The following is a 57,671-nucleotide window of genomic DNA, read 5'->3' as shown; positions in this document are numbered from 1 at the left end:
TGAATTTTCAGTAACAGATTCAAATGGGAATGTTCATACAGGAACAACGGATGCTAATGGAGAAGTCTTCTTCTCTAACTTGCCGGTAGGTGAGGTTGTCATCGCAGAAACGAAAGCACCGGACGGCTATGAACTAGATGCTCCACAACAAACCAATACCATTGAAGTCGGTAAAATTGCAGAAAATGTTTTCTACAATAAACCGAAGCAAATTCAAGGACGTGCTTTAGTCTATGTCTCAAGTACAGATGCTAAGCAAGTTTTAAGTGGTTTAGAATATCAAATTACTTGTACGAAAGGTAATGCCTTAGAAACAACTGCTATTACCAATAGTTTTGGCCAAATCAGTATTTACTTGCCGCCTGGTGAGTATGAAATTGCGCCATTGATCAAAGCAAAAACAACATCCGTTGTTAAACCAACAAGCTTTAAAATCGAGCCAAACAAATTTACGATCATTAGATTATCTATTTAATCTGTGGGTGTAAATACTAAATTTTGTTTTAAGCTGGACGATTGGTGTTCAAAGCAAACGTCCAGTTTAAATAGATAAATAATAAATGTGCACACTTTATTATTAGGAAAAAACATAATGGGAGGAAAAAAACTATGAACAAAACTGCTGAAAAAAAAGTTGGAAAATCTTTTGAAGAATTAACACCAGAAGAAATGAATAAAGTACAAGGGAGCTTCTTCGGATGGAGCTGGTCTTCATCTTCATCATCTTCATCATCAAGTAGCTGTTACTCTACAAGATGTAGCTATAGCTGCTGCTCTTCAAGATGTTGCGGTTGGTAATCTAAAATAACTCGATGCTAGATAAGTTGCCTTTAAAAAAGGCAATTTATCTAGCACTTATTTTTAATATGGAACTAATTCAGGAGAATTTACATAAATAAATTGATTTAAAGGAGACTAGCTATGAGTCTTAATAATTTAGCTAAAGCAACCTCGATTCGTCAACGATATGATCTATTAAAAAAATACTATGTTGGGAAAACAGAATCACCGAATACCTCATCACTTGAAAACTATAAAAAATGGCGAAGCCGACCGACTACGGTAACGGATGAACGATTTGAAGAGATCCTCCAGTCTGCAAGATTGACAAAAGAAGAGTTTGATCTGGCCATCAAAGAATTGACAGAAGAAGAAAAAGACTATATTTTTTCAGAAATTCAAACAGATGCTTGGCTTCAAATGACTCAAGAGATTTTGGAACAGGATGATCATCTCGTCAATGACGTGTTTGACGAAAGCAAAGCTAATTTTACTTATGCCTTACGTCTGCATATCGATTATTTTGAACGGAAGCTCAAAGAAATCTTGAAAGAGTTTTCAGAAGTAGAAGTGCAAGCGAGTGCAATGATGGATTATGTCGGTGAAGTCATCAATCGATTCATGGATATCGGGCTTAGAACCTTTGTATATGATTTACACGTAACAAAAGAAAAGCTGGAAATAGAGCCGGAACTTGATGAAAAAAAGGCGTTTCAAAAGTACCTCATCTCTCGTTTTGATTCAAAAGAAAAAGTAGCAGACTTTTTTGCTCACTATCCAGTATTAGCAAGGCTATATGCAGAAACTATCAGCTTTCAGCTTGTTAATTTTAAAGAGCTGATGGAAGCACTTGATGAAAGTCAGGATGAGTTGAATGACATTTTCAAACTAAGACTTCCTCTTAGTTTGACTGGGTTAAAAATGGGTGCTGGAGATTCACATGATCGTGGGAAATCAGTGGCAATTTTAACGTTTCATGGAGAATCAGAACTTGTTTATAAACCAAAAAATTTAGCCATTAGTGAGCGTTTTGATCGATTTGTGGCAGAGGTACAAAAATTAGATGCGTCATTTGATTTTTATTTAACAACTAAAATAGTGAAAGAAAACTATTCGTTTGAAGAACGTTTGCTTTATCTGGAATGTGCAACAGAGGCAGACGTGCATCACTATTATCGTCAATTTGGTCAAACGATTGCTTTAGTATATTTGCTTAACGGTAATGATTTTCATTTAGAAAACGTCCTGGCTTTTGAAAAGTATCCTGTGTTGATCGATTTGGAAACGATCATTCAAAATCATTTTCCAATGCCGGACAGCCAAAATGCGATCGTTAAGGTAATGCAGGAGAATGGTGAATCCGTAGTGATGAGCGGTTTAGTGCCGATTTATCTTTTTGAAGAACGTGCGGAAGAAGATGTCGAAGGTGCATCAAAAGGAATTCAACTGAGTGCTTTGAGTGGGGGAGAACAAAAATTACCGTATAAGGTTTTGAAGCTTGTCAATTTTGATTCTGTGAATATGCAGTTTTTATATCAAGAGCATATCACCGATGCTGCTGAAAATATTCCAATGTATCACGGAGAAAAAGTTGATTTTGTTCCATATATCGACACCATTGTGAAAGGCTTTAAGGAGTTTTCTGCTTTTGCGCTGAATAATCAAGAAACATTGGCGGAAATCGTAGAAAATATTTTTTCAGATTGTCTTGTTCGTAATGTGATCAAAACAACACAAAGCTATGGAGATCTACTTGATTATTCCACACATCCGACATGTATGGTCGACTACATTGAAAGAGAAAAATTATTCGAAAATCTTTGGATGCATGGATATTCCAATGCTCAGCCTGTGCCGTTTGAAGTAAGAGATATGCTTCAGCATGACGTACCGATTTTCTTCAATCCTACTAGCAGTCGTGATCTTGTCGCTAGTCAAGGAGAAGTGATCAAGGATATGTATCCTGATAGAGCAATCGATTTAGAGGTAGCAAAAGTCAAAGGTTACTCCAAACAAGAAGAAACAGAACAGCTGGATTATTTAAAAACATCCTTTGGTCTGTATCACTCAACAGATCTCCAAGAAAAACGAGTTCCGTTAAAAGACATCACTGGACAAACGATTTTTGAAAAGGGTGCCTATGCAATTGGTGAAGCGATCCTTGAAGCTGCCTTTTTGGGAGAAGATTCGATCGCTTGGAAAGATATTGAAGAATCTTCGCCTGACAATTATGTGGTCAATGTGATGAACGAGAATTTTTATGATGGTATTACAGGAATGTATTTGTATTTCAGTGAACTCTATCATGCACTAAAAGAGCCGCAATTTAAAGAAGCTTATCAATTAGCCGAAAAGCTAGTGCTGAAACTGGAAGAAGATTATGTAGACAGTGTTTCTGCATTCTACGGTTCTTTTGCAGCAGTCTATCCTTTACTTTATACCTATAGAATGACCAAAGAAGAGCAATTGCTGCAGGCTGCGGAATCGATTGCTGAAAAATATATGACCAACTATGATCCAGAAACGATTGAAAGCTATGACTGGAATGGCGGGACAGCCTCGATCATTAAAGTTTTTGTGCTTTTATATCAAGAAACGGGGCAGCGGCGCTATTATGATTTTGCGAAACGATTATTATTCGATTTGGACTTAAACAAGGTAACGCAAGGTGGATTTGCTCATGGTTATTCAGGAGTGATCCATGCGGCCAATAGTTTGCTCACAGTTACAGATGATCCAGAAGTTGAATTGATCATAAAAAAATGTTTGATCAAAGAACGTACGACCTTTGATCCTAAGCAAAAAGGTTGGCTGGATCTCAGACCTGTACCGCCTATGGTCAATGACTTGTGGTGTTATGGTTCTACGGGGATTGGTTTAGCTTATTTGGATCTTTTGAATACTGGCTTTACGGATTCAAAATTGCAGTCAGAGGTTCAACTTGCAGCAGATCGTCTGCTTGCACAGGATAAAAGAGATGACTGTCTCTGTCATGGAAATTTAGGGGACCTAGCCTTTTTGAATGCTTTCGGAGAAACAACTTTTGCAACTGCTGAACAGAAAGCAAAAATCAAGGAGAAACAAGAGAAAATAAAGACGAAAATCATGAACCAAGCCTATACCTTCGAAGGGTTGCCGACAATTCCTAAATACGGCTTATTTACTGGTTTATCTGGAATCGGCCATCAAATTTTACGAATGCATACCCCAGAAACAACAGCAGATGTATTAACACTGACTTTACCAAAAAAATAAGAAAGGGGGCGTTGTTTTGGTGAAAAAAGTTCCATTTATTGAGCAAAGTGAACATAGTGAATGTGGTCTTGCCTGTACCGCTATGGTATTGAATTATTATGATGATCATGTGACCTTGAGCCACTTGCGCGATGTCTATGGTGTACCCAAAGGTGGGAATACCTTAACCAATCTTTACCAAATTTTACTGGATAGAGGAATCGAAACGAAAGCGATCCGAGTACTGGAATTAGATGTTTTAGAAGAGCAAACAGCACCAACGATTTGTTTTTGGGAAGAGCGACATTACGTTGTTTTAGAAAAGCTAACAGCGAAAGAGGCCATCATCCTTGATCCATCTACAGGGAGAAAAAAAATCAGACGAGAAGAATTCATCGCTGGTTTTTCAAATATTGCACTGATTTTAGTCGATATCGATGTCACTGTGTCACAAAGAAAAAAAGCAAAAAATGCGACATGGGTCATATTGAAAGATATTTTAAAGAGTAAAAAAGCGCGTGTAGCAGTTTTTATTTTATTAACGCTGCTTATACAAGGTGTGACGATCATCGTTCCACGAATCACCCAAATGATCATCGATGGTGCAGATTCTGTGGTCAGCAACGGGTTTCAGATCGGCTTAACTATTTTGGCATTATTTATCGCCTATTATTTTTTACAGGTGGCCAGAGGTTTAGTATTGATTTTATTGGAAAACTTATTCGATCTAACATTGATGAAAGAATTTATGCAAAAAATCATTCATCTGCCCTTGCGCTTTTTCATTAATCGTTCGACGGGTGATTTGATTTTTAGAGCGAATTTAAGTGTGATCATCCAGCAAATCATGAGCCAGCGAATGTTAACGATTTTTGTCGATTTCCTTTTCGTGTTTATTTACTTGATTTTGATGATCAGCATGTCTGTTAAATTGACATTGATTGCAATTTTTGGTGCATTGCTTATGGGCTTGATTTCCGTAGTCAACTCGAGAAGAGTCCAAAGCATCACTAATAAAGAATTGATTGCCCAATCAAAAGTGCAGCGTATTTTAGTTGAATTGTTTGAAGGAATGGAGACTGTGAAGTCGTCAGGATCTGAAAACGAGTTTTATACAAAGTGGCGGAATGAGTTCAAAAATCAAATTGGTTTACGGGCTGAGAAGAGTCGCTTTTCAACTTGGGTCAGAACGATTCAAACCTCGATTCAGTTTATTTTACCGATCACATTGATTTATATCGGATTGATGCAGGTCGTAGCCGGTCAAGTGACTTTAGGGGAACTGATCAGTTTTAATGCATTGGCAGGAGCTTTTATCACACCGATCGTTACAGTGTTTGATTCTTATACAGAGTTACTTTTATTGCGCTCTTATTTTGGTAAGCTGAATGAGATTTTAGAAGCCAAAGAGAGTCCTCGTTTAACACAGGCAGATGAAAAGATCACTCGTATTGATGAAATTGCAGCAAATGATATTTCATTCAAATACAGTCATTTTGAAGAAGAAATTTTGACATCTGTCAGCTTCAAGATCGCAGCAGGAGAAAAAGTTGCGATCGTTGGGAAAAGCGGATCTGGGAAAAGTACGTTATTGAAGCTGTTGGCAGGCTTATATGATGTTAGTGCTGGAGACATTCGTTTTAATGATATCGATATAAGTAAAATTGATGAAACGTCTATAAAAAGCTGTGTGAGTATCGTGAATCAAAAGCCAACGATTTTTAATGCATCACTTTATGAAAATATCGTGTTGAATCAAAATGATGTCGCGCAAGAGCGGGTGGAACAGGCGATTTTTGATTCTAAAGTAGACGAAATCATAATGAACTTACCGTTAGGTTTGGAAACACAAATTTCAGAAGGCGGTATGAATTTGTCTGGCGGTCAGATGCAGCGGATTTCGATTGCTCGTGCGTTAGTCAAGGAAACAAGTTTATTATTGATGGATGAACCGACAAGCTCATTAGATAATATTTCGGAGAACTTCATTATGAATAGACTAAAAATGTATGACTTTACTTGTATCATCGTTGCCCACCGGTTAAATACGATCAAGCATTTCGATCGGATTTTGGTAATGGATCAAGGCAGAATCGTTGAAGAAGGAACACATGACGAACTATTGGCGTTAAAAGGACATTATTATTCCATTTATGTTGATCCGCAAAGTATTAGTTAAGAGATGATAGGTGATTTTAAAAATAGGAGAAAACTCTTGGTTATCAAAGGGGGAGAAAAGCTATGGCAGTTATTGGGTATATGCGTGTTAGTACACATCTTCAAAAATTTGATTCACAACAACAGGCACTGGATGATTACGGTGTAGATATGATTTTTAAAGAGTATGAAAGTGGACGGAAAAGCTTTCGAAATGAGCTAAACAAGGCATTAGATATTCTTGAACCGGGCGATACATTTGTGATTTTCAAATTAGACCGGTTAGCAAGGGGAACAAAGCAGTTGCTTGTTTTACTGGAGCGGTTCAATGAACTGAATATCAATTTTGTCAGTATTGAAAATAACATCGATACCTCAACACCAATGGGCCGATTCTTCTTTACGATCATGGGTGCTTTTGCTGAGATGGAAGCAGAATTGATTCGGGAACGTGTTTTAGCAGGACTGAATGCTGCAAAGCAAAAAGGAGTGGTTTTAGGTCGACCGCCTTTAGTGGATCAGGTCAATGAAGCACTTGAGTTATACCATAACACGAAGCTTCCCGCTGAACAAATTTCAAAACGCTGCGGGATTTCGATTTCTACCTTGTATCATCATTTAAGAAAAGAAGGCGTTTATCGAACAAAAACGACGAATGACCTAATCGATATGGGCGAATTTATGGTTAGAGGTACTAAAAATTAACGTCAGTTAAATAAAAAAGGCTGAGACAAAAGCGGTTAGTTCCGGGAAATAAGCTGCTTTTGTCTCACCGTTTATTCGAAAAAAGAGAGGAAAACTAAACATCCGTTTAGTTTCCCTCTCTTTTTCTTTTATGACCTGTTACTGTAAAATTTGCGCATATCTTGTTGCAAATTCATTGTTGTATGATACACCATTGACATTTGTGCCGACATCCCAATTTGCTGACCAAGTCATCAAACCTTTGATTGGGTTGCCATCTTTTTTCAATTGATCTAATGCTTTGTAGACAGCTGTTGGATCGATAACATAACCGCTTCCAGCAGCATCTACATTTGCTGGTAAACCTAAGACCAATTTATCGTTAGGGATTTTTAAGAATGTTCTTGTTCCGTGGATCATTGAATCAGACATGTAATAAAGGAATTCATACTTAAGTGTATCGTCACTTTGTGGGATCCACTTCATGATTTCATCTACCCAGACACCATCGCCACCTTGATTATATAATTGTGGCGCAATATAGTCATAGTAGCCATCCAAAGAGGTAATATATTTTTCATAAGCAGCACCTGGTTTTAAATAGGGGAATTCAGGTGCCATTGTGATAATGAAGTTTTTACCTTGTGCTTTATAGTGATTTTTTACAATTTTTAGTGCTGCTGGAATAACAGTCTGATTATCACCTGCCGTAATAGCAGATTGTTCCAAATCAATATCAAGTCCGTCAAACCCGTAAGTTTCTACCTGGCGGATGATTTCATTGGCAAATGCTTGCTCATCACCAGCTTGTAATTGAATGTGAGCATCAGCTCCACCTAAAGCAAGTAATACAGCACGACCTTGACTGTTCAGCGTTGCTACATCCTGACGAAATGCCGCATCTGATTTGTTGTAAGGGGCGAATGTCGGGATTCGACTGACACCGTCACTTTTCATAAAGGAAACAGGGACTACATTATAAGCTTTGTTGATGTCTGTTAAAGAGATATTTGCCGATGTTCCTTGTTTGTAGCCATCTCTTCCTTTAGACGCCCAGTTATGCCAATAGCCAACTAAAACCTTTTTATTTGCTACGCTGACCATATCACTGGCAGCATCAGCTGCTTCTACAGGTGTGCTGGTGAAAAGACCGCCGGCAAGGATACCGGAAACGATTAAAGCCGCTGGAATAAGTTGTTTGATTTTCATTCTAAATTCTCCTTTTGATCGATAATTTGAATTATTTTACGTTCACGTCGATTGCTTGGTAAAATGCGTTTGTTGTATCATAGACGTTCCAAACTGCGTAAATAACATGATAGCCTTTACGATCAGCAGGGACAGTTATAGTGTGTTTAACACTTGCTTCAGGAATCGTCCCATTATCATCTACGGTACCGATCAAATCAAAATTTTTGATGTCTAAAGGTTGATTAGGGTTCCAACCTTGTTTTGTCATATAGTAGTTCCAAGTCGAAGTTCTGTGGCGTGCAGTCAGTGTCCAGGTGAGGCTAAGTGGACCTGCTGTAATATCTGATTTTACCCAGCGATCAGCAGTCTGCTCATCCAAAGGTTCGAATCCGGTCACACCAGCACTTGCTAACTTTCCAGTAATAAAAGTATTTTTAGTAGCTTCAATACTTTGAGGCTCCCATTCAGCACGACCAACATTTTTGTTGACTTTTCCACCAGCAGCACTACCGAAGTATGCACGGCTTCCAGGTGAAGAAACATATCCGTGGGCATCAGCAACTGCGGTTGTAACGAATAAACCTCCGGCTAATAAACTAAGTGACAGAACAGCTTTTAACAATGTCTTTTTCACTCTAATTCCTCCTAAAAAATGTTTTTGTAGCGCTTACAAAAAGATTATAACATTCTTATATATATTATTCAAATAATATATATAATATAAAATAAATAATTTAAAAACGTATGATTTATACGTGAAAAAAACGAGAACAAATAACGTGGTATATCGCTATCTGTTCTCATTTTTTAAGATGTATATTGTGGAGCGTTTTAGCGTTTTAATTCTTTTTCATCGTTTTTGATCACGTTCAAAAGACTTTGATTGTCATTAAAAGCAGCAAAAGCTTTCGCACTACTGTAGTCTGGGACAATCAAATCATCCGACAACATAAACGCATTGAATGCAGCTTCATAAGCTAGAAGATCCAGCATATAAAGTGATTGATAGGTCTTATTCAGCGCCATTCCTTTTGAAGCAAGCTCAAAGGCTGCTTCGTAGTTTTTGATCAAAGAATAGAATTTAGCTGTATTAAAGTAAACTTTTGTCGCCTTGATCGGCATTTTGACCGTCATTTTATTCAGCATTTCAATTGATTTTTCATAATAAACTTGTGCTTTATCTAATTCATCTGCCATTTCATAGACGATTCCTAAGCTATTGACAGAAAGGATCGCATAAATCGAATTTGCATCTCCAAGTTCATCCGCACGATAAAAGTAAAATAGGCTGTCAGTTGTATTATTGTAGCCTAAGAGATTTGTGATCCCCATATAATAGAACCAGCGAATTTCCAATTCTCTATTTTGAAAATCAGAAACGTTGATCGTGGATTCTTTCAAAAGAGCTTGTGCTTCCTTATGCTTAAAGGTATTACATAACTCTTCTACTGTATTCAATAAATTTGTTAATTTTTTTTCGTCGTTATCATCTAGAACACTTTCTAGACTAAGGTTCAATCTTTTGCAGATCGCATCAAGGATTTCAAGACTGTCACAGATATTTTTATTTTCGATATTACTGATTGTTCCTTGGGTACAAATACCTGCAGCAAGAGTGACTTGTGATAGTTTTTTTTGTTTTCTTACGGAACGGATGATGTCTCCTTTGATTCTCATATAATTCCCCTCTATGTTTATGCATTATATTTATAGTTTTATATAATAGTATGGTATTATTCCTATAGAAGCAACTAATTTTTTGGAGGTATGGAGATGGAAACACTTTTAGAGTTACTGACTTTAGTGTCCCCTTACGGCAATACTGGACACGTATAGTTTGAAAAAATTAGTTCCTGGGAGTTTTTATGTGACAAATAGATAAGGGTGAAAGCTTTTCAAGATGGGAGATATTTTTTCTCGATTTTGGAAAGTTTTTTTATTTGATTTCAAAAATATCTTTTTTATATTTTAAGCTTTTGTTTTCTCAATACGTTGATCAAGCCACGATCAGCGTTCTCACTTTAAAAGTCTTATGTTATAATTTAACTGGTTATGTTGAAAAAAGGAGGAGATCCAGTGGGAAAAAAATTTACAACACCATATGAAGTTGCATACTATGATGGAGATATCACAAGAAAGATGACAATTCCATCTATGCTGGCAGTGGTGATCAAAACCTCAGAGGAACAAAGTGATGCCTTAGAGCGTGGAGCGGATTACGTCGCGTCATTTGGTCTTGGCTGGGTCATTACGAATTATGAAATCCACATTACTCGTTTACCTATAGTAGGGGAAAAGCTGACAATAACGACGCAGGCGATGTCGTATAATAAATACTTTTGCTATAGAAATTTTTGGATCCATGATGAAGAAGGCAATGAATGTGTCTTGATCAAGTCAACATTTGTTTTAATGGATAAAGAAAATCGAAAAATGAGTAGTGTATTACCAGAAATTATCGAGCCGTACGAAAGTGAAAAAATCACAAAAATTTACCGCGGTGAGAAAATTGAAAAAATAGAAGCAGGAGAGTTTCTTCCATATCGCGTCCGCTATTTTGATATTGATGGAAATCAACATGTAAATAATGCCATTTACTTTAATTGGTTACTAGACGTTTTAGGCTACGACTTTTTAACGACTTACGAGCCAACCTTCATCAATGTCAAGTTTGATAAGGAAGTAGAGTATGGTCAGGAGATAGAAAGTCACTTTGAAATACTCGATGAAGAAAGCGGCAAACAAACTCGTCATGAAATTCGGATCGCAGGTCAACTCTATTGTGAAGCAAATATGACATGGAAAAAGAGCCAATAGCCATCACACGAAATTTATATTAAGATTGGGACAATTTTTTGTTTTGTCTCAGTCTTTTTTAGTATAAAATAAGAGAACGATCCTTTGAACGATTTGTTGGTAATAATTTAAAAATAGGAAGGATAGATGTTCTTTTGATTCGATTAGGTTTGACTTCTTTTAATGAGCATGATACGTTGACCGGAAAAAAACGTTCAACACTTTATGAATATGCGGGCTATCTACCATTCGTTGAGATGGACACGGCTTATTACGGTATTCCTAGACAAGAGTCGGTCACAGAGTGGACAAAATCTGTTCCTGATAACTTTCGTTTTGTCATGAAAGTATACAGCGGAATCAGCTGTCAAGGAGAGTGGCAGCAATATTATCAAAATGAGCAGGAAATGGTGAAAGCATTTCTAACGAGCATGCAGCCAATGATCGAAAGCGGCAAATTGTATGCTTTTCTGGTTCAATTTTCAGGGACATTTAGCTGTACAAAAGAGAATGTTCAGTATTTGGAAAAAATCCGTCATTGGTTTGCCGATTATCCGCTAGCGATCGAATTGCGAAATGGGTCATGGTATGCAGAGAAGTATCTCAAGCAGACATTGTCTTTCATGAAGAAAAATGAATTTTCGCTAGTGATCGTTGACGAACCGCAGATCCCAACCAATCCAGTCCCTTTCTTCCCATTTGTTACAAATGAACAGTTTGTTTTATTTCGATTGCATGGACGTAACGCAGCTGGTTGGATGGCCAACGACAAGGATTGGCGTAAAAAGAGAACCTTATATCGCTATAATGCTGATGAAATTGCAGATTTGAGTGAAGCGGTGGAAAAGATTGCTAAGTCAGCTAAAGAAGTCGGGGTGATTTTTAATAATAATTCCGGCGGCGATGCAGCAGGAAATTTGCTTGAGATGAAAGCGGCACTTGGAATAGAGTATGACCAGCTGAATCCAAAGCAGATCGATTTGTTTTAGTGTGAATATGAGTAATTTAAAGAAAGGAAAGCGGATGATAAAAGCCATTTTTTTTGATATTGACGGAACATTGGTGAACAAACATGGCAAAGCACTGGAATCGACTAAACAGGGAATCGCCATAGCCCAACAGCAGGGGATCATTTGCGGGATAGCAACAGGAAGAGGACCGATCCATCTTAGTCAGAAAATCGATGCTTTGAATTTAGATGTGTTTGTTACTTATAATGGACAGCTAGTTTACAATGATGAAAAGACGATTCGTTCTGCTCATTTTCCTGATGAAACGCTTAAAAGAATTGTTCAATTTTCTGACCGTTACCATCGTCAGATCATGTTTGGCAGCCGAAGGAGTATGGAGGGCAGTTCTTTGATGCGTTTTGGTCAGAATAAATGGGCTAAAAAGCTATCGCGCTTCATCCCTAAACGATTACCAATGACCTTTACAAAAAATTTGATAAGCCGACTTTCGATTCATCGGAAAGATCAACGTTATGCTGAACTAAGTATTTTGAAAGAGCCAATCTATCAATGTGTATTGTTGAGTCCGCCAAAAGAATTGGATAGGTTAAAAGAACAATTGCCTGATTGTCATCTGACCCGTTCCAATCCCTATACAGTAGATATCATTCCCGCAGGTGGTTCTAAGTTGATCGGTATTCAGCAGTGCGCTGAAGCACTTGGCATACAAATGGATGAGATCATGGCTTTTGGTGATAGCTGGAATGATTTAGAGATGTTGTCAGGAGTAGGCATAGGTGTTGCAATGGGAAATGCGGAAGAGGCAGTGAAAGAAGCAGCTGATTTTGTTACACGATCGAATGAAGAGGACGGGATTTATCAAGCGTTACTGCATTATGGGATTATTTCTGATAATAATTTCTAGAAGCAAGACGAAGAAAATAAGTGAAGGTGTTGAGCATGAACGAGCTCATTCCGCTATTATTGTTATCTAGCTGCACAGGCTAGCCTTTCGGGAAAAAGATAAAAATAGAGTGAGGCAGAAAGCGCCTCAATCGATTTTTCCTATTTTCCAGTCAAGGCTGAGCGAGCCTGTTCCGCTTTTATCTTTATCTAGCTGCATGAGCCAGTCTCTTGGAAAAAGATAAAATATAAATGAGGCAAAAAGCACCTCAGTTATATTTTCCTATTTTTCAGTCGAGACAGAACGGCTCATTCCGCTTTTATCGTTATCCAGCTGCACAAATCAATCCTTAGGAAAATAGATAAATTGCCAGTGAGACAAAGAGCGTCTCAAAGTCAATTTCCTAATTTTCTACAGGATTAGACGATTTGTTCCGCTTTTAATTTAGGAGGTATGTTATGAAGATCGATGATCCATTTGAAAAAACTGAGGCATTTCACGAGCGGTTTGATAATAGAAGGCCGGATGTACCAACGGAGTTTTCTCCTGAGCGTGCAGTAGCACGAGCGGGTTTTAAGATAGAAGAATTAGTCGAGTTTTTATATGGATCGGCGAATAATGATCCAGAAAAATTTGAACAAATGATCGAACAGCTGAAAGAGTCTGTCGATCAGGCTGTAGAGAAAGTGTTGAGTAAAGAAAAAATCGTCACGGATTCTTTAGTTGAACAAGTAGATGCACTAGTTGATTTGCTTTATTTTACTTATGGTTCCTTTTCACTATTAGGTGTGAATCCGACAGAAATTTTTTCGATCGTTCATGAAGCGAACATGGGCAAATTATTTCCAGACGGGAAACCTCACTACCATCCCGTCACACACAAAGTGCTTAAACCAGATAATTGGGAAAAGGACTTTGCTCCTGAACCCAAGATCAAAGCTGAGCTTGAACGACAACGGGAATCAAAAAGAGGTTGAGAAAGAAGTGTTTAATCCCGAGAAATAAGAAAGAATTCACGAAAATTGTTTTCCAAATTTTTGTGAATTCTTTCTTATTTCCGAAGGGATTGCTTCTGCTCTCACCGTTTATCCAGATTCCAGGTGTCCGGGATTTGACTCGCAGAGTTTTGTCCCAGACACTTTTTTCAATAATCAATCAAATCGTTGCCAAAAGTTCTTTTGATAGTAAAGAATCAAGAGAAATGAAATGAATCCAACTGCAGCCAATACTGCTAAATTCAAAGGCCAAAATGGGAAGTAAGCCGCAGCAAAACCATAACCCACTAAAACGATCAAGCTTCCGAATATCGAAACAAGCAGAGTCAAAACTAACCCCACGTTTCCGCTGCCTCGACTGAATAATTGGTTTAGATTAGTCCAATCTAATAAAAGCAAGCGATGATCTCTAGCAAAAAATCTCAAACAAAGCAGGTAACTACCTAAAAGTGCACCGAATATCAGACTAATAAGAAATAAGATCGGAAGTCGGAAAAGTAAGCCGCCAGCCAAAGCGATCCCACCAGTCAAAATCGATTGAACCACCAGTCCAACTTTGAATTTTTGTTTTAGATAATGACGCATTGAAATCGGTAATGAACGTATAAAATGAAAATTTTCTTGATCCAATGAAATAAGATTACTGATAAAAGAGGTCTGATTCGTTGTCATAAAGGCTAGTGCAACGCCAGTTAAAAAGACAACACCAATAAAACGCGTTTCTAAATGACTCAAATTTAGCGAACCGCTAAAGGCAAAAGAAACAATGAAAATCACAGGCATCAACAAAGAGCTTGACAGTACCTGCATAATCAGATTTGGTTCCTTCAGTAATTGTTTGTTATAGTTAATGAATAGCTGATTTAGTGATTGATCAGTTTTGTGCTTACGTCGGCGCGTTTCAGTAGCAGATGAAGCATCTGCAAGTTGTTCATATAGTTTCGGTAAAATAAATAGTTTTATGGCACCTAATAATAAAATGAACACGAGCAAAAGCCCTGCAAAACTTGTCATTCCAGCAACCGAAAATGGAGTGGAAGCAATATGAAAAATAGGCATCAAAAAGCTGATCGGTTGTCTATCAAGTTGGCTTGTTTCGATCGACGAACTTTGAGCATTCATCGATAAGATCCCGATAATAGCGATCGCCATAGAAATACCTAGTAAAAGGCTAGTGACGATTTTCTTATGTTTTTTAAAAACAGCCGTTCTAGTCAAACCAAAAACGATCAAACAGCAGATGGAAAAAACCAGAGCAATTATCAAAACAAATAGAACAATGGACAGCAGTAGCGTTAGGGGGATAAATATCCCAGAACGCCAACCAGTTAATAAAAAGACGACAAACATAGGAAAGACAAATGGGACAACGGTTAAGGCCACAACAAGAATTTTAGCTGAAAAAATCGTACGTTGACGAAATGGCAAGGGCAAATAAGCAGCTAAATCCTGACTCTCAAAAAAGACATTATAAATGACGGAAATGCCTTGAGAGAACGCTAAAATTCCAAATAGGGCAACATAATACGTAAAATAACCAGGCATTTTGCTAAAATCGATTATGAACATCGTCAAGCCGTAAATAAATAGAAATAGAACACCAGAAAGTAGATATTGGCCGATCAAAGAACGAGTTAAGGCTTTTCCGCTTTTTCCTTTTTTTCTGGCCCGATCCGTTACCTGAGGGTTGGCATAGCGCAGGTTGACACGTGTTAATTCAAGTAACTGACTTTTATTCATACTGTTCACCTTCAAGTGTTTGCGCTAATTGTGCATCCGACTGACGACCAGCCATTTTTAAGTAGATCTCCTCTAAAGACTCATTAGGAGATTGATCAAGTAAATCATCCACAGAGCCATTGTAAATCAGTTCGCCTTTTTTCAAAATGGCTAGCTCGTCGCACAATTGTTGGGCAGTATCTAGGGCATGCGTTGAAAAAATGACGGTTTTTCCTTTAGCAGCATGTGCTTTCATCATTTGTTTCAAATCAAATGCAGCTTGCGGATCTAGCCCTTGTAACGGTTCGTCTAAGATCCATATATCAGGGTCTGGCAGCAAGGCGCCAATAATAATTGTTTTTTGCCGCATACCATGTGAAAAGCCGGCTAAGGTTTCATCTCGATGACTTTGCATATCAAATAAAGTGGCAAGCTCGTCCAAACGCTGTTGTTTTTTTGAAGCATCAAGTTCATAAGCTGCACCGATCAAATCCCAATATTCGCCAGCAGTCAATTGTAAAAAAATATCTGGTGTATCGGGAACATAGGCAATTTTTTTCTTGATTGTTTCACGATGTTCAGATAATGATAATCCGTCGACTGCGATAGAACCGCTTGAAGGCTGGATAATACTTACTAAACTTTTGATCGTTGTGGATTTACCGGCACCATTATGTCCTAAAAAGCCAAAAATTTCTCCCTGTTTGATGTTCAAATTCAATTCTTTTAATGCTTGTTTTGTACCATAATTCTTCGTTACATTGACCAATTCAATCATATACATTCCCACCTTTTTTCAAATTCAGTTATAAATCTATTGTACTCCAGCTAGAGTATTAAAAACATACAGCATATAAAAAAACAGACCAGAGAACGTTCAATCTGGCATGTTTTTAATATATTTGTGTAATAGACCGTTGATCAACTATTCTGGTCGGCAAAAAATGTTTGATAAAGTGCTTGTATTGCTCGTTTTTCCTGATCTTCACGAATACCAAACATGATACTGACCTCGGAAGACCCTTGGTTGATCATTTCCAAGTTGATTCTATTTTCTGCCAGCGCAGCTGTACTGTCAGCCATCACCCCGATCCGCTGACGCATTCCTTCACCTACGATCATCAGCATAGATAAACCATGTGTGATACGTAATTCATCTGGTTCAAGTTCTTCTTCTAAGCGGTTCATCAATTCTTCTTCGATTTCAACTGTCAGTTGACGTTCTCTTAAAATAATCGAAATATCATCGATTCCAGAAGGCATATGTTCATAGCTTAAGCCTAATTCTTCTAAAATCTGTAGTAAACGTCGTCCAAATCCTAACTCTCTATTCATCAAGTATTTACTAATGTAAATGCTGGCAAAACCTTGGTCGCTTGCGATCCCAACTACTGGATCATGTTTGACCATCCGAGAAGTTGTGATCAATGTACCAGGGTGAGAAGGATTATTCGTGTTCTTGATCACTACTGGAATGTTTGCACGGTAAGCAGGCATCAACGCTTCATCGTGAAGGACAGCAAAACCAGCATACGCTAGTTCACGCATTTCACGATAGGTCAATTCAGTGATTGTTTTTGGTTCACGTACGATGCCTGGATGAGCAACAAAAATACCATCGACATCGGTAAAGTTTTCATAAATATCCGCTTCCACACCAGCTGCAACGATCGATCCTGTAATGTCAGACCCGCCTCTTGAAAATGTACAAATCTCTCCAGACTCTGTGAAACCAAAGAAACCGGGAATGACCAAAATTTCTTCAGTTGCTTTAAAGGCATTGATCTTACTTAATGAGGATGGCAAAATACGGGCATTTCCCGGTTCATCTGTAACGATCAAGCCTAAATCAAGCGGGCTTTTGTAACAAGCGTTCAATCCGCGCTGCTGGAAAAATGCTGCCACCAATTTAGCATTATTGTCTTCACCGCTAGCTAAAAATGCATCGAGAAGATGCGGATTATTTTCTTTTGGTAATGTAGCCAATCGTTGGATTGCTTGCGTAATATCTGCTAAAATTTCCTTACTCATGTTGAGTTCATCAAGAATTGCTTCATAACGAGCAACGATTTTTTCAATAGCAGCTGTCGTTTTTTCATTATTTAAATATGCATTGTAATAGGCTATCAGCAAATCAGTTACTTTGATATCATCTGAAGAACGCTTACCAGGAGCTGAAACAACGACAAACTTTCGTGAAGTGTCTTCTTTTACGATTGTTAAAACTTTTTCTAATTGAGCAGCAGAAGCTAGAGAGCTGCCTCCGAATTTTATGACTTTCACTTTTTTCACTCCTAATTTTAATAAATTTTTCATTAATAGTAAAAGGATACCGAAATATCTATAGAAAATCAACTACCAAAAGGTTATTTGTTTGTTATTTTCAGTTATTTTTCAACAAATTTCTTCATTTTTTTTCAAACTTTTGTTAGACTAGTAAAGTTGGACAAGAATTGAAGCAGAAGGAGCACAAAAATGAGACAAAAATACGAAGGGATCATTTTCGATATGGATGGGGTCTTAGTTGATAGTGAATCATTTTACTACCGACGTCGAAAAGCCTTTCTTAAAGAATATGGGTTATCCATCGAAAAGTTACCGATCGCATCGTTTGTTGGGGCAGACATGCGCAGTTTATGGCAATTGATCCTTGAAGAAAATGATACAGAGTATGATGAAGTCTTTTTAACTGAGAAATACCATCAGTATAAAATTAACCATCCGATCGACTATAGTGAGTTGATCGAGCCGGATGCTAAAAGAGTTTTACAATTTTTAAAAAGAAAAGGTTACAAAATCGGGTTGGCCTCATCATCAAAAATGGATGTTATTCAGGAAGTATTGAAGATCGGGCAGCTAACAAGTTTTTTTGATGTAGTCATAACAGGATCTCAGTTTGAGAAAAGTAAGCCTGATCCTAAAATCTATGAGCATACAGCAAAAGAGTTAGGTATAGCAGTAGAAGATTGTCTGGCTATCGAAGATTCTGAAAAAGGCATCCTTTCGGCTCATAGTGCTGGATTGACTGTTTGGGCATTGAAAGACACTCAGTTCGGTATGGATCAATCATTGGCAGATGATGATCTGGAGACATTAAGCGATGTGTGTAAAAAGTTGCAAGAGTTGGACAAAATAGGTTACACTGGCTAATGGTTGCCCCAAAAAATGAGCCAATATTACAAACTCAAAACATTTCTTAAAAAAATACAATTAGTTAGTGCTTGAAAGAACGGTTTGTGATATAATTTTCTGTAGGTGTTTTTAAGGACTATTTAAAGTAGATAAGAGAATCATACGATCCGATTCATTCAGAAGAGTTGCTTCTGAGAGAAGGGCGTATAGCATAGATGGACTAATAAACGGAGGTTCCCTGAATGAAGAATAATCTGATCATTATCGTAGTTTTAGCTATAATAATCATCGCAGCTGTTTTGTATTTAGTTGGATTTTTTATGAGAAAGAAAAATCAAATGAAACTCGATAATCTGGAAAAGAGGAAAGAAGAGCTGTTTGACTTACCAGTGATCGAAGAAGTCGACGATGTCAAAAAGATGCATATGGTTGGTCAAAGCCAAAACACATTTAGAGAATGGAATCAACGTTGGACGGAAATTTCGACTCGTTCTTTTGCAGAACTAGAAAGTCAGATATTTGAAGTTGAAGAGTTGAATGAATCTTTTCGTTTTATGAAAGCAAAAAAAGCCGTTGCTGCAGCTGAAGATACGATGGACGAAATGGAATCAGAAGTCGAGATCATCCGTAACGGATTAAGAGAACTGCGTGAAAGTGAAGAACGTAATTCACTTGAAGTTCAAAAAGCGCTGGATGTTTATGAAGAACTTAGCAAGTTGCTTCATGATGAAAAAGCTGAATTCGGTTCAGCCTATCCAGAATTACAAAAACAAATCAAAAATATCGAACTTGAGTTTACTCAATTCGTTACATTGAATACATCGGGTGATCCGATCGAAGCTCGTGAAGTCTTGGAGAATGCAGAACGTCATACCTATGAATTAGATGATGTCATGAAACGTATTCCACCGCTTTATGATGAGCTGACTAGAACTTTCCCGGATCAATTGAAAGAAATCGAAGAAGGATACAAACGTCTGCTTGCAGATCACTATGTATTCCCTGAAAAGAATTTTACTGAAGAATTGAGACGCGTACAAAAACGCGTGAAAAATTCAACAGTTGATTTAGAAAAAACAGAAGTAGATGCAGTAGAAGTAGCGAACCGTGATACTGCCAATGCCATCGATGCATTGTATGAAATCATGGAACGTGAGATGAACGCGAAGAAATATGTAGTTACAAATCACAAAGTTGTTGGAGACTACATTGCACATACGCTAAAAAATAATCGTCAATTGATGATCGAATTGGATCACACATCACAAAGCTATACGTTGAATCATAATGAGCTAGGACGCTCAAGAGGCTTCCAGTCTGAGATCGAAGAATTGATTCGCCGTTATGAAGATTTCGAGCCGAAATTAAAAGAGCATACAATTCCTTATTCAGAAGTTCAAGCATTCTTCAAGGATTGCTACAAGATTCTTGATGACATCGAAAATCAACAAGTTGAAATCGATGATTCATTAAAAGAATTACGCAAAGGCGAAAAAGCAGCACAAGAAAAAGTCGATCAATATGATTTCCGTTTGCGCAATATCAAACGTTATGTTGAAAAACAACGTTTACCTGGATTACCAGCTGACTATTTGGAATTTTTCTTTGTGGCAACTGACCGCATCGAAGAATTAAGCAAAGCATTGAATAGAATTCGAATCAATATGGAAGAAATCAAAAAGCTTTCTGATTTATGTAACGAAGATTTGGAACTATTAGATAAAAAGACCAATGACTTGGTTAATTCAGCTGCATTGACAGAACAAATGATGCAGTATGCAAATCGTTATCGCCATACACATGAAGCAATTCGTGTAGCAATGGAAAATAGTTTAGAACTGTTCTCAAAAGAATATAGATACCAAGATGCATTAGATGAAATTGGCACAGCACTAGAACGAGTTGAGCCGGGAGCATTCAGAAGAATCGAAGATTTCTATTTCAATAATCTTGATGCAATTTAAAAATAAAGGGTGAGACGCTAGTCGTCTCACCCTTTTCTATTAAACTGCCTGTTGAACTGGTAATTCGAAAAGTATATAATAAGAAAGAATTTCAAAGAGAAGAAGGTAATGTAATGATTTATTTTGATAATAGCGCAACTACAGCTATTTATCCTCAGGTTTTGGATACTTATGTAAAAACAAGTCAACGAATCATCGGTAATCCCTCAAGTCTTCATGATTTAGGAACACAGGCAGGTCGCTTACTGGAAAAAGCTCGAGAACAAATTGCAGAGCTGATGCACGTCAAAACAAGTGAAATCTTTTTTACCAGTGGTGGAACAGAAGGCGACAACTGGGTATTAAAAGGAACTGCACTGGAGAAAAAACAGTTCGGACGTCATATCATTATTTCAAATGTGGAACACCCAGCAGTTTCAGAAACGGCCGAACAATTAGCAGAAAATGGCTTTGAGCTTTCGATCGCACCAGTAGATGAAAATGGTCGTGTCAAGGTAGATGAGTTGGCAAAACTGATTCGTAAGGACACGATCCTTGTATCTGTTATGGCTGTTAACAATGAAGTTGGTACGATCCAACCGATTCAGGAAATTAGCGAATGTTTAGAAGCTTATCCAACGATTCATTTTCATGTTGATGCAGTACAGGCGATTGGCAAAGTAAATCAAGAGCAATGGCTGACAGATCGAGTTGATTTTGCGACCTTTTCAGCACATAAATTTCATGGTCCCAGAGGTGTCGGTTTTATTTACTGGAAACACGGGCGAAAATTAGAGCCGTTGTTAAATGGTGGTGGTCAAGAAATGAATCACCGCAGTGGAACTGAGAATGTGGCTGGGATCGTTTCAATGGCGAAAGCATTACGTTTATATATGGATAAAAGAAATGAGAAACCAGAACATACAGCAATTATACGTCGTTATCTTCTTGAAGCCCTACAGGAGTATAGCAATGTAGCAATTTTTTCAAAAGATACGACAGAGTTTGCTCCGCATATTTTGTGTTTTGCACTAAAAGGCGTGCGCGGAGAAGTCTTAGTTCATGCATTAGAGGAAAAACAAATCTATACATCGACCACTAGCGCCTGCTCTAGTAGAAAAAAAATTGCCAGCAGTACTTTACACGCAATGAAGGTCCCTGATTCCTTAGCGACTTCCGCGATTCGTGTGAGTTTAGATGAAAGTAATACGATTGCAGAAGCAGAACAGTTTATGATTATTTTTAATCAGCTATATAAGAAGTTTTCGATATTGAATTAAATAATAAAGTGAGAAGCAACGGCTGTCCTAACGGATCGTAGTTGCTTTTTTTGATCAAAACTAGGGAAGGATCATATAATAAAAACGAGTAAATCACCAGATAAAGTGGATTTGACTGAAACCTATCTTTTGTATTTATTAAATAAGGATGGTACCCTCAATTTATCATAGCAAGGAGGGAATAAAATGAAGAACGGACATGAAATTTTGAACGATCCATTTCTAAATAAAGGAACAGCTTTTACCAAAGAAGAGCGTGAAAAATATGGGTTAAGTGGCTTGCTACCGCCTTTTGTTCAAACGATCGAAGAACAAGCGGAACAGGCTTACCAACAATATCAAAAAAAGGCGTCTGCACTTGAAAAACGCCATTTTTTAATGGAAATTTTCAATACGAATCGGACATTATTTTATTTTTTATTTAGCCAGCATGTCGTGGAGTTCATGCCGATCGTATACGATCCCACCATTGCAGATACTATCGAAAACTATAGTGAACTTTTTGTAGATCCTCAATACGCTGCCTATCTTTCGATCGATGAACCAGATCAAGTAGAACAAGTGTTGAAAAATGCCGCAGGTGACCGTGAAATCAAATTGATCGTTGTGACAGATGCAGAAGGGATTTTAGGCATTGGTGATTGGGGGACTAATGGAGTAGACATTTCCGTTGGTAAATTGATGGTATACACAGCTGCTGCAGGAATCGACCCAGCGACAGTCTTGCCAATCGTCTTAGATGTAGGGACTAATCGTGAAAGCTTATTGAAGGATCCCATGTATTTAGGAAATCGTCACGAAAGAGTTCGAGGAGAAAGGTACATGGAATTTGTGGATCGATTTGTTCAAGCCGCAGAAAAATTATTTCCGAAGCTATATTTACATTGGGAAGATTTCGGCCGTTTGAATGCTGCAACGATCTTAAATAAATATAAAGATCGGATAACAACTTTCAATGATGATATTCAAGGTACTGGAATTATCACTTTAGCTGGTATCTTAGGGGCATTAAATATTTCAAAACAAACATTTACAGATCAAATCTATCTTTCTTTTGGAGCTGGAACTGCTGGAGCTGGAATAACAAAAAGAATATATGACGAAATGATCCAGCAAGGTTTATCTGAAGATGAAGCCAGAGCGAAATTCTATTTAGTGGACAAGCAAGGTCTGCTTTTTGATGATATGGATGACTTGACACCAGAACAAAAACCTTTTGCTAGAAGTCGGTCAGAGTTTGAACATTCGGATCAATTGACGAATTTGGCTGCGGTAGTGAAAGAGATCCATCCAACGATTTTAGTAGGGACATCGACTGTTCATGGAGCTTTTACGGAAGAAATCATCAAGGAAATGGCAAGTCATACTGAACGGCCTATTATTTTCCCATTAAGTAATCCAACGAAATTAGCGGAAGCGACAGCAGAGGATTTATTGAAGTGGACAGATGGTAAAGCGTTGGTTGCTACAGGGATTCCAGTTGAACCTGTCACTTATAATGGCGTTACTTATGAAATTGGTCAAGCGAACAATGCATTGGTTTATCCAGGGCTTGGTTTAGGAACGATTGCAGCTACAGCGAAAGTATTGAACGACGAAATGATCTCTAAAGCTGCACATTCATTAGGAGGGCTAGTGGATCCTAATAAACCGGGAGCTGCCGTTTTACCGCCTGTTTCTCAATTGACCCAATTCTCAGAAACCGTTGCAGTAGCTGCTGGACAAAGCGCGCTTGATCAAAAGTTGAATAAAGAACCTGTAAGCGATATTCATGCTGCTATCGAAGCAAATAAATGGTCACCTGTCTATCGTACATTAAAGGATTAGGAGGAGAATACCATGGCATTTCTCACGTCTATAGAAAGTATTCTTTCGATCATTCTGATTATTGGTTTAGGTTTTCTTTTGAGAAAACGAGGGTATTTTGCAGACAGCTTTAGCGGGAATATTTCTAAGTTGATCATGAATGTTGCTTTGCCAGCATCCATTTTTGTTTCTGTACTGAAATATTTAACAAGAGACAAACTCTTTTCGCTGTCCGGAGGATTGTTTTACTCATTTATTGCTGTCATCATCGGCTATCTACTAGCTTGGCTCATGGTAAAACTATTTCGGGTCCCAGTTGGACGACGAGGAATCTTTATGAATACGGTGGTCAATGCCAATACTATTTTCATTGGATTACCGTTGAATATCGCCCTTTTTGGAGAAAAGAGTTTACCTTATTTCCTTGTTTACTATGTGACTAATACAGTGTCGACATGGGCTTTTGGTGCGCTGCTGATCGCCAATGATGATCCTACAAAGTCTGGGAAAGAAAAACATCAAAGCTTAAACTGGAAAAAACTATTGCCACCGCCTTTGCTCGGTTTCATCGTTGCACTGGTCTTTCTATTATTAGATTTACCTGTGCCTACGTTTATCAACTCTACATTAGTTTATGTCGGCGGGATCGTCACACCACTTTCACTGATTTATATCGGGATCGTTTTAGCAGATGCAGGTCTTAAAAGTATACGTTTTGACAAAGACACCATTGCTGCACTCTTTGGAAGATTTGTTTTATCTCCTGTAGTAATGGCTGCCCTGATCATTTTTGGCGGCAGTATGCTGGGAAGTCTGCCTATGTTGGAGATAAAAACGTTAGTTGTTCAAGCGTCTGCGCCTGCTCTTGCTGTTTTACCAATTTTAGCAAATGAGGCTCATGGAGACGTAAAATATGCGACTAATGTAGTGACAACGAGTACGATTCTTTTTGTAGTGGTTGTTCCGATCGTTGTCAGTCTTTTGCAGTTTTTATAGAATCTAATCTATCGATGCAAAATGATTCATTGTAATAAATGAAAAAAATTATAGTTTATAGTCTCTTTTTAGAGTCCGGAATAAAACTGTTTTCTAGTTTTGTTCTGGACTCTTTTTTTGGATTGGGATAAATCTATCTCCATTGTTAAGCTAAAAAAAGGCGAAGTAAGTTGTCTGAATTAGGTGTTTAAATTTGGATGCCCCTGTGTTATAGTAGTTCAAGCAAATATTTATTGTTGGCATTTCAAAAAAGTTAAAAGTATTTATAGCAGAAATGCTGATAAATCAAGCTTTATAAAGAAGGATTGAAGAAAATTGAACTATACAGAAATTATTGTCTAGAAAGGTGAAAAACGTGGATTAACAAGGAAAAACCTTCATTTCAATAATTCTTTTGCTACTATAAATTAAGAAGAAAAATAATGATTGTTAGCTCTAATGTTAGCTCTTAAATATTATAGTGATGTTTTCATATGAGTTCATAATTAGCAGTAAGTAGAGCAAAAATACTGTAATATAAGCGTTTCTATCAATCTTGTTTTGTACAAATGAATTAAAAAAAGACCTACTGTTCTCGCGAATGTTCCCGGTAGGTCTTTTTTTAGTTTGTAACATACTGAAATATGTTACAATTTGAGTTGATGAGCAGTGTAGGATTGACCACTTGCTAACAGTTATTAGTTTGACACTAATTAGAAAGGTGATATTATGACTCAAAATATTATGGGAAAGCCTAAATCTCAAAAAATTATTCCTTTACTTTATAAAGAACTTAATTCGACTGAAGATGGAGGGAAATTTCGAAAAACTGTTTTTCATATACATACTCCTGCTTCGTATGATTATGAATTAATTGATACAGAAACTCAGAATTTACTTGAAATTGCTAAAGTAAGTAATTGGAAAGATTTCACAGAAAATGATTTGATGAAAATCTGGCACTATGAAAAAATCTCTGTGTTTCCAGACCATAGTATTCTAGATATAAGCCGAATTATGCCAAAAGACTTTTCGGATATAAAAGAATTTTTGGCATATTTAATCGTTGCACATTCTATACTTAAAGAGGAGATAGAATTATGTCTAGTGACAGATCATAATACTATTACTGGGTTTGGAAAATTAGACAAAGCAATTGATATTTTGCTTCATGAGCGAAGTGACTATCAAGTTAAAACAAGGCTAGAACTTGGCATAGAAATTTCATGTTCAGATAAGAATCATATAGTTGTAATATTGGATAGAAGAAACAAAACTCAAATTCGTGACCTTACTACTTGGCTTGAAAAAAATATTATTTCAGACAAAGATGGTACTATTCGTACGTCATTTGATGTTTTTAGTGAGGTCAATAGAATAAAAGCAATTGGGTATATAGCGCATATTAACACGTCAAAAATATTCGAAAAAAATTATTTGAGTGGAACTTATAAAAAAAGATTATTTAATTCAGGATTATTTAATATTGTTGGAGTAAAAGATATTATTCAGATAAGTGGAATTGAAGAACGTTTATCTTATTATAGCAATCAAAAATTTCACTTTGTTGTTGATAATGATTCGCATAATATTGCACAATTAAAATCTGGCTTTTTTTATGTTAAGGGCGATAAATTAAATTTCACTACGCTACAAGCAGCCTTTCAAGATTTTTCGCTGTCAGTTTGTTATAAATTACCCAGTTTGCCGAAGCAGTACATTAAGGCTGTATACATTGAAGGAAAAGAATTTCTTAAAGGTAAAACTACAGAACCTTTAATAGTAAAATTCTCAAGTATGATGAATGCTTTTATTGGCGGTCGAGGAACCGGAAAAAGTACTTTGTTAAATATACTAGGTTTTGTTATTTCACAATACTGCGAAACATCGGAAGAACTAAGAAAAATTCTTTCACAAGGTACTTGTTGCGTAGTTTATCATTATTTAGATGAAGATTATTATATTTGTGTTCATTCAAGTGATGAAGAGAACAATGATATCTTTGTTGATAATTATTTTAATGAAACTCTGAGTTTGTTAAGAAATTCTGAAGATGATGAAGAAAAAACTCGTAAAATAGCAATTAATAATAGAGTCCAGGTTTTCACTTATGATGGAAGAAATATAATGATTTGTAAAAATCAAAAGCAAATTCTAAAAAAATTGTTAACTCGAAAATTTACAGTCAATGATTTAGTGAGAGTTGCAGGAAGTGAGTATGAGATCACAGATTTCTTTGATAAAATTCTTTTTGAAAATAAAAGAATAAAAAATCGGAGTAATTACTCAAAGTATGGAGATGGCTTTAAGGGATTGTTTAATAAGTACGATAAAAAAGACAGTATACTTGAAACTAGAAAATTAAAAGTTAGGAATTTATTGGATTCCTATAATGAATCTCAGGAAGGCAAATTGAAAGTTGTTTTTTCTCAAAAGAAAATTGATGATGACTATTTCGATTGGATTGCTGCATTAGGTATTTCGAAATATGATGGTTTTAATTACTTTAAAAAATATGCTATCACTTTTATTGATTTGGCTGATTATCTCAATGTAAAATCTAAACAAGTCGGGGGTAGTATTGAATTACTACGATTTTTTTATAAAAAGGATTATGGTAAATTTATTAATGTTGATAGTGTCTCTCGTTTTTTTGAAGAACCTTCTAAAGAGACTGCAGAACTTGAGTTGAAGTTTTTAAAAGACAAACAGGACTTACTGGTCTTTCACGAATTGTTAAGACAGTGGCTGATTAATACACGTTGCGAACGGTATGCTAAAGATTTTCTAAAAGATTATTTCAGATATAGTGAGCAATTTACATTAGAATTTAACATTAATAATAAAGAGTCAATTGATATGAGAAGAGCTAATTATCAAAATATAAGTAAGCTATCAATGGGACAAAAAGTTGTTGCTATTCTTTCTTTTTTGCTTTCATATAGTCAGTACGTCGGAGATTACTCGCCTTTTATTATAGATCAGCCTGAAGATAATCTTGATAACCAATATATTTACAAAAATTTAGTTGCTGATTTAAGAAATCTAAAGCAATCTAGACAGATAATATTGGCTACTCACAATTCTACTATTGTTATGAATAGCGGTTGTGAGCAAGTATTGGTTATGAATTCAGATAACAAGCATGGTTGGTGTGAAGCTTCAGGTTATTTTTCTAATCCACAAATCATAAATCACGTTATTAACATTCTAGAAGGTGGAAAAAAAGCATTTTCAGATAAAATATTTGTTTATAAAGAAAAACTTCCTAATGATATTTCTGGAAATGTAACAGATGAAATCAAAAAGAATGCACAAAAGAATCTACTAGTAGATGAAGTAATTCAAAAACTAGATTATTTAGTATTAAATGATGAGTTAGAAGTGCTAAAGAGTTTTGTTGATTTATAAAATATGAATAGCGAAAGTTTACTTTAGTAAATTATTAATCCCATTAAAAAAATCACTGCTATATACAAATGAAATAAAAAAATGTACTAACTCCCAAAAGTCAGATTTTCCGATCTAAATTTGGGAGGCGGTACAATTCTTAGTAGGTCTTTTTATAAATTAACTGAACTGATAATTAGCTTTCTTTGAGTAGTCCAACGGAATAAGGTGCTTTGGAATCGATGTCCTTGTGATGAGTTAAGTTTTTTACCTCATCTTTAACATTTTTGGCGTGTTCGAGATCGCCAATATCTTCTAAAATAGTAATGAAATTGGTGATTTGTTGCATGTATTTTGGTTCACCTGTTTCTATCCAATTTGTTAAGTTTTCAAGATATTTTAAATTCATTCTGAAACTGTAGTTTGAGTTTGTTTTATCTAAATCTTTAGCAATGTTTATGTATTTTCTGGTTAAGTTGTATTCTTTACGATGTAGAGTGATGGAGATAAGATTTATTAAAGTGTTATACGCAAATTTTTTAGTAGTGTAGTCTCTTTTTCTTTCGTTATCTATAGGGTATGCTTTTTGAATTAAATGTGTCACTTGATCTGTAGAGAAAAAAGTTATAGTGTTTGATAATAGTTTATATTCAAATCCAAAAAAATATTTTACGTTAGATAACTCATTGTAAATAATTTCAATGTCTTCTTTTGAGATACCTTCTACTTCTTTCCATACTCTATGAAAAATTGAAGATTCTGATTTTGACAATTGGTATTATGGTTGTGAAAATTATCAGTTGATGGAAAAATCTGTGAAACAAAAAGCAGATGCAGAAGGAGTTATCTATAGTGATGATTTCGAGATTTTAATTGCTGGTGATGTTACAGCGATCATTGAAGAGTTGTCATAGGATAGAAGTTTGTAGTTAAGAGAAAGGGAGAAATATTGAATTACAATGAAATCCAAAGTTTGTTAAATAAAATATACTACGATTTTTTTGTTCTAGTAAGAGCTGTTTGTATTACCACAGCTAATTGTAATGAAGTAGAATTGCTGATAAAATTCATAATTTTCCTAAATCTAGTGTAAATTTTAATTGTTTGATGGCGGAATTGGTTGAATATGCCGACTTTTTAGAATACTTCTTGAATAAAAAAAATCTTCAACAGGAAACTATCAGTATTATATATAAAGAACAGCTGAGAGATATCAAACAAATATTGAAAAAGCAAGAATATATCTGAAATATAATTAACTCATATGGTACAATATAAAGTGAATTGTACCAGAATTTTGGAGGAGATTTATTGAAGGATACTTATGATATCTTATGGGAAAAAATAATTGATATGGGATTAGAAGAATATTTATTAAGTAAAGGGGTTAGTGAAGCAAGTTTAAAATCTAGTAAAGAACAATTCTCATTAGAAGATCGAGAGTTATACAATTACTACCATTACAAAGATCGAGTCGAAAATGATAAACTTGTGCCTGTAAAGAATATTGAAGGAGTAAGTCGAGTAGTAGATTTTTCATGGTTTAATATTTTGAATTATAGCATTTTAGGAGTTGCACAGAAGGATTATGATATAAATATTGAGCAATCTAGATTTTTAAAACAATTATTATTGCTAGAAGAAAACAATATAGAGGGACTTCAAAATATGTATAACAATACTGGAAATATTTCTTTTCTTGCTTTTCAAAATGAAGATGAAATAAAATATTTTCAATGTATTGATGGAAATCATAGAAGTATTTTAGCAAAAGTATTAGGTTTAAAAACTATCCGAGCAAGTGATATTTATTACTATGAGTATAATGCAGAAAATTTTAGGCTGTATAATATTTATAAAAAAGAAGAGACTGACTTCTTGAAATTTTTGGAGCAGACAGAATTTAAAATTAATAAACTAGATGAGTTTTCAAGTGGTAAACGAATTGTTTTAGATTATTTAGATTTTAATGAATTCTTTAGCAGTATTGCTCTTTGTCCATTTGATCAATATGAATTTAAAAATAATCCTCAAGCTGTATTTGAAATGATTGATCGAGCTGAGGAAATTAAGAAATTAATAGAACGAATAAATAAAAGATCGACGATATATTTACATTTATATACGCTCTTCCCTAAAAAAATTATGAATTTAAGAAAATACTTTTTTTCTGATAGAGTTACGGTTAAATCTCTCGCTAAGGTAATTGCGTTGAAAAAATGTTTAGAAAATCATTTGAATTGATAAAACTTTACACTCATTAAATTGAGTGTTTTTTTATTGAAAGTAAAAATTTGATTTATGGAGAATTGAGAGGTATGTATACATTTGATGATGTAATTCAAGAACTCGATTTTGTTATCAGTTTAAAAACTCTGAAAAATTGGGCGAATAAAATTGAAAAATTAACAGATACTCATTTTGTAAGAAAATATGCCAAAAACACAGATGGTCGCTCATATGGGTATAAAGTATTTAGTTTTGATCAAATCGAACGGTTTAAAAAATTAATTTCTATGAGAGAACAAAGTATCTCGCTAGGAAAAGCAATTCTAAATGCTTTTCTTTTTATTGAGGAAAAAGAACAAATGGAAATAATCGAAGTTAGAAAGAAAGTGAAGGAAAAAGAAACGATTATTGAAGAACTACCAGAAGTTTAGGAAGAAAAGCAAAAAAATGATGGTCGAGTATTCAATGAACAGTTTTTAGAAGCTTATTTTACGTATAAAGATTTAGAAACTCGTGAAGCATTTAGTGTACCTATGTTAACGAAGGCTTGTAGTGAAGAATTAAAGCTAGGTGTCTATGATAAAGATTTTCCAGCAAAATCTTATCTTGTTAGTCATGAATCCTATTATGCCAATGAAAAAGAAAATGAACTGGTATCCTTAAATAGTGTAGAGGTCACAACCATTATGAATCAAGTTCAAACAACGATAACTTCAACTTATCGAATTAATTTAAAGAAAATAAGCGGTAATTGGCTGATCGATCACGTGGAGTTTTTAGGTAGCCAAATAAAATAAAAAAACAGTTGATATTAAAGTAGCTAAAGATAAAATATTAAACAATACACTGAAACAGGAATAGTAACAGGATAGCCTTTTTCTGTAGGGAAAGGCTATTTTATACATAATCATTACGTCGTATAAATATTATCTAATTCTCAAAATATTTCATGGTATTAATAGGTATTTAAATTGTTTCAGTGAGTATTTCTTTATTTTGACAACCTTGTTATACTTGTAGTGAAAAAAATATTTAAAATAGAATATTTATAGGGCAGGGGATAGGTATGGCAGATAAGCAAATAAGGAAGAACATAGATGAATTAGAACAAAAAGTAACTATTATTGAAAAAGATACATTTCATATACAAGAAAAAATGAATACTTTTCTTGAAAAGCGAGGAATGACAACAGCATCAAAAATAACAATATTAATATCTGTATTTTCACTTTGTCTAAATGCATATATATTTTATGCTAATAATAATTTATCTAAAGCTTTAGCAAATAATCAATCGTATTTTGAAAAAATGGTTTTTGACGTTAGTTTTTATGATAAAAAAGAGTCCGTTGTATTGAATGTTGGATACAACGAAGTGTTGGATGTAAATGTAAATCCAACAATTATCAATTTCAAAAAAGGATATGCCCATAAGATATCGATTATATACTATAACGGGCTTGATTTTTTTGTTTTAGATAAATCTGTAAAGCTGGATAAAGTCGATAAGAAAGCTTCTAAAGATAATTCTAAAAAGTATTCGTATTCTTTACAGAATAATGGAGAAAGCGAAGAAAGCTATTTTTCTTTGGTATATCTATTAATTGAAGACTATAACGGAGAGAAAGAGATTTTTCCTATATTTCATGGTATAGATAAAAAAAGCAAAGAAGTTTTTATGCAAACAGCTATAGATGACACACTATTAATGTTTACTAATGAAAAAACGATGCTTAGTATGAAGTCACTTAAAGAACCAACTGAAAAACAAAAGCTAGATAGTGGAATTTTTCTAAAAGAGCAAGTTCCTGTTTATAAGAAATTGAAACTTGAACTGAAAGAAGCTGGTATCTTAAAATAATTACTAAAAAACTTTTATTTCATTGGAAAGTTCACTTATACATAAATAATACGTCATGTAAATATTGTCTATCCAAATAGAAGCTCCAATGATATTATTATTGTATGAAATATCTATAAGAGGGTGAATAATTCATGACAATACAAAGTGACTTTTCTGGAGCAAGCCAAAAGGCTACTGCTTTAAAGGGTGCAACAGATAAATTGATTCAATCAGCTTCGATTACTAAAGATACTCAAACAACTGTGGCAGGTAATACAAATGCGCAGGAAGCAATCACGACAGCTCAAGAAACAGCCACAAAAATTGCACAAGCAGTTTTTCAAGCTTCCAGTAATCTTCAAAGTGTAGCAAAGGAATTTGAAGCGCTGGATCAAAAAGTAGCGAATACGATGATTCGAGGTCTAGGTAAATGAAGAAACTTGAAGTACTTCAACTAGAAGAACAGCAATTGCAGTTAAAAGAAGAATCGATTGCAAATGAAGAAAAGCAGGTAAGGCGGATAAAAGAAAGCTATGAACAACACTTTCATGAAGCACGTCATTTTTTAGATAATCTATGCTATCTATTCCATAAAAACGAGCAAGGTACATTTTATCAATCGTTGATGGATGAATATTCTCAAGAATCAAGGAAAATACTAGAACATTTAGAAATAGATGAAATAGAACTCCATGATCAAAAGAAGAGAGTAGTAGACCAACTAGAGGATATCGATTATGAAAAGAGAAAATTATTAGTAGAGGAGGATACGAATGAGTGTTGATATGTATGTTTCATCGTCTCAAAGTCAAGCTTCTAGCGTGTCTTCAATGTGTAAGACACAAAAAGAAGGGTATCAAGAATTACAAAAAGCAATCACTGATTTTGTGGTTGCAAGTCCCTTCTTGACTGGGAAAGCGTATGATTCGGCTAAAGCTTATTTTAATACGGTGCTATATCCTTTAGCACAAGGTGGCATATTATTATCAGAAGCCGTTGAACAAGCCGTTAAGAAATTTCCAGAAGAATATATTTCTCAAGTGGATAGTGGTGATTTGAAACAATCAGAATTGGAAGAAAATATTCGTAAAGCAGATCAATTATTGAGTCAGGCAGAAAATATTCGTAGAGAATTACATTCGTCCAAAACACCAGATGCAACCAAAGCATTTCAGTTATTAGGAAATGCAGCATTGATCGGCATGTATAGTGCGACAAAACAAAAACTAGAAGAACAGCTACAAAAATTGTTGGCATTTAATGGAAGTTCCCCTTCTATCTTTTCTGAAATCGCTAGTTTACAGCAAGCGGTCAATCAAGGATTGGCACAAGCTAATACCGCTTGGAATGGGGCGACAGGAACGTTTATAGTACCGAAAAATCTTTCGTGGAAAAATACGATCTCTGCGAAATGGGCAGAGTATGAAGAACGACATGCAGATAATTTAGAAGTGAAAAAAGTAACGCTTCAAAATGGCGAAACATTTTATGAAGTCTATAGAAACGGTAAGCTAGATAAAGATGCAACGAATGAATTAGCAGTCGAAATCGCAAAAGATGATTTAAAATCATTAAAATCTTTTCTCGCTGGCGCAAGCTATCAGGTATTAGAAAACAATGGTGTGAAAGCATTGTTGGATGGTCTTTTTGGAGAAAGAGATGTAAAAGACTCCCTGCAACAGCATAAAGGGTATAATGAAGGTGTGTTTGTAGGGAACTTATTAGGTGTATTTCAAGCTGGAGCGGAATATGTCGGTGGTGCTATGTGGTTATTTGGTGGTACGGCTGGTAGTCTCGTAACCGCACCTGCAACTGGAGGGGCTAGTCTAGGTACAATTCCAGCAGTGGGGGCAAATACATTAGCTGTTTGGGCACATGGAACAGCAGTTGGCGGTATGAGTGTCCAAAATATTATGAGCGGTGATAACTACAACCATAAAGCGAAATCGGTTGAAAATATGGACGAATTCTTTGATACTGATTTTGGTTCAAAGCTTAAAAATAATGTGTCGAAGACAAAGAAACGCGTGGATGGACAAAATGTTTATAAAGTAGATAAAAACATGCCTGAATATGGTTTGAAAAAAAATGATCAATTGTATTTAGATGGTATGCATAAAGATCATTTAGAAGTATTTGGAAAACATGGTGATGCAAAAACTGTGTTGAATTTGGATGGAAGTAAAAATATGGATAAAGCAATAAAAGCAAATGGGAGGGTATTAAAGTAATGGCAACCAGTGATTTAGATGTAGTATACAATTTTTACAAAAACTTTAATGATAAAAACAGTGACAATTCGTTAGAGCAAAAAGAATTATTAGATTTTAAAGAAGAGGTTGTTGAAAATATAAATTATGATTTGGCAAAATTAGAAGAAATTTTACAAAAGATACAAAAAATAGATATGACAAAATCATTAAATGAAATTAACTACTCATATGCTTTTAGAGATGTGCTAACTGATTTAAATAGCACTTTAGTGGACCTATCTTCAGAGTTTTCAGATTTCCATAAATTTAATATAAAATTTATAGGAAAATTACCAGAGGGTCCAAAAGATGATTCGGAGCTTATCTAAATTATAATTTTTTTCGATAGGAAGTTAAACAAAGGAGGAAGTAATTTCTTAGGGTAGATATGGAATTAACATTTAATGTTATCAAAAAGAATGAAGCAGAGAGATTGATATTAGTTACAGTTATAGGACTTTTAGAATCTTTGGAAAATGAGTTGTTAACAATTGAGGATTGTGAAAATTATTTGTTTAGTCCGTATTCTGTGAGTATTCTAGAGGAAAAAGGATTAAGTGAAGATGTTATTGAAATTGTAGAGTTAGGATGCGAATTGGAAGATGTTCAATCTTTAAGACCAGCTAAATTAAAAGATGGAATACGAGAGCTGAAAGAGCAAGCGAAAGAATATTTGAAAAAAATAGCACCGTCTGATGATCCGTATGATGTAAAGAAGTGGTTAGATATGCATTAAAATAGATGAGATTTTTTACATAGGTATGTGAAAATTTTTAGCAATAATGCTATGATTTTTCGCATACCTTTACTATTAGTAAAAAACCTTGCACTAGATGAAGGGAATGTACGTTCGCATAGTTGAACTGTCTTAAAGGAAGGTGGTTATTATGTCGGACAAGCCCGATTTATTAGATACTTATTTTATGCAGTATGAAGATAGGAAAATGAAAAAATGGATGACTGCATTTTCGATTGGTGAATTAACCAGTGCAATAAAAAAAACGAAAGATGAAGCAAGAAAGGATATTCCACGATTACCACAACAAGATTTATTATACATAGAAAAGTGTCTAGATGTTTCTATTAAGCAAAACAAAGTGCTGGAAATACAGTTGAACAGTAGGGATCATTTAGGGAGGGTTAAGGATCACATCATAGGTACGTTTCGGGGCTTTGCTGATTTAGATACTATTATTATTAACACAACGAAAGAGGGTGAACAATACGACCAATATATAGATTTCACTGATATAAGACATATAATAGTTCATAACTATAATAAGTGGTTTGTTCCAAAAATGGATCACGATCCATTTGAAGAATTTGAGTTAGAAATTGCTCCGGAAGTAGATGAATTTTGTAATGACTATTTTAACGATGGAGATTTTATTGAATAGATTATTTTGAAACACCTTAAATTATAAGGTTTTTTTTATTTAGGGAAAGTAGGTGATGTGCTAACATGATTACAGTAGCAAAAGAAGATGTTGTAAAGTTAGGTTTTAAACCTTATCAATCGGAACGTATCATTCGTGAAGCAAAAGCATTACTTGTTGAACGGGGTTGTCTTTTTTATCAAGGAAGTAAAGTTAGACGAGTTCCCAAAAATATTGTAGAAGAAATGCTTAATGCGAAGTTTGAAGAAGGTGTAGAAGATGGCGAAAACGCCAAATGTATATAAGAATAAAAAAACAGGTAAGTATTATTTTGCAGCAAATATGGGTTTCGATGAAAAGGGAAAAAAGGATTCAAATATTTAAACGAGGTTTTAAGACGGCTAGAGATGCTAAGAAAGCTTATAATGAATTTTTGAATGATTATGAAGAACATGTCCCACATAAAAATGATAAAAAAATAACTTTTAAAGTGTTCTATGAGGAATATTATAAAAGCTGGTATAAAAATCAAGTTAAGAAAGCAACGTTTATTACTACTACTAGTATTATTGAGAATCATTTGAACTATTTTTATGACTTCGTTCTTAGTGAAATTAATGTCATGGATATTCAGAAATTCCAAAATTATATGGTTGATGAATACAAAACTCAACAAAGAAAAGGCTTGTCTAAAGCATATATAAATTTAATTCTTGCTAATTTATATAGTATTTTTGAACGTGCTGTTGTGTATGGATTGCTGGAAGAGAATTTACCACGAAAGGTTGGAAGAGTTAGGGAGGAAAAATTAGAGGTTGATTTTAGGACAATTGATGAGTTTCATAAAGTAATGAATATCATAGACGAATCAGATAATTTATTGTTTTTTAAAAAATTGCTATTCAGATTTCTTTTTATGACAGGATTAAGGTATGGTGAAGCTATTGCTTTGAGTTGGGAAGATATTGATTTTCAAAAGAAGGTGATTTTTGTAAATAAATCCCTGCATGTGGTAAACAGAAAGAATTATGATTATACAACTCCAAAAACGAGTTCTAGTGTCAGAAGTGTTTCTATTGATGAAATTACTATTCAACAATTGTTAAATTGGAAACAGCAACAATCGGTCATTAAAGATATCAATTTCATTTTTTCTTATGATGGTTTGCCGTTATCAAAGTCAACAACTTTTTATTGGTTAAAACGACTTTCAAAAAAAGCTGGAGTACATGATATCAAAGGTCATGCTTTAAGACATTCACACGTTGCTTTACTTATTTCCTTAAAGGAAGACCCGCTGGTTATTAAAGAAAGGTTAGGTTATTCTAAAATTGAGAAAACATTAGGAACTTATGGTCACTTGTATCCTAAGTAAATGAATGCTGTAGCAGAAAAGTTATCAGAATTAGATATTTAAAAATATAGAACTGTATGTTATAGTAATTCAAGCAAATATTCAATGTTAGCACTATTGTTAGCACTTTGAAAAAAACGAAAAAAATATGTCTTGAAAACGTTGATAAATCAAGCTTTATAAAGAAGGATTGAAGAAAATTGAACTATACAGAAATCATGGTTCGCTACGGCGAACTTTCAACAAAAGGGAAAAATAAAAAGAGCTTTATTTCTCAACTTGCGTACAATGTAAAACGGAATCTAGGTGATTTTCCCGCAGTTAAGATTCATGCTGACCGTGATCGCATGCATTTGTTGCTCAATGGAGAAGACAGCACGCAAATCATTCCGAAATTAGAAAAAATCTTTGGCATTCAAAATTTTTCTCCTAGTATTCAAGTAGAAAAAGAAATGCCTGTCATTCGCGAAATGGTGCAAACGATCATCAAAACAATTTATCAGCCAGGTCAAACTTTTAAAATCACGTCAAAACGTTCTGATCATAATTTTGAATTGGATTCTAATGAGTTGAATCGTGAGTTGGGTGGTGCAGTCTTTGAAGTTTGTCCAGAAATCACTGTTCAAATGAAAAAGCCCGATATTGAAATTCGAGTTGAAATACGAAACGAAGGTGCGTACCTTTCTTATGAAACGATCAAAGGTGCTGGCGGCTTACCTGTTGGAACGGGAGGTCGTGGTATGTTGATGCTTTCCGGTGGAATCGATTCACCTGTAGCTGGATATTTAGCTATGAAACGTGGCGTGGAAGTAGAAGCAGTCCATTTTGCCAGTCCACCATATACTAGCGAACAAGCATTACAAAAAGCCAAAGATTTAGCGGCAAAAATCGCACCTTATGGCGGCAGTATGCAATTTATAGAAGTCCCATTTACGGAAATTCAAGAAGAAATCAAACGAGTTGTTCCAGAAGGCTATTTGATGACTGTTACTCGTCGCATGATGTTACGTTTGACAGATGCTATACGTGAAGAAAGAAAAGGGCTAGTGATCATCAATGGTGAATCTTTAGGTCAGGTTGCTTCTCAAACGTTACAAAGTATGGTGGCAATCAATGAAGTAACAAATACACCGATCATTCGTCCTGTTGTCTCGATGGATAAAGGTGAAATCATTGAAATTGCTGAGAAAATCGATACCTTTGAACTTGCGATCCAGCCGTTTGAAGATTGCTGTACGATTTTTGCTCCGCCTCAACCAAAAACGCGACCAAGACTGGATAAGGCACAAGCGTATGAAGCACGTCTAGATGTAGAAGGGTTGATGAAACGTGCTATGGCTGGTCTAAAAGTTAGTGAAATAACTGAAACGAGTGAACAATCAGAAGAATTTGCTGATTTACTATAAAAGTTGAAAGAATAGACTTGATAACGCTATCGAGTCTGTTCTTTTTATTTATTAGGTTTTTCTCATACCTGCTCTCTTTTTCACAAACAAGTTGCCTCATCTCAAGAAGCATGCTAAACTAGTTATGTGAAATGAGTAACAAGGAGAGCTGAAAATGAAAGAATTACATAAAGAAAAAAAGATGCCAAAAGCAACTGCGAAACGACTGCCTCTATATTTACGCTATTTAAAAATGTTGGGAGATTCTGGTGTCACAAGAATCAAATCAAAAGAATTCAGCGACGTGATTCAAGTGCCTCCGGCTACGATTCGTCGTGATTTTTCTCACTTAGGAGAATTAGGTCGCAGCGGTTATGGCTATGATGTACCATATTTAATTGATGTATTCAGCCATATTTTGAATACGCAAGAAGAAAAGAGAATTGCATTGATCGGTTGTGGCAATCTAGGAAAAGCATTAGTGAAAAATAATTTTCGCCGTAACGAAAACTTGAATATCGTTTGCGCTTTTGATTCGTCAGAAGCAATCGTTGGTTTGTCTATCGATGATATTGTAATCCAGCCAATGGAAAAATTGAAGGAAGAAGTTGAAAAAACAGGTGTAACTGTTGCGATTTCAACAGTTCCAAGTCAGTATGCGCAAGAGGCCATCGACAAGATTGTTGATGCAGGAATCACTGCTATTTTGAATTTTGCGCCAGACCGCGTGACTGTACCGAACAATGTGAATGTCCAATATATTGATTTGACGACAGAATTACAGACATTGATCTACTTTGACGAGACCTTTACTAGTAACAGAGCTTAAGAAGCAAGAACATTGTTATCTGGGTGAGCTTCTACTATACTTGATATAGATGCGGATGAATGAAAGGATTTTAGTGGTAATAAAATGTATTGCGCTTTTGCTGGGAAACACAGTGAATAATTTGAACTGATGTTGACCATTCGTGTGATCCAGCTGCATGAGCCAATCTTTCGGAAAAAAGATAAAATATAAATGAGGAAAAAAGCACCTCAGTTATATTTTCCTATTTTTCAGTCGAGATTGAGCGGCTCATTCCGCTTTTAAATTAAGGAGGAGAAGTTAATGTTCGTAACTAAAAAAGGTGAGCAAGTTGAAATCATTGGTGAACAGCCTAAGGTGGGCATGAAAGCACCAGCATTTTCGTTGCCAAATCTTGATGATGAAATCGTGAGTCTTAAGGATCTTGCTGGTAAAACAGTGTTGATCAGCGTGGTTCCGGATATCGATACGCGCGTTTGTTCTTTACAGACAAAACGATTTAATCAAGAAGCTGCTAAAGTGGAAGAGGTTGTATTTATAACAATTTCCAATAATACTAAAGAAGAGCAAGCTAATTGGTGTGCTGCTGAGGGTGTAGATATGGAGTTGCTTCATGATACAAAAGGAACATTTGGTGAAGCTTACGGTCTATTTATCCCGGCAATGGGTCGATTGGCTCGAGCTATTTTTGTCATCGATCAAGAAGGGACACTTGTCTACGAAGCTGTCTCAACTGAAATTGCTGAAGAGCCGGATTATGATTTGGCCTTAGAAAAAGCAAAAGCTGCTCGATGATTTTTTTGAAATTGACTTCTGTTCACTTTCAATGGTAGAATGTAGCAAAGACGTTGAACAAGAGGAGTATTACTGGCATCGTTTTAGAGAGAAGATCGATTGGTGGGAGATTTTCACATAACCAGTAAGAAGGTAGCTTGGGAGTCGATGATTTGAATTTAGTAGAATGATTCGAGTCGTGATCGTTACCTCACGAATGAAGTGGTGTTTGTAGTTGCAGACACAATTTAGGTGGTACCACGTATAAAAAGATTATGCGCCCTAGAATACGCAAGTATTTTAGGGCTTATTTTTATGTGTTTCTTTGAATCAATACTCACTAAAATAGTCGATAAAAAACAGGAAGAAGGAATTTGTATGACAGAAGAAAAAAATCTACCAACCAAATACCAGCCGACTGAGATCGAACAAGGTCGCTATCAAAAATGGTTGGATCAGGATTTGTTCAAACCAAATGGCAATAAAGAAGCTAAGCCCTATTCGATCGTGATTCCCCCGCCAAATGTAACAGGTAAGCTACACTTGGGACATGCCTGGGATACAACATTGCAAGATATGATCATTCGTCAAAAAAGAATGCAGGGATTTGACACATTGTGGTTACCTGGAATGGATCATGCTGGAATTGCTACTCAAGCAAAAGTTGAAGAAAAGTTAGCCGAAGAAGGAATTTCTCGTTATGATTTAGGGCGTGAAAAGTTTGTCGAACAAGTATGGGACTGGAAAGAAGAATATGCTTCCCATATTCGTGAACAGTGGGCAAAAATGGGTTTGTCTTTAGATTATAGCCGTGAACGTTTTACCTTAGATGAAGGATTGTCTCAAGCTGTCCGCAAAGTGTTTGTTTCGTTATATGAAAAAGATCTGATTTATCGTGGGGAATACATCATCAACTGGGACCCCAAAGCGAAGACCGCTTTATCGGATATCGAAGTGATCCACAAAGATATCGAAGGTGCGTTTTACCATATGAGTTATCCACTGACTGACGGAACTGGAGTGGTAGAAATTGCGACAACTCGGCCTGAAACAATGTTAGGAGATACTGCAATCGCCGTTCATCCGGAAGACGAACGCTATCAAGCTTTAATTGGTAAAACAGTAACATTGCCTTTGGTAAATAAAGAAATCCCGATCATTGCAGATGAATATGTCGATATGGAATTTGGAACAGGCGTTGTAAAAATCACGCCAGCTCATGATCCAAATGACTTTGAAGTTGGTAACCGTCATGATCTTCCTCGTGTCAATGTCATGAATGAAGATGGTTCCATGAATGAGCTTGCTGGTAAATATGAAGGTATGGACCGTTTTGCTGCAAGAAAAATGATCGTTTCTGATTTAAAAGAAATGGGTCGTTTGATCAAAATTGAAACAATGAACCATAGTGTCGGTCATTCAGAACGGACAGGTGTTGTTGTTGAGCCAAGACTATCTACACAGTGGTTCGTTAAAATGGCGCCATTAGCTGAAAAGGCGATCGAAAATCAAAAGACAGACAATGCAGTTGAATTTTTCCCGCCGCGTTTTGACCAAACGTTCTTGCGCTGGATGGACAATGTCCACGATTGGGTTATTTCCCGTCAATTATGGTGGGGTCATCAAATCCCGGCTTGGTACCATAAAGAAACAGGCGAAATGTATGTTGGTATGGAAGCGCCGGAAGATGCAGAAAATTGGATTCAGGATGCCGATGTTTTAGATACATGGTTCAGTTCAGCACTATGGCCATTTTCAACAATGGGCTGGCCGGACACGAATGCTGAAGATTACCAACGTTATTTCCCAACAAGTACGCTGATTACAGGATATGACATCATTTTCTTCTGGGTAAGCCGGATGATTTTCCAAAGTTTAGAATTTACAGAACAGCGGCCATTTAAAAATGTCTTGATGCATGGATTGATCCGTGCAGAAGATGGGCGTAAGATGAGTAAGTCTTTAGGTAACGGGATCGATCCGATGGAAGTTATCGAAAAATATGGTGCAGATGCATTAAGATGGTTCTTGTCAAACGGTTCAGCACCAGGTCAGGATATGCGCTTTAGCTATGAAAAAATGGATGCTGCTTGGAACTTTATCAACAAAATATGGAACGCCAGCCGTTTTGTGATCATGAACGTTGAAGGGATGACTTTTGAAGACATCGACTTTAGCGGTGAGAAGACAGTTGCTGATCGTTGGATCTTGACACGCCTGAATGAAACAGTTGAAAAAGTAACTGACTTCTTTGAACGGTTTGAGTTTGGTGAAGCCGGCCGCCAATTGTATAACTTCATCTGGGATGATTTCTGTGACTGGTATATTGAAATGAGTAAGGAAATCTTATATGGTGAAAATGAAGCGGCTAAACAAACAACACGTAGCATTTTAGTGTATACACTAGATCAGATTTTACGTTTGTTACACCCGATCATGCCGTTTGTAACCGAAGAAATCTGGGAAAACATCCCGCATCAAGGAGAATCTCTAGTCATTGCAGAGTACCCAGTCGTACATGAAGAGTTTTCTGACGAAACGGCTGCTCGCGGAATGGAAGTTCTAAAAGAATTGATTCGTGCAGTCCGAAACATTCGAGCAGAAGTGAATACACCATTATCTAAACCAATCACCTTATTGATCAAAACAAATGATGCAGCTGTCGACAAGTTTTTGGTCGAAAACACAAGTTATATTGAACGCTTCTGTAACCCGGAAGAGTTGACGATTTCAAGTGATATTACAGCACCTGAATTAGCTATGTCTGCTGTTCTAACAGGAGCAGAACTTTATTTGCCGCTTGCAGGACTGATCAATATTGAAGAAGAAATTGCTCGTTTAGAGAAAGAATTAGAAAAGTGGACGCAAGAAGTAAAACGCGTGCAAGGAAAATTAGCGAATGAACGCTTTGTAGCGAATGCGCCGGATGAAGTGGTTCAGGCAGAAAAAGAAAAAGAAAAAGATTATCTAGAAAAACAAGTAGTTGTGAAGGAACGAATTGCCCAATTACGTACCGTTGAATAAATGAAAAAAAGGGAATGGCTTAAAATGCCATTCCCTTTTTAGCGTATCAAGAATCGATTGAATAAAAATAATATAGCATACCCATAAGTGGCTACAGACCAAAATTTGAAAATCAACAGAATTTTCATATACTCTTTAAATGGCAACTCAGTTAGTCCAGCAACTAAACAGACCAAATCATCTGGTGCAAAAGGAACTAACAACGTTAAGATCATAAGTTTTTTGATTCCTTTTTGAGGACGGTCAACCATTCGTTCAAATTTGAGGTAACGTTTTTTTGATAAAATCAATCGTACAAAGGATTTGCCGTAATAGCGAGCAAGCCAATAAACAATGATTTCTCCAATGATCAAACCAATATAGCTATAAAACAATCCTTGAAGATTACCAAACATCAACATACCGACAACTGTGGAAATCCCGCCAGGAAGAATCGGGACAATGACTTGAAGGATTTGTAAAAAAATGAAAATAAACACAGCATATTCACCAAACTGATCGATAAACGTTTGAAGTGACTGAACAGAACGAAAAATTCCTATAGAATAGCCGTAAATTACTAAAGCTGTAAAGCATAGAACTCCTAGAATCGGCAATACATAAATGATTCGCTTTAAAAACGTTCTCTCCATACTGGAAATTCCTCTCTTACTCAAGCTGATTTTTTCTTTGAAATTCTTTTGAACAGTTGATAAAAGAATACGCCTAAAAGTACAGAAATGCTAATGAAAGTACCTATGATCAAATTCTTCTGATAATAACGCATACTGATTTTGTGTGTACCTGATGGTAGTTCTATTCCTGTGAAATTGCCTAAGATACGATGACTGTCAACTTTTTTTCCGTCAACTGTTATTTTCCAATCTTTATCGTAAGGAATGGACAGATAAAGTAATGATGAATCATCTTTTTCAACAGTTATCGTGCCAGTCAAAACACCAGAGGTATGTCTAGTAAGCTGAAGTGCTTGTTCTTTTTGTTGTGCCACTAAAGAATCAAATTGTGACTGAGACAATGTTTTCAGGTCGATCGTATCTTTTTTTAGTGTTTTTTCCGTTTCTAATTGCAATTGTACGATCTCATTTTTCTTATAATAACCTAAATTGAAAATTTGATTCGTTGCAATATAGATAGAGGGTTCGATTTTTTTCCCATTTACCTTGAAAGAGGTGATTTTCTTCCAATTGATATCAGGAATATAAAGGTATAATTCACCATTAGCAGTTGTTTTTACTGTCAACGTATAATTATTCTCAGATTGAACGGACCAAAATGTTTTTTCGGCAGATTGAAAGTAATTAGACTGTTTTTTTCTGATACTTTGTAAAATTGTTTCTTGATTTTTTAACGGTTGATTCTTGGTAAGTTTGATAGAGTCAAATTCGTTTGGTACTAGAAAGCCCATGCCGATCGCTTCAGCATTTTGATAAACATGAGTCGAAGAATCTCTGGAGATATCTTCTTGATTCGCTTTTTTATCGGGTGTCACTTGATAGCCAACATTCAATAATAGGTTAATCACATTTGATTCATCGACATAAGCGATTCTTCGATCATTTTTTTGATAGAGCCCTAGTTCCTGCAATGTTTTTTGAGTCTTAGCTTCTAAAGTCGATGTATAACTTGAAACACCAGCGTAGCCGTAAAAAAGTGGGTTGTTGTAGCCGTTATTTTTTTCTTGATACCCAGCATCGTTAGAATTGATCGTTTGTTTGATACGAGATAAACCAGACTGCTTATTTTCTAAATCTGAAATGATTTCATTTTGAATTTTTGCTGTTTTACTAAACGTTTCCTGGTTTCCAAAAGGAATATCCTTGAAGCTGATCCAAAAATTGAAACTCAATTCAAAACTGACAACTAGGCACATTATAATAAATGCACTTGTTTTCTTTCTACCGTTATTTCGCTGAATGAATATGATCAATCCATAAATGATCCAAATGCTGAACAAACTAAAAAGATAGTAGTGATCTTCAAGTAAAAAATCTCTGTGATTTGAAAACTTCAAAGAGATATATCCGATAATCAATAAAGCTGAAAAAACACTAGGAACGATGATCCTTAATTTCTCTCCTTTTTTTAATTCCAGAAAGGCTTCATAAGCAAATTTGATGATCAAAAAGCTAAAGATAAATGTATTTCGATATGGAAAACCTGCTGGACTTTGGAACATATGCCAAATGGTATTGACCAACTCCAGCCAAAAACTAAGGAAAATGAACCCTACCAAAGCTGCAGCTCCAAGCTTTTCCTTTTTAGATATCGTACTAAGCTGGAAGTAAGCAAGAAAAAGCAAGACCATCAATATACCTGAGAAGACAGTTGGTAAGTGATCTAAACGTGTATCAAAATTGACATTGCCTAAACCAAATTGTGAAAGAACATCGGGACCAAATTTGGGCTTAGGTAAAAAAGTTTGCCACTCAAAGTTTGTTTTATTCGTCGAAAGCATTCCTTCCACCGCGGGAATCAGGATGAAACTAGTACTGATCCCGGTAAAGAAAGAAGTCACAAAGAATAAACGACCTTCTTTGATGAAATGCCAAAGTGATTTTTTCTCAGAAACAGATGATTTTTGATAGTACCAATAAAGGCTATAACAAACAGCGAAAATGCAAAGCATATAGCCCATATAATAATTGGTGACAATGGAGAAAAAGAGAACGCTGGCATACAACCAATATTTCTTCTTGTCCCATAATCGCTGAATACCTAATACAAGAAGTGGCAGCAGGATCAAAGCATCCAGCCACATGAAATTCAAACTATAAACAGTCACAAAACCGCATAAGCTATAAGAAGTTGAAAATAATAGGGTAGCTGTGGACGCTTGTGAATATGTTTTATTAAGGTAATAGAACATTGAAGTTCCCATGAAAGAAATCTTCAATGTGATGATCAATAAAATCACGATCGGCAGTTGATCATAAGGAAATAATAACACCAGAAAATTGAAAGGACTTAACAAATAATAAGCAGTCAACGGTAGAATAGTTCCGCCAAGAGCATCTGAAAATGAATAGAGAGAATAGGAATCTCCTTGGAAAAATTGTTTGAACGCACTTAAAAAAGGCATATATTGTGTGCCTAAATCGCTGACTAATAAATTATTATTTCCAAAAGGCGCTAGATTTAAGCAAGACCAAAGAATGATCAGCAGGAAAAATGGAAGCAGAAAGCTCCCGCTTAGTAAAAAATACTTTTTTCTTTTCGACATGGTTCATAATACTCCTTTATACTAATGATTTATCGCTGTTTTAGGATAAAGGTTCAATCAATCTAAAAAATCAAACGAACTACCTGCAACAAAGCTATGAAATAAAAAAAGATTGGATAAGACCTAAAAAATAAGTCTAGCATGAAACATAATAATGAGGCAAAATATTGCATCTCACTTTATACATATAGTCTTGTTTATTTTATCATAGCAGCCCACGATTTGACGTTGCCTCTCATTTTTTTACCCTTTTTTTAAAAAATGTCCAAGTTTTTGGACAAATTTGACTGTTTTCAGAATTAAAAACATTAATTAGTGAAAAGAAGGTAGCCTTTCGCTATAATGGAGAATGAGGAGTTGATATGATGACACTAACGATAGAAGAAGCAATTGAATGGATCCACAGTAGACTGCCATTTGGCTCAAGACCAGGACTTGATCGTGTCGAAGCTTTATTGACACGTGTCGGAAATCCAGAAGAAAAAGTCCCCACGATTCATATTGCCGGAACGAATGGAAAGGGATCGACTGTTACATATCTACGTTGTATGTTAGAAGAGCTGGGCTTAAAGGTAGGTACATTTACCTCTCCTTACATTGAACATTTTAACGAACGGATAGCGATCAATGGACAAGGGATACCTGATCATCAAATCATAAAGTACGTAGAAAAATATCAGCCGCTGATCAAGGAAATGGATCAGGATGCATCAGTATCAGGTATTACAGAATTCGAAACATTGACAGTAATGGCGCTGGATTATTTTTTAGATAAGCAAGTAGATATTGCGATTGTCGAAGTTGGATTAGGTGGATTATTGGATAGCACTAATATAGTAAAGCCGATCTTGACAGCAATTACGACGATCGGGAAAGATCACACTGAAATTTTAGGTGACACACTGGAAAAAATCGCCTTCCAAAAAGCAGGTATCATCAAAGAAAATATACCAGTCGTCACAGGTAACATTGAAGAAAATGCCTTAGCCGTTATTGAAGCAGAGGCTCACAAAAGACATAGTCGAATGTACCGTTATAATCAAGACTATAAGGTCGATTACCTACATCCTGATAAAAGTTGGGGCGAAACATTTCATTTTTATGGAGACGCTGGCAAATTACCAAATATAAAAATTCCTTTACTAGGACGCCATCAAATAGAAAATGCTGCAGTTGCGATCCAATTGTTCTATTTATATTGTCAGTTGCGTCAGATCAATTTTAGAGATCGAGATGTGTATCAAGGACTTGCTAAGGCCCAATGGCCCGCTCGCATGGAAAAAATCAGCGATGAGCCGTTGATTATTTTAGATGGTGCTCATAATGATCATGCTGTTCGTCGTTTGGCGGACAATCTTAAAAAGGAATTTTCTGGTCGTGAGATCCATATTCTTTTTTCCGCTCTTTCTACAAAGAATGTCGATCAGATGATCAGTATACTAAAACAAGTTCCGAATGTTCATCTGTATTTGACGACTTTTGAATATCCAAAAGCCATTGATTTGACGAAAATGGAGCATCTTGAAGATCATAAGACCGAGATAGTTTCTTTATGGCAGTTTGGTTTAGGCGAAATTTTAGAAAAAATGTCTTCGGATGATGTTATGCTAGTGACAGGTTCACTTTACTTTGTTTCTCAGGTTCGTGAGTTATTACTAAACTTATAATTTAGCCAAAGGGAATCTTACAAAGATGACCTGATGCTTTTAATTTAGGAGGAAATGATGAGAAAGACAGATGGAATTATTTTTGATATGGATGGTTTGTTGTTTGACACAGAATTGATTTACTATCAATCAACGCAAAAAATTGCCGATGTGATGGAATTTCCGTATAGCAAAGAACTCTATTTAAAATTTTTAGGCGTATCAGATGAAGAGGTACAGGCAAATTATCATGAAATTTATAAAGAATTTGGTGAAGAGCGAGTAGCTGAGTTTATCGAACGTTCTTATGCAGATACGATCAAAGTATTTGAATCTGGTGAAGTTCCATTAAAAGAAGGTGTTATAGAGTTACTGGATTATCTTGATGAACAAAAAATTCCAAGAATGGTTGCTTCAAGCAATGTCCGTCCAGCTATTGAGCTTTTATTAGATGGAGCAGGGATCAAAGAACGTTTTTCAGGAATTGTTTCTGCTGAAGATGTGACTCGTGCAAAACCAGATCCGGAAATCTTCCAAAAGGCATTAGCTTTTCTAGGAACAGAGGCTGAACATACGTTGATTTTTGAAGATTCATTCCATGGCGTAACAGCAGCTGCTGCAGCTGGTATACCTGTGATCATGGTACCAGATCTTTTACCGCCAACAGAAGAAATCAGAGAAAAAACGATTGAAATCTTTGAAAGCTTGACCCAAGCTCCTGACTTTTTGAAAAAATAATTTCTTCACTCCTTTGCGTATCTTATAGAGAGAAACGTATGAAGGAGTGATTTTTTGATTAAAGAAGAAAAGCTGTTTATCAGAGAGATGCCGGAAGACTGCCTTCCAAGAGAAAGATTAGAGGTTGTGGGAGAAAAGGCTTTATCAAATCAAGAACTATTAGCGATTTTATTAAGAACAGGTTCGAAAAGTATAAATGTCATGGAAGTTGCATCAAAGTTTTTGAATTATTTTCATCATCTTTATGAACTGAAAAATGCGACGATCACTGAAATGATGGAAATTAAAGGGATCGGCAAAATAAAGGCGATTGAATTAAGAGCGGCAATCGAATTTGGTTATCGCATTCAACAGAGCACACAAATGAAGCTGGGAAAAGTTTCGTCAAGCTATCAGATTGCCCAAAATCTGATGTATGAATTACAAGATTTTCAGCAGGAGCATCTCGTCTGTTTATATTTGAATACAAAGAATGAAGTCATAAAACAAGAAACTGTTTTTAAAGGATCATTGAATCAAAGTGTGGCTCATCCAAGAGAAATCTTTCGTAGTGCTGTGAAATATTCTGCCGCGCGTCTGATTCTTGCCCACAATCACCCAAGTGGTAATCCGGTTCCTTCTGAAAGTGATGTTCATTTTACGCAAAGAATACAGGACTGTGGAAAAATGATGGGAATTGAAGTTCTTGATCATATCATCATTGGTGAGCAATCTTACATCAGTATGAGAGAAGAAAATTTTTTCAGTTCAGACTAATTAGATTTCTTGCAAAAATAAGGCTTCGCATGTACAATGGATGTGTAATCTTGTTTGGGGCATATAGAAGTTTTTATTAAAAAACCCTCTATCGTACACGGGCAATGTTACAATATTTAGTGCTTAAGCACGAGGAGGAACAAAGAATGGAACAAGGAACAGTAAAATGGTTTAATGCAGAAAAAGGGTTTGGATTTATCTCTCGCGAAGACGGAAGCGATGTATTCGTACACTTCTCAGCTATCCAAGGAGACGGATTCAAAACTTTAGAAGAAGGTCAATCAGTAAGCTTCGACGTTGAAGATTCAGATCGTGGACCTCAAGCAGTTAACGTAGAAAAAAACTAATTCATCCATTCCAAAACATCTGACGAAAGTCGGATGTTTTTTTGCTGTGAAACACTGCGACTGCTGCGCAGAGCAGATGTTGAACAGTACTAGGCGAGCGAAGAGAGCGTAGTTACCCTACTAGTGAAACACGACCTAAAGCTACGCACAAAACTGCAAACAGTACTAAGAAATCGAAAAGGACATCGTCACCGAACTAGTGAAACATCTGGAGAAATTCAATCAAAATGAGGATATGAGAAGATAAGTACACCTAAGCATAAGGAAGTAGTTCAAAGCAGATGTTGAGTTAATAGCCTGCCATCGATAAGATAAAAAAGCCAATACTTTTCAACATAAACAAAAACAGAGAAATCAATTTTTGGACAAACAAAAAAGGCATCCGTGATTATTTATCCACTAGATGCCTTTAAATCGTATTAGAACTTGAATCGCTCATTTAGGTTGTAACTCCTTAAATAGATTTTTTCAATTTCTTTACTGCTTGTGTAATCGTGATACCATAAGCAACATTTGCTTGGTTATTTGCATCGATAGCCATAAACAAATTTTTCTCTGTATCAAGCGCTACACGGTATTTTAATACTTTATTACCAAATGTCATAGTTGATTCTCCTTTCGTAGTTCTTTGAAAGGCAACGATATCTGATAACGAAATTCCACGGTTACTATATCATGATTTATCAAAGCTGTAAAGAGAAAAGTTTCAATTCTTTTGTTGAAAGCGTTTTTTCGTTGTATAATAGAGATACAACCAAAGGAGGTTTTTATCATGAGCGAATCGTACAAAAATATTTTAGTTGCTGTGGATGGTTCAGAACAAGCTGAGAAAGCATTTGAAGAAGCAATCAAGATAGCCAAACGAAACAATGCTGCACTACATGTTTTATATGTGATTGAAGAAATGGGAAACTATTTTGGCGAGTTAACGATGTCGATGGGCACAATGATGGAAGAACTTCGAGTAAAAGAAGAAGAAGAAATGAAAAAAAGAAAAGAGAAAGCTCTAGATGCTGGTGTGTTCAATGTATTGACTTATGTGATGTACGGGTATCCTAAAACATTGATTGCTGATTTTTCAGAATCTGAAGAACCGATTGACTTAATTGTCATCGGTCGAACTGGTTTGAACGGCTTCCAAAGAATGATGGTAGGATCAACAACGTCTTATGTTGTCAATCACACCAAAGCCAACGTACTGGTGGTCAATCATACAATGTAAATAACCTGGAAAAAGATGAACAATCGGCAAGTTATCTACTTTCTTACAAATATTTGAAGATACAGTAAGAACTGAAAATTAAATAAGACTAATAAAAAAAGGCCCGTTTGGAATTATTCCAAACGGGCCTTTTTGTTGTCATATTGATTACGATGTCATAATCATCGGTAAGATCATTGGGTGTCGTTCTGTTTTTTCAAATAAGAATGGCTGTAAGGCTGCTGAAATTGCATCACACAATTTTGCTTCTGTACAATTCTCATCACGAAGCGCTTCACGAATTGCATTAAACAATAAACGCTGACCTTCATGGATCATTTCCCCAGATTCTCTCATGTAGACAAAACCACGTGATAGGATGTCTGGACCAGCTAATATTTCTTTATTTTTGATATCAACTGTAGCAACAGCTAGAACAAGCCCTTCTTCGGAAAGGATACGGCGGTCACGCAATACAACGTTTCCGATATCTCCTACGCCATTCCCGTCGACATAAACATCATTGGCATTAAAGTGACCAGCAATACGCGCATTATCAGCTGTCAAAGCCAAGACATCTCCATTTTCCATGATAAAGCAATTCTCCGATGGAACGCCTACATCTTGAGCAAGTGATGCATGGATTTTTAGCATTCTAAATTCACCATGAACGGGAACAAAATACTTAGGCTTCATCAAACGCAGCATCAATTTTTGCTCTTCTTGTCCACCATGACCAGAAGTATGGATATTATTGATTTTTCCATGAATCACTTCAGCACCAGCTTCTGAAAGCAGATTGATCAAGCGGTTGACACTTGTTGTATTTCCTGGAATTGGAGAGCTTGAAAAAATAACTGTATCTCCAGGTTGAATAGAAATTTGACGGTGAGTACCATTAGCAATACGACTTAGTGCAGCCATCGGCTCACCTTGAGAACCTGTACATAAAATCATCGTCTCTCCAGCAGGAAGCTGATTCAGCTCAGAGGCATCGACAAATGTCCCTTTAGGCACATTGATATAACCCAGCTGTTCGCCATTAACGATTGCATTTTCCATGCTTCGACCAAAGACGGCAATTTTACGTCCGGTCTTGACAGCTGCATCTGCAGCTTGTTGAAGACGAAAAATATTTGAAGCAAAACTGGCAAAAATGATTCGTCCTTCTATTTTTTCAAATATTTTCAAAATAGAAGAGCCAATGGTTTTTTCTGATTTTGTAAAGGTTGGAATTTCAGCATTGGTACTATCCGATAATAGACACAATACGCCTTCTTCTCCTAATTTGGCCATACGATGAAGATTTGCAGGCTCACCGACAGGCGTGAAGTCAAACTTGAAATCTCCTGTAGCAACGACATTGCCCGAAGGTGTTTTAACGACAACACCCAAAGCATCTGGGATACTGTGCGTCGTACGGAAAAAACTGATAGACGTTTTACGAAAACGGATCACTGTATCTTCATTGATTTCGTGTAGATCAGCATCTCGTAATAGCCCGTGCTCATCCAATTTATTAGTGATCAAAGCTAACGCTAATGGACCAGCATAAATTGGAATGTTCGCCTGGCGTAAAAGAAACGGTACGCCTCCAATATGATCTTCGTGTCCATGCGTGATGATCAGCGCTTTAACTTTGTGCAGATTTTGGACGATATAGCTGTAATCAGGAATAACATAATCGATCCCTAAAAGATCATCTTCCGGAAATTTGATTCCGGCATCAATAATAATGATCTCATCTTGGAATTGAACCCCATAAGTGTTCTTTCCGATTTCGCCCAAACCACCGATTGCAAAAACGCCGGTTTCATTATTTTTAATATTTACTTTCATATTAAAACTCCGTTAATGAGAATTCCGCATGCTCTTGTTCATAAGCTAAATGATTTTCATCAAGTGCTTGGATGTACTCAATATTGTATGGGGTATTTTCTTCTACTTGCTGACGCACGATAACGTCATTTTCAGCTTCAACGTAGATTGATTTTGTATCTTCTCTTTTTGGATTGCGTGTTTTTGTTTCTTGATAATAAACTTTATAGATCATAAGTATCTTCTCCTTTATCTGCCTCAGCAGTTGATTATGTATGTCTTATTTTTTACAGTAATTTTGAACACAACAAAACGAGGTGGCTGACCACCTTAAAAAAACAATTGCCACCAAAAACATTCGTTGATGATGTAATGAAGCCTCGACTTTGCTTCATTGTTCTTATTATGGAAATTATCTTTCTTTCAACCGTCCGTTGTGTTGTACTGAACAACAATTAATAAGTATTTTATCACAGAATAATAAATAAGTATAGAAACAGACTTACGACTTTAAAGAAAAACTTACGATCGTTCGGGCTTTTCTGTTTCTTTTCCGTTCTTTTTATTAAAGTATAGATTCAGTGCGATCAAGTGGACTACATAGACAAAGCTCAAAGTCATAGTCATAAAAGGATTACGCACGATCAAGCAGGGAATCGCGAAAATAATGAATAAAGTTGTGAATAATTTTACTCGTCCTAGAGGAGTGATTTTCTTTTCCACGATCGATTCTTGAATATATTTTTGATAATAGCTGGAATTGATGAATCTTGTATATAATTTTTCTGAGCTGCGCATCCAGAAAAAGGCTGTTAGAAGGTAAAAGACGGTTGTCGGTAAAATGGGTAAAAAGATTCCTAGAGTACCTAAACCAAAAGTAAAACCGCCTAAAGAAATATAAAGAAATTTTTTCATTCGAATATGTCCATCGCTTTCATTAAATAATGTAAAAATCAAGGAATTATCATTATACCATAGCTGAGGCTGTTCTGTTTTTCCTACATATAATTCCATAAAAAATTTCACCTAAATATAATTTACCTACCCCTCATGTTTATGCTATAGTGGGAGTACTGGATCAAAAAATGAAAGAGGAGATGATTGATTGAAATTGATGTGGCGTTACACGATGAGATACAAGAAATTATTGTTTTTAGATTTCATTTGTGTGTTTGGATTTATTTTGATAGAGCTAGGATTACCAACGATTTTAGCACGTATGATCGATGTTGGTATTAAAAATAACGACTATGATTATGTAAAGCAGCAAGGATTATTGATGATCGTGATCACCGTTATTGGGGTAGCGATGAATATCATGCTGGGATATTTCGGCGCTCGGATAACGACGAATATCGTTCGGGATATTCGCGATGATTTATTTGAAAAGGTACAGACTTTTTCCCATCGTGAATATGAAACGATCGGTGTTTCTTCTTTGATCACAAGAACAACGAATGATGCTTATCAAATCATGTTGTTTATGGGGAATATTTTACGTATCGGTTTTATGACGCCGATGATGTTTTTTGTCAGTTTGTTTATGGTCGTACGCACGAGCCCATCTTTAGGTTGGTTTGTATTGGGTGCTTTGCCCTTTCTTTTGATCGCGGTTGTTTTGATTGCTAAAGTCTCTGAACCATTATCTAATAAGCAGCAAAAGAATCTTGATGGAATCAATGGTATTTTAAGAGAAAATCTTTCGGGCTTGCGGGTGATTCGGGCTTTTGTCAATGAGAAATTTGAGGAAAGCCGATTTAGTAAGGTCAATGAAGAGTATACAAAAAGCTCAAAAAGTCTGTTCCGTTTGATGGCAGCAGCGCAACCTGGCTTCTTTTTCTTATTCAATATCGTGATGGTATTGATCATTTGGAATGGTGCGCTTCAAATCGATCACGGCAGCTTACTAGTAGGAGATTTAATTGCTTTTATCGAGTACATTTTCCATGCGTTGTTCTCATTTATGTTATTTGCAAGTGTGTTTATGATGTATCCGAGAGCTGCTGTATCTGCCCGTCGGATACAAGAAGCTTTTGATATGGAGCCTGTGATTCGTGAAAATGAAGCAGGTATCACAGAAACAGAAACAAAGGGCTACTTAGAATTTAAGAATGTAACATTTGCTTATCCAGGTCATTCTGAAAGTCCGGTGATCCGCAATGTGAGTTTTAAAGCTTCACCAGGTGAAACAGTTGCCTTTATTGGAAGTACCGGAAGCGGCAAATCAACATTGATCCAACTGATCCCACGCTTTTACGATGTATCAGAAGGCCAAGTGTTGCTTGATGGTATTGATGTACGTGAGTATAAGCTAAGTGCTTTAAGAAACAAGATCGGCTATATTCCGCAAAAAGCATTGCTGTTTACTGGAACGATCGCAGAAAATCTGCGGTACGGAAAAGAAGATGCGACGCTGGAAGAAATGGAACAGGCGGCAGATATTGCGCAAGCTTCAGAATTTATTTCGCAAAAACCAGATGGATATGATGAACTGCTTTCAGAAGGTGGAACAAACTTCTCTGGAGGACAAAAGCAACGTTTAGCTATTGCTAGAGCAGTGATCCGTCGTCCAGAAGTCTATATTTTTGATGACAGCTTTTCCGCTTTAGATTATCAGACAGATGCTAATTTAAGAGCTCGATTAAAAAAAGAAACAAAAGAATCAACGGTCTTGATCGTTGCCCAGCGTGTGGGTACGATCATGCATGCCGATAAGATCATCGTTTTAAATGAAGGTGATGTAGTCGGTATCGGTACGCACCGCGAATTACTTGAGAATTGCCCGATCTATTATGATATTGCGGCTTCTCAATTGTCAGAGGAGGAATTAGCATGAAAAACGCATTCTCTTCTATAAAACGTTTAGGAAGGTACGTCAATCCTTACAAAGGAACGTTTATCTTAGTGATTATTTTTACGATCCTGACAGTTGCTTTTAATGCGGCGATGCCATATGTCTCTGGTTTGCCGATCACAGAAATCAGTAAAAACGTAGCAGCCGGTGAAGGGTTGAATTATCCATACATCATCCAATGCCTGATTTGGATTTTGATTGTTGGGATCGGTTATTGTGCGGCACAGTTTTTATCAGGGTATTTGATGGCATCCGTGGTTCAGCATTCGATGCGTGATCTGCGTACGGATATCGACGAAAAAATCAATCGTTTGCCTGTATCTTATTTTGATAAGAATCAACAAGGGAATATTTTATCTCGTGTAACAAATGACGTAGATGCAGTAAGTAACGCGATGCAACAAAGCTTTATCAATATTGTCTCTGCAGTATTGGGCATCGTGATGGCGATCGCAATGATGTTTTATATCAACTGGCTGATGGCAGTGATCTCTCTTGTGATGATTCCGTTATCACTGTTTATTTCAAAAACGATCGTTGGGTTTTCACAAAAATACTTCCAAGGGATGCAAAATGCCCTTGGTGATTTGAACGGATATGTTCAAGAAAATATGACTGGTTTTAGCGTATTGAAATTGTATGGCCGTGAAAAGGAAACATTGAATGGATTTAAAAAGGTCAACCACAATTTAAATAATTTTGGGTTTAAAGCATCGTTTATTTCTGGATTGATGTTGCCGCTTGTGCAAATGACTGCTTATGGAACGTATATCGGTATGGCTGTTTTAGGAAGTTACTACGTTATTACTGGTGTGATCGTTGTGGGTCAGTTACAAGCCTTTATTCAATATATTTGGCAAGTAAGTCAGCCCATGGGGAACATTACCCAATTATCAGCAGCTTTGCAAAGCGCTTCGGCAGCAACGACACGAGTTTTTGAAATTTTAGATGAGCCGGAAGAAGAATTGAATGAACAAGATGTTCCTTTACCAGCGAAGCTACATGGTTCTGTTCAGTTTGAAAATGTCAGCTTTAGCTATGATCCTGAAAAACCATTGATCAGAAATCTGAATTTTGAAGTAAAAGCTGGTCAAACAGTGGCGATTGTCGGACCTACAGGAGCAGGTAAAACAACCTTGATCAATTTATTGATGCGTTTTTACGATGTAAATGAAGGAGCCATCAAAGTTGACGGGATCGATACGAAAACCATGAATCGAAGTGATGTTCGCTCTGTTTTCGGCATGGTTTTACAAGATGCTTGGCTATACGAAGGAACGATCGCGGATAATATTCGTTTTGGTAAATTGGATGCAACAGATTATGAAATCGTCGATGCAGCCAAAACGGCGAATGTAGATCATTTTATCCGTACGATGCCAGATGGTTATGATATGGAAATCAATTCTGAAGGCGATAATGTTTCACTCGGTCAAAAACAATTATTGACGATTGCCAGAGCTGTGATTTCTGATCCAAAAATCTTGATTTTAGATGAAGCAACGAGTTCTGTCGATACTCGATTGGAAGCTTTGATCCAAAAGGCAATGGATCGAGTAATGGAAGGACGGACGAGCTTTGTGATCGCCCATCGTTTATCAACGATCAGAGAAGCTGATTTGATTCTTGTGATGAATCAAGGAGAAATCATTGAAAAAGGCACACACAATGAACTGCTGCAGCAGGGCGGTTTTTATGAAAAACTTTATAACAGTCAGTTCGCTGAAGACGGCGATTACGATTAATATCTGCAAAAGGACATCGATTTCGGTGTCCTTTTTTTTCTTGATTTGAAGGAACGTATTGATCTTACTATTTCACAAAATTTGTTATACTAAAGATAATAAAAGAGGTGGATCAGATGACAAAAGAGTATTTTATTGCACCAAGTGCTGATGTATATGGAAAGGTGGACTTAGCCAAAGATGTTAGTATTTGGTTTCAAGCGGTACTAAGAGGAGATAATAATACGATTAAGATCGATACAGGAAGTAACGTTCAGGATGGTACGATCATCCATGTCGATGCGGATGCGGCGGTCATGATAGGAAAAAATGTAACGATCGGACATCAATGTATGCTCCACGGCTGTAGAATTGAAGACGGTGCG

The 57,671-nt window shown here is 36.1% G+C and carries 52 protein-coding genes and 1 other annotated feature (2 of these 53 cut by a window edge); of the genes, 39 read left to right on the top strand and 13 right to left on the bottom strand.

Features of this window, described 5'->3' with window-relative positions:
- The 5 genes from H3T55_RS13200 to H3T55_RS13180 all read left to right on the top strand — a co-directional run.
- Positions 1–475 carry the 3' portion of a SpaA isopeptide-forming pilin-related protein gene (locus H3T55_RS13200; RefSeq protein WP_225534882.1) on the top strand. Its footprint begins 1,976 nt before the window's first position, so the window shows 475 of its 2,451 coding nt (coding positions 1,977–2,451); its start codon lies off the left edge, out of view; it ends in the stop codon at positions 473–475.
- Between the two features lie 134 nt (positions 476–609).
- Entirely contained in the window at positions 610–798 is a 189-nt protein-coding gene (locus H3T55_RS13195) for a serine-rich class II lanthipeptide (RefSeq protein WP_140405352.1), read from the top strand.
- A 123-nt stretch (positions 799–921) separates the two neighbouring features.
- The gene (gene lanM, locus H3T55_RS13190; protein WP_225534883.1) at positions 922–4,035 is read left to right on the top strand and encodes a type 2 lanthipeptide synthetase LanM; all 3,114 of its coding nucleotides are present in this window, start codon (positions 922–924) and stop codon (positions 4,033–4,035) included.
- A 19-nt stretch (positions 4,036–4,054) separates the two neighbouring features.
- A complete protein-coding gene (locus tag H3T55_RS13185; protein WP_225534961.1) occupies positions 4,055–6,193 on the top strand; it encodes a peptidase domain-containing ABC transporter in 2,139 nt (712 codons plus the stop codon).
- A 62-nt stretch (positions 6,194–6,255) separates the two neighbouring features.
- Complete coding sequence (locus tag H3T55_RS13180) at positions 6,256–6,876, top strand: recombinase family protein (protein ID WP_087642226.1); 621 nt, start codon at positions 6,256–6,258, stop codon at positions 6,874–6,876.
- A 138-nt stretch (positions 6,877–7,014) separates the two neighbouring features.
- Here H3T55_RS13180 and H3T55_RS13175 read toward each other — a convergent pair whose 3' ends face one another.
- From H3T55_RS13175 to H3T55_RS13165, 3 genes are all read right to left on the bottom strand, one after another.
- Positions 7,015–8,064: a chitinase gene (locus H3T55_RS13175; RefSeq protein WP_225534884.1), complete on the bottom strand. Its 1,050-nt coding sequence runs from the start codon at positions 8,062–8,064 to the stop codon at positions 7,015–7,017.
- Positions 8,065–8,095: 31 nt separating this feature from the next.
- Complete coding sequence (locus tag H3T55_RS13170; RefSeq protein WP_225534885.1) at positions 8,096–8,680, bottom strand: lytic polysaccharide monooxygenase; 585 nt, start codon at positions 8,678–8,680, stop codon at positions 8,096–8,098.
- Positions 8,681–8,877: 197 nt separating this feature from the next.
- Positions 8,878–9,723 (bottom strand): helix-turn-helix domain-containing protein, encoded by an 846-nt coding sequence (locus H3T55_RS13165; protein WP_225534886.1) that lies wholly within the window; start codon positions 9,721–9,723, stop codon positions 8,878–8,880.
- A gap of 399 nt (positions 9,724–10,122) precedes the next feature.
- Between H3T55_RS13165 and H3T55_RS13160 the strand changes: the two genes are divergently transcribed.
- From H3T55_RS13160 to H3T55_RS13145, 4 genes are all read left to right on the top strand, one after another.
- Complete coding sequence (locus H3T55_RS13160) at positions 10,123–10,863, top strand: acyl-ACP thioesterase domain-containing protein (RefSeq protein WP_225534887.1); 741 nt, start codon at positions 10,123–10,125, stop codon at positions 10,861–10,863.
- Positions 10,864–10,997: 134 nt separating this feature from the next.
- Positions 10,998–11,831: a DUF72 domain-containing protein gene (locus H3T55_RS13155; protein ID WP_225534888.1), complete on the top strand. Its 834-nt coding sequence runs from the start codon at positions 10,998–11,000 to the stop codon at positions 11,829–11,831.
- 34 nt (positions 11,832–11,865) lie between these two features.
- Complete coding sequence (locus H3T55_RS13150; RefSeq protein WP_225534889.1) at positions 11,866–12,717, top strand: Cof-type HAD-IIB family hydrolase; 852 nt, start codon at positions 11,866–11,868, stop codon at positions 12,715–12,717.
- Positions 12,718–13,154: 437 nt separating this feature from the next.
- Positions 13,155–13,673, top strand: a complete 519-nt coding sequence (locus tag H3T55_RS13145; RefSeq protein ID WP_225534890.1) for an HAD family hydrolase — start codon at positions 13,155–13,157, stop codon at positions 13,671–13,673.
- Between the two features lie 174 nt (positions 13,674–13,847).
- Here H3T55_RS13145 and H3T55_RS13140 read toward each other — a convergent pair whose 3' ends face one another.
- The 3 genes from H3T55_RS13140 to H3T55_RS13130 all read right to left on the bottom strand — a co-directional run bounded on the left by H3T55_RS13140 (position 13,848) and on the right by H3T55_RS13130 (position 17,693).
- Positions 13,848–15,431: an ABC transporter gene (locus H3T55_RS13140; RefSeq protein WP_225534891.1), complete on the bottom strand. Its 1,584-nt coding sequence runs from the start codon at positions 15,429–15,431 to the stop codon at positions 13,848–13,850.
- Positions 15,424–16,188, bottom strand: a complete 765-nt coding sequence (locus H3T55_RS13135; RefSeq protein ID WP_225534892.1) for an ABC transporter ATP-binding protein — start codon at positions 16,186–16,188, stop codon at positions 15,424–15,426. The genes H3T55_RS13140 and H3T55_RS13135 overlap by 8 nt, the downstream gene beginning before the upstream one ends.
- A gap of 143 nt (positions 16,189–16,331) precedes the next feature.
- Positions 16,332–17,693 carry an aspartate kinase gene (locus tag H3T55_RS13130; RefSeq protein WP_087642237.1) on the bottom strand — a complete coding sequence of 454 codons (1,362 nt, stop codon included), beginning with the start codon at positions 17,691–17,693 and terminating at the stop codon, positions 16,332–16,334.
- Between the two features lie 192 nt (positions 17,694–17,885).
- On the opposite strand from H3T55_RS13130, the gene H3T55_RS13125 reads away from it, so the two are divergent.
- The 6 genes from H3T55_RS13125 (at position 17,886) to H3T55_RS13100 (ending at position 27,957) form a co-directional block, all read left to right on the top strand.
- On the top strand, positions 17,886–18,560 hold the full coding sequence (locus tag H3T55_RS13125) for an HAD family hydrolase (RefSeq protein WP_225534893.1): 675 nt from the start codon (positions 17,886–17,888) through the stop codon (positions 18,558–18,560).
- A 224-nt stretch (positions 18,561–18,784) separates the two neighbouring features.
- A complete protein-coding gene (gene ezrA / locus H3T55_RS13120) occupies positions 18,785–20,506 on the top strand; it encodes a septation ring formation regulator EzrA (RefSeq protein ID WP_087642239.1) in 1,722 nt (573 codons plus the stop codon).
- Positions 20,507–20,619: 113 nt separating this feature from the next.
- On the top strand, positions 20,620–21,765 hold the full coding sequence (locus H3T55_RS13115) for a cysteine desulfurase family protein (protein WP_225534894.1): 1,146 nt from the start codon (positions 20,620–20,622) through the stop codon (positions 21,763–21,765).
- Positions 21,766–21,951: 186 nt separating this feature from the next.
- Complete coding sequence (locus tag H3T55_RS13110) at positions 21,952–23,592, top strand: malolactic enzyme (RefSeq protein ID WP_225534895.1); 1,641 nt, start codon at positions 21,952–21,954, stop codon at positions 23,590–23,592.
- A 12-nt stretch (positions 23,593–23,604) separates the two neighbouring features.
- Positions 23,605–24,567, top strand: coding sequence for an AEC family transporter (locus H3T55_RS13105; RefSeq protein ID WP_225534896.1), 963 nt, complete (start codon positions 23,605–23,607; stop codon positions 24,565–24,567).
- Positions 24,568–25,275: 708 nt separating this feature from the next.
- On the top strand, positions 25,276–27,957 hold the full coding sequence (locus H3T55_RS13100) for a Spaf_1101 family AAA-like ATPase (RefSeq protein WP_225534897.1): 2,682 nt from the start codon (positions 25,276–25,278) through the stop codon (positions 27,955–27,957).
- 175 nt (positions 27,958–28,132) lie between these two features.
- Here the strand turns inward: H3T55_RS13100 and H3T55_RS13095 are convergent, their stop codons facing one another.
- Entirely contained in the window at positions 28,133–28,708 is a 576-nt protein-coding gene (locus H3T55_RS13095) for a hypothetical protein (protein ID WP_225534898.1), read from the bottom strand.
- A 539-nt stretch (positions 28,709–29,247) separates the two neighbouring features.
- Between H3T55_RS13095 and H3T55_RS13090 the strand changes: the two genes are divergently transcribed.
- From H3T55_RS13090 to H3T55_RS13015, 16 genes are all read left to right on the top strand, one after another.
- The gene (locus H3T55_RS13090; protein WP_225534899.1) at positions 29,248–30,180 is read left to right on the top strand and encodes a hypothetical protein; all 933 of its coding nucleotides are present in this window, start codon (positions 29,248–29,250) and stop codon (positions 30,178–30,180) included.
- 50 nt (positions 30,181–30,230) lie between these two features.
- The gene (locus H3T55_RS13085) at positions 30,231–30,596 is read left to right on the top strand and encodes a hypothetical protein (protein WP_225550198.1); all 366 of its coding nucleotides are present in this window, start codon (positions 30,231–30,233) and stop codon (positions 30,594–30,596) included.
- A 102-nt stretch (positions 30,597–30,698) separates the two neighbouring features.
- Positions 30,699–30,962, top strand: a complete 264-nt coding sequence (locus H3T55_RS13080; protein WP_225534901.1) for a hypothetical protein — start codon at positions 30,699–30,701, stop codon at positions 30,960–30,962.
- Positions 30,963–31,231: 269 nt separating this feature from the next.
- A complete protein-coding gene (locus H3T55_RS13075; protein ID WP_225534902.1) occupies positions 31,232–32,026 on the top strand; it encodes a hypothetical protein in 795 nt (264 codons plus the stop codon).
- Between the two features lie 134 nt (positions 32,027–32,160).
- A complete protein-coding gene (locus tag H3T55_RS13070) occupies positions 32,161–32,442 on the top strand; it encodes a TIGR04197 family type VII secretion effector (protein WP_225534903.1) in 282 nt (93 codons plus the stop codon).
- On the top strand, positions 32,439–32,792 hold the full coding sequence (locus tag H3T55_RS13065) for a DUF3958 family protein (protein WP_225534904.1): 354 nt from the start codon (positions 32,439–32,441) through the stop codon (positions 32,790–32,792). Before H3T55_RS13070 ends, H3T55_RS13065 begins: the two co-directional genes overlap by 4 nt.
- The gene (locus H3T55_RS13060) at positions 32,782–34,239 is read left to right on the top strand and encodes a T7SS effector LXG polymorphic toxin (protein WP_225534905.1); all 1,458 of its coding nucleotides are present in this window, start codon (positions 32,782–32,784) and stop codon (positions 34,237–34,239) included. Before H3T55_RS13065 ends, H3T55_RS13060 begins: the two co-directional genes overlap by 11 nt.
- Positions 34,239–34,589: a hypothetical protein gene (locus tag H3T55_RS13055; RefSeq protein ID WP_225534906.1), complete on the top strand. Its 351-nt coding sequence runs from the start codon at positions 34,239–34,241 to the stop codon at positions 34,587–34,589. The genes H3T55_RS13060 and H3T55_RS13055 overlap by 1 nt, the downstream gene beginning before the upstream one ends.
- 59 nt (positions 34,590–34,648) lie before the next feature.
- Positions 34,649–34,996, top strand: coding sequence for a DUF3969 family protein (locus tag H3T55_RS13050; RefSeq protein WP_225534907.1), 348 nt, complete (start codon positions 34,649–34,651; stop codon positions 34,994–34,996).
- 151 nt (positions 34,997–35,147) lie between these two features.
- Positions 35,148–35,657, top strand: coding sequence for a hypothetical protein (locus tag H3T55_RS13045; protein ID WP_225550196.1), 510 nt, complete (start codon positions 35,148–35,150; stop codon positions 35,655–35,657).
- A 65-nt stretch (positions 35,658–35,722) separates the two neighbouring features.
- Positions 35,723–35,941, top strand: a complete 219-nt coding sequence (locus H3T55_RS13040; RefSeq protein ID WP_225534909.1) for a DUF3173 family protein — start codon at positions 35,723–35,725, stop codon at positions 35,939–35,941.
- Between the two features lie 47 nt (positions 35,942–35,988).
- The gene (locus tag H3T55_RS13035; protein ID WP_225550194.1) at positions 35,989–37,011 is read left to right on the top strand and encodes a site-specific integrase; all 1,023 of its coding nucleotides are present in this window, start codon (positions 35,989–35,991) and stop codon (positions 37,009–37,011) included.
- Between the two features lie 179 nt (positions 37,012–37,190).
- The gene (gene thiI, locus H3T55_RS13030) at positions 37,191–38,396 is read left to right on the top strand and encodes a tRNA uracil 4-sulfurtransferase ThiI (RefSeq protein ID WP_318652976.1); all 1,206 of its coding nucleotides are present in this window, start codon (positions 37,191–37,193) and stop codon (positions 38,394–38,396) included.
- Positions 38,397–38,550: 154 nt separating this feature from the next.
- The gene (locus H3T55_RS13025) at positions 38,551–39,204 is read left to right on the top strand and encodes a redox-sensing transcriptional repressor Rex (protein ID WP_225534911.1); all 654 of its coding nucleotides are present in this window, start codon (positions 38,551–38,553) and stop codon (positions 39,202–39,204) included.
- A gap of 282 nt (positions 39,205–39,486) precedes the next feature.
- Positions 39,487–39,978, top strand: coding sequence for a thiol peroxidase (gene tpx / locus H3T55_RS13020; RefSeq protein ID WP_225534912.1), 492 nt, complete (start codon positions 39,487–39,489; stop codon positions 39,976–39,978).
- A 44-nt stretch (positions 39,979–40,022) separates the two neighbouring features.
- Positions 40,023–40,245 (top strand) — a binding site (T-box leader).
- 90 nt (positions 40,246–40,335) lie between these two features.
- Positions 40,336–42,981 carry a valine--tRNA ligase gene (locus H3T55_RS13015; protein WP_225534913.1) on the top strand — a complete coding sequence of 882 codons (2,646 nt, stop codon included), beginning with the start codon at positions 40,336–40,338 and terminating at the stop codon, positions 42,979–42,981.
- A 38-nt stretch (positions 42,982–43,019) separates the two neighbouring features.
- Here H3T55_RS13015 and H3T55_RS13010 read toward each other — a convergent pair whose 3' ends face one another.
- Positions 43,020–43,613 carry a TVP38/TMEM64 family protein gene (locus tag H3T55_RS13010; RefSeq protein ID WP_088271220.1) on the bottom strand — a complete coding sequence of 198 codons (594 nt, stop codon included), beginning with the start codon at positions 43,611–43,613 and terminating at the stop codon, positions 43,020–43,022.
- Positions 43,614–43,633: 20 nt separating this feature from the next.
- On the bottom strand, positions 43,634–46,201 hold the full coding sequence (locus H3T55_RS13005; RefSeq protein ID WP_225534914.1) for a YfhO family protein: 2,568 nt from the start codon (positions 46,199–46,201) through the stop codon (positions 43,634–43,636).
- A gap of 365 nt (positions 46,202–46,566) precedes the next feature.
- Between H3T55_RS13005 and H3T55_RS13000 the strand changes: the two genes are divergently transcribed.
- The 4 genes from H3T55_RS13000 to H3T55_RS12985 all read left to right on the top strand — a co-directional run bounded on the left by H3T55_RS13000 (position 46,567) and on the right by H3T55_RS12985 (position 49,688).
- The gene (locus H3T55_RS13000) at positions 46,567–47,868 is read left to right on the top strand and encodes a bifunctional folylpolyglutamate synthase/dihydrofolate synthase (protein WP_225534915.1); all 1,302 of its coding nucleotides are present in this window, start codon (positions 46,567–46,569) and stop codon (positions 47,866–47,868) included.
- A gap of 54 nt (positions 47,869–47,922) precedes the next feature.
- Positions 47,923–48,585, top strand: coding sequence for an HAD family hydrolase (locus H3T55_RS12995; protein ID WP_176372908.1), 663 nt, complete (start codon positions 47,923–47,925; stop codon positions 48,583–48,585).
- Positions 48,586–48,639: 54 nt separating this feature from the next.
- A complete protein-coding gene (gene radC, locus H3T55_RS12990; protein WP_087642250.1) occupies positions 48,640–49,341 on the top strand; it encodes a RadC family protein in 702 nt (233 codons plus the stop codon).
- A 146-nt stretch (positions 49,342–49,487) separates the two neighbouring features.
- Positions 49,488–49,688, top strand: coding sequence for a cold-shock protein (locus tag H3T55_RS12985; RefSeq protein WP_069636133.1), 201 nt, complete (start codon positions 49,488–49,490; stop codon positions 49,686–49,688).
- A 454-nt stretch (positions 49,689–50,142) separates the two neighbouring features.
- Here H3T55_RS12985 and H3T55_RS12980 read toward each other — a convergent pair whose 3' ends face one another.
- A complete protein-coding gene (locus tag H3T55_RS12980; protein ID WP_087642251.1) occupies positions 50,143–50,292 on the bottom strand; it encodes a hypothetical protein in 150 nt (49 codons plus the stop codon).
- Between the two features lie 168 nt (positions 50,293–50,460).
- Between H3T55_RS12980 and H3T55_RS12975 the strand changes: the two genes are divergently transcribed.
- On the top strand, positions 50,461–50,910 hold the full coding sequence (locus tag H3T55_RS12975; RefSeq protein WP_087642252.1) for a universal stress protein: 450 nt from the start codon (positions 50,461–50,463) through the stop codon (positions 50,908–50,910).
- 147 nt (positions 50,911–51,057) lie between these two features.
- On the opposite strand, the gene rnjA is transcribed toward H3T55_RS12975, so the two are convergent.
- The 3 genes from rnjA to H3T55_RS12960 form a co-directional block, all read right to left on the bottom strand.
- The gene (gene rnjA / locus H3T55_RS12970; RefSeq protein WP_087642253.1) at positions 51,058–52,728 is read right to left on the bottom strand and encodes a ribonuclease J1; all 1,671 of its coding nucleotides are present in this window, start codon (positions 52,726–52,728) and stop codon (positions 51,058–51,060) included.
- A gap of 1 nt (position 52,729) precedes the next feature.
- A complete protein-coding gene (locus H3T55_RS12965) occupies positions 52,730–52,942 on the bottom strand; it encodes a DNA-directed RNA polymerase subunit epsilon (protein ID WP_010770914.1) in 213 nt (70 codons plus the stop codon).
- A gap of 287 nt (positions 52,943–53,229) precedes the next feature.
- The gene (locus H3T55_RS12960; RefSeq protein ID WP_225534963.1) at positions 53,230–53,622 is read right to left on the bottom strand and encodes a YbaN family protein; all 393 of its coding nucleotides are present in this window, start codon (positions 53,620–53,622) and stop codon (positions 53,230–53,232) included.
- 190 nt (positions 53,623–53,812) lie between these two features.
- Between H3T55_RS12960 and H3T55_RS12955 the strand changes: the two genes are divergently transcribed.
- The 3 genes from H3T55_RS12955 to H3T55_RS12945 form a co-directional block, all read left to right on the top strand.
- Positions 53,813–55,543 (top strand): ABC transporter ATP-binding protein, encoded by a 1,731-nt coding sequence (locus H3T55_RS12955; protein ID WP_225534916.1) that lies wholly within the window; start codon positions 53,813–53,815, stop codon positions 55,541–55,543.
- Complete coding sequence (gene efrB, locus H3T55_RS12950; RefSeq protein WP_225534917.1) at positions 55,540–57,306, top strand: multidrug efflux ABC transporter subunit EfrB; 1,767 nt, start codon at positions 55,540–55,542, stop codon at positions 57,304–57,306. Before H3T55_RS12955 ends, efrB begins: the two co-directional genes overlap by 4 nt.
- A gap of 116 nt (positions 57,307–57,422) precedes the next feature.
- Positions 57,423–57,671 carry the 5' portion of a gamma carbonic anhydrase family protein gene (locus tag H3T55_RS12945; protein WP_225534918.1) on the top strand. It continues 243 nt past the right edge of the window, so the window shows 249 of its 492 coding nt (coding positions 1–249); its start codon is at positions 57,423–57,425; its stop codon lies beyond the right edge, outside the window.

The sequence above is a fragment of the Enterococcus sp. S22(2020) genome (genome assembly GCF_020295385.1).
Lineage (GTDB): Bacteria > Bacillota > Bacilli > Lactobacillales > Enterococcaceae > Enterococcus_L > Enterococcus_L dunnyi.
Note: the sequence above shows the minus strand (reverse complement) of the source record. Positions and strands in the feature narration are given on the sequence as shown.

Excerpts from the sequence above, each read along its gene's own strand:
- H3T55_RS12975 (WP_087642252.1), top strand. The coding sequence starts at position 50,461 with ATGAGCGAATCGTACAAAAATATTTTAGTTGCTGTGGATGGTTCAGAA.
- H3T55_RS13070 (WP_225534903.1), top strand. The coding sequence starts at position 32,161 with ATGACAATACAAAGTGACTTTTCTGGAGCAAGCCAAAAGGCTACTGCT.
- H3T55_RS13010 (WP_088271220.1), bottom strand. The coding sequence starts at position 43,613 with ATGGAGAGAACGTTTTTAAAGCGAATCATTTATGTATTGCCGATTCTA.
- H3T55_RS13110 (WP_225534895.1), top strand. The coding sequence starts at position 21,952 with ATGAAGAACGGACATGAAATTTTGAACGATCCATTTCTAAATAAAGGA.
- H3T55_RS13195 (WP_140405352.1), top strand. The coding sequence starts at position 610 with ATGAACAAAACTGCTGAAAAAAAAGTTGGAAAATCTTTTGAAGAATTA.
- H3T55_RS13015 (WP_225534913.1), top strand. The coding sequence starts at position 40,336 with ATGACAGAAGAAAAAAATCTACCAACCAAATACCAGCCGACTGAGATC.
- H3T55_RS13040 (WP_225534909.1), top strand. The coding sequence starts at position 35,723 with ATGATTACAGTAGCAAAAGAAGATGTTGTAAAGTTAGGTTTTAAACCT.
- H3T55_RS13005 (WP_225534914.1), bottom strand. The coding sequence starts at position 46,201 with ATGTCGAAAAGAAAAAAGTATTTTTTACTAAGCGGGAGCTTTCTGCTT.
- rnjA (WP_087642253.1), bottom strand. The coding sequence starts at position 52,728 with ATGAAAGTAAATATTAAAAATAATGAAACCGGCGTTTTTGCAATCGGT.
- H3T55_RS12965 (WP_010770914.1), bottom strand. The coding sequence starts at position 52,942 with ATGATCTATAAAGTTTATTATCAAGAAACAAAAACACGCAATCCAAAA.
- tpx (WP_225534912.1), top strand. The coding sequence starts at position 39,487 with ATGTTCGTAACTAAAAAAGGTGAGCAAGTTGAAATCATTGGTGAACAG.
- H3T55_RS13145 (WP_225534890.1), top strand. The coding sequence starts at position 13,155 with ATGAAGATCGATGATCCATTTGAAAAAACTGAGGCATTTCACGAGCGG.
- H3T55_RS13000 (WP_225534915.1), top strand. The coding sequence starts at position 46,567 with ATGACACTAACGATAGAAGAAGCAATTGAATGGATCCACAGTAGACTG.
- H3T55_RS12980 (WP_087642251.1), bottom strand. The coding sequence starts at position 50,292 with ATGACATTTGGTAATAAAGTATTAAAATACCGTGTAGCGCTTGATACA.
- H3T55_RS13150 (WP_225534889.1), top strand. The coding sequence starts at position 11,866 with ATGATAAAAGCCATTTTTTTTGATATTGACGGAACATTGGTGAACAAA.
- H3T55_RS13045 (WP_225550196.1), top strand. The coding sequence starts at position 35,148 with ATGTCGGACAAGCCCGATTTATTAGATACTTATTTTATGCAGTATGAA.
- H3T55_RS13035 (WP_225550194.1), top strand. The coding sequence starts at position 35,989 with ATGAAAAGGGAAAAAAGGATTCAAATATTTAAACGAGGTTTTAAGACG.
- H3T55_RS13175 (WP_225534884.1), bottom strand. The coding sequence starts at position 8,064 with ATGAAAATCAAACAACTTATTCCAGCGGCTTTAATCGTTTCCGGTATC.
- lanM (WP_225534883.1), top strand. The coding sequence starts at position 922 with ATGAGTCTTAATAATTTAGCTAAAGCAACCTCGATTCGTCAACGATAT.
- H3T55_RS13050 (WP_225534907.1), top strand. The coding sequence starts at position 34,649 with ATGGAATTAACATTTAATGTTATCAAAAAGAATGAAGCAGAGAGATTG.
- H3T55_RS13060 (WP_225534905.1), top strand. The coding sequence starts at position 32,782 with ATGAGTGTTGATATGTATGTTTCATCGTCTCAAAGTCAAGCTTCTAGC.
- H3T55_RS12960 (WP_225534963.1), bottom strand. The coding sequence starts at position 53,622 with ATGAAAAAATTTCTTTATATTTCTTTAGGCGGTTTTACTTTTGGTTTA.
- H3T55_RS13140 (WP_225534891.1), bottom strand. The coding sequence starts at position 15,431 with ATGAATAAAAGTCAGTTACTTGAATTAACACGTGTCAACCTGCGCTAT.
- H3T55_RS13025 (WP_225534911.1), top strand. The coding sequence starts at position 38,551 with ATGAAAGAATTACATAAAGAAAAAAAGATGCCAAAAGCAACTGCGAAA.
- H3T55_RS13080 (WP_225534901.1), top strand. The coding sequence starts at position 30,699 with ATGTTAACGAAGGCTTGTAGTGAAGAATTAAAGCTAGGTGTCTATGAT.
- H3T55_RS13100 (WP_225534897.1), top strand. The coding sequence starts at position 25,276 with ATGACTCAAAATATTATGGGAAAGCCTAAATCTCAAAAAATTATTCCT.
- H3T55_RS13115 (WP_225534894.1), top strand. The coding sequence starts at position 20,620 with ATGATTTATTTTGATAATAGCGCAACTACAGCTATTTATCCTCAGGTT.
- H3T55_RS13055 (WP_225534906.1), top strand. The coding sequence starts at position 34,239 with ATGGCAACCAGTGATTTAGATGTAGTATACAATTTTTACAAAAACTTT.
- H3T55_RS12985 (WP_069636133.1), top strand. The coding sequence starts at position 49,488 with ATGGAACAAGGAACAGTAAAATGGTTTAATGCAGAAAAAGGGTTTGGA.
- H3T55_RS12995 (WP_176372908.1), top strand. The coding sequence starts at position 47,923 with ATGATGAGAAAGACAGATGGAATTATTTTTGATATGGATGGTTTGTTG.
- H3T55_RS13105 (WP_225534896.1), top strand. The coding sequence starts at position 23,605 with ATGGCATTTCTCACGTCTATAGAAAGTATTCTTTCGATCATTCTGATT.
- ezrA (WP_087642239.1), top strand. The coding sequence starts at position 18,785 with ATGAAGAATAATCTGATCATTATCGTAGTTTTAGCTATAATAATCATC.
- H3T55_RS13075 (WP_225534902.1), top strand. The coding sequence starts at position 31,232 with ATGGCAGATAAGCAAATAAGGAAGAACATAGATGAATTAGAACAAAAA.
- H3T55_RS13135 (WP_225534892.1), bottom strand. The coding sequence starts at position 16,188 with ATGATTGAATTGGTCAATGTAACGAAGAATTATGGTACAAAACAAGCA.
- H3T55_RS13065 (WP_225534904.1), top strand. The coding sequence starts at position 32,439 with ATGAAGAAACTTGAAGTACTTCAACTAGAAGAACAGCAATTGCAGTTA.
- H3T55_RS13180 (WP_087642226.1), top strand. The coding sequence starts at position 6,256 with ATGGCAGTTATTGGGTATATGCGTGTTAGTACACATCTTCAAAAATTT.
- efrB (WP_225534917.1), top strand. The coding sequence starts at position 55,540 with ATGAAAAACGCATTCTCTTCTATAAAACGTTTAGGAAGGTACGTCAAT.
- H3T55_RS13165 (WP_225534886.1), bottom strand. The coding sequence starts at position 9,723 with ATGAGAATCAAAGGAGACATCATCCGTTCCGTAAGAAAACAAAAAAAA.
- H3T55_RS13125 (WP_225534893.1), top strand. The coding sequence starts at position 17,886 with ATGAGACAAAAATACGAAGGGATCATTTTCGATATGGATGGGGTCTTA.